This is a genomic window from Streptomyces sp. NPDC007856 (genome assembly GCF_042868225.1).
Taxonomy (GTDB): domain Bacteria; phylum Actinomycetota; class Actinomycetes; order Streptomycetales; family Streptomycetaceae; genus Streptomyces.
The window spans coordinates 269,288-323,989 of sequence record NZ_JBIAEC010000009.1; the positions used below are offsets into that span (position 1 = coordinate 269,288).

The 54,702-nt window shown below is 70.6% G+C and carries 59 protein-coding genes and 2 riboswitches (2 of these 61 only partly in view); of the genes, 13 read left to right on the forward strand and 46 right to left on the reverse strand.

From position 1 onward, the window contains the following. The 16 genes from ACFYOH_RS22835 to ACFYOH_RS22910 all read right to left on the reverse strand — a co-directional run. Positions 1–66, reverse strand: partial view of a hypothetical protein gene (locus ACFYOH_RS22835; protein WP_388628233.1) — the start only. 126 nt of this gene lie to the left of the window's left edge; only the first 66 of its 192 coding nucleotides appear in the window; the start codon lies at positions 64–66; its stop codon lies beyond the left edge, outside the window. Positions 67–262: 196 nt separating this feature from the next. Next, the gene (locus ACFYOH_RS22840) at positions 263–841 is read right to left on the reverse strand and encodes a hypothetical protein (RefSeq protein ID WP_388628236.1); all 579 of its coding nucleotides are present in this window, start codon (positions 839–841) and stop codon (positions 263–265) included. Between the two features lie 35 nt (positions 842–876). Beyond that, the gene (locus ACFYOH_RS22845; RefSeq protein ID WP_388628239.1) at positions 877–1,452 is read right to left on the reverse strand and encodes a GNAT family N-acetyltransferase; all 576 of its coding nucleotides are present in this window, start codon (positions 1,450–1,452) and stop codon (positions 877–879) included. Continuing rightward, positions 1,430–3,655, reverse strand: coding sequence for an MMPL family transporter (locus ACFYOH_RS22850; RefSeq protein ID WP_388628242.1), 2,226 nt, complete (start codon positions 3,653–3,655; stop codon positions 1,430–1,432). The genes ACFYOH_RS22845 and ACFYOH_RS22850 overlap by 23 nt, the downstream gene beginning before the upstream one ends. A 270-nt stretch (positions 3,656–3,925) precedes the next feature. Then, positions 3,926–5,440, reverse strand: coding sequence for an Asp-tRNA(Asn)/Glu-tRNA(Gln) amidotransferase subunit GatB (gene gatB / locus ACFYOH_RS22855; protein WP_388628245.1), 1,515 nt, complete (start codon positions 5,438–5,440; stop codon positions 3,926–3,928). A 16-nt stretch (positions 5,441–5,456) separates the two neighbouring features. Continuing rightward, positions 5,457–5,699 carry a hypothetical protein gene (locus ACFYOH_RS22860; RefSeq protein WP_323377045.1) on the reverse strand — a complete coding sequence of 81 codons (243 nt, stop codon included), beginning with the start codon at positions 5,697–5,699 and terminating at the stop codon, positions 5,457–5,459. Beyond that, positions 5,696–7,195 (reverse strand): Asp-tRNA(Asn)/Glu-tRNA(Gln) amidotransferase subunit GatA, encoded by a 1,500-nt coding sequence (gene gatA / locus ACFYOH_RS22865; RefSeq protein ID WP_388628248.1) that lies wholly within the window; start codon positions 7,193–7,195, stop codon positions 5,696–5,698. Before gatA ends, ACFYOH_RS22860 begins: the two co-directional genes overlap by 4 nt. A 5-nt stretch (positions 7,196–7,200) precedes the next feature. Continuing rightward, on the reverse strand, positions 7,201–7,497 hold the full coding sequence (gatC, locus tag ACFYOH_RS22870) for an Asp-tRNA(Asn)/Glu-tRNA(Gln) amidotransferase subunit GatC (RefSeq protein WP_388628251.1): 297 nt from the start codon (positions 7,495–7,497) through the stop codon (positions 7,201–7,203). A 184-nt stretch (positions 7,498–7,681) separates the two neighbouring features. After that, positions 7,682–8,176: a cupin domain-containing protein gene (locus ACFYOH_RS22875; RefSeq protein WP_388628254.1), complete on the reverse strand. Its 495-nt coding sequence runs from the start codon at positions 8,174–8,176 to the stop codon at positions 7,682–7,684. Positions 8,177–8,198: 22 nt separating this feature from the next. Next, on the reverse strand, positions 8,199–8,570 hold the full coding sequence (locus tag ACFYOH_RS22880) for a DUF4267 domain-containing protein (RefSeq protein ID WP_388628257.1): 372 nt from the start codon (positions 8,568–8,570) through the stop codon (positions 8,199–8,201). A gap of 242 nt (positions 8,571–8,812) precedes the next feature. After that, complete coding sequence (locus ACFYOH_RS22885; protein WP_388628260.1) at positions 8,813–11,053, reverse strand: putative bifunctional diguanylate cyclase/phosphodiesterase; 2,241 nt, start codon at positions 11,051–11,053, stop codon at positions 8,813–8,815. 262 nt (positions 11,054–11,315) lie between these two features. Further along, a complete protein-coding gene (ligA, locus tag ACFYOH_RS22890) occupies positions 11,316–13,508 on the reverse strand; it encodes an NAD-dependent DNA ligase LigA (protein WP_388628262.1) in 2,193 nt (730 codons plus the stop codon). A 15-nt stretch (positions 13,509–13,523) separates the two neighbouring features. Beyond that, a complete protein-coding gene (locus ACFYOH_RS22895) occupies positions 13,524–14,531 on the reverse strand; it encodes a methionine synthase (protein ID WP_388628265.1) in 1,008 nt (335 codons plus the stop codon). Beyond that, a complete protein-coding gene (locus ACFYOH_RS22900) occupies positions 14,524–14,733 on the reverse strand; it encodes a hypothetical protein (protein WP_388628268.1) in 210 nt (69 codons plus the stop codon). Before ACFYOH_RS22900 ends, ACFYOH_RS22895 begins: the two co-directional genes overlap by 8 nt. Beyond that, entirely contained in the window at positions 14,730–15,428 is a 699-nt protein-coding gene (locus ACFYOH_RS22905; RefSeq protein ID WP_388628271.1) for an SDR family oxidoreductase, read from the reverse strand. The genes ACFYOH_RS22900 and ACFYOH_RS22905 overlap by 4 nt, the downstream gene beginning before the upstream one ends. A 7-nt stretch (positions 15,429–15,435) precedes the next feature. Further along, positions 15,436–15,975: a TIGR00730 family Rossman fold protein gene (locus ACFYOH_RS22910; RefSeq protein ID WP_388628274.1), complete on the reverse strand. Its 540-nt coding sequence runs from the start codon at positions 15,973–15,975 to the stop codon at positions 15,436–15,438. Positions 15,976–16,040: 65 nt separating this feature from the next. Here ACFYOH_RS22910 and ACFYOH_RS22915 point away from each other — a divergent pair, with 65 nt between their 5' ends. Next, positions 16,041–16,364: a DUF427 domain-containing protein gene (locus ACFYOH_RS22915; protein ID WP_388628277.1), complete on the forward strand. Its 324-nt coding sequence runs from the start codon at positions 16,041–16,043 to the stop codon at positions 16,362–16,364. A 37-nt stretch (positions 16,365–16,401) separates the two neighbouring features. Next, positions 16,402–17,184 carry an alpha/beta fold hydrolase gene (locus ACFYOH_RS22920; RefSeq protein ID WP_388628281.1) on the forward strand — a complete coding sequence of 261 codons (783 nt, stop codon included), beginning with the start codon at positions 16,402–16,404 and terminating at the stop codon, positions 17,182–17,184. Positions 17,185–17,203: 19 nt separating this feature from the next. Here the strand turns inward: ACFYOH_RS22920 and mnmA are convergent, their stop codons facing one another. After that, complete coding sequence (mnmA, locus tag ACFYOH_RS22925; RefSeq protein ID WP_388628284.1) at positions 17,204–18,328, reverse strand: tRNA 2-thiouridine(34) synthase MnmA; 1,125 nt, start codon at positions 18,326–18,328, stop codon at positions 17,204–17,206. Positions 18,329–18,422: 94 nt separating this feature from the next. Here mnmA and ACFYOH_RS22930 point away from each other — a divergent pair, with 94 nt between their 5' ends. Continuing rightward, positions 18,423–19,052, forward strand: a complete 630-nt coding sequence (locus ACFYOH_RS22930; protein WP_388628287.1) for an N-acetylmuramoyl-L-alanine amidase — start codon at positions 18,423–18,425, stop codon at positions 19,050–19,052. 47 nt (positions 19,053–19,099) lie between these two features. Next, positions 19,100–19,302, forward strand: a riboswitch (TPP riboswitch). Between the two features lie 41 nt (positions 19,303–19,343). Here ACFYOH_RS22930 and ACFYOH_RS22935 read toward each other — a convergent pair. The 3 genes from ACFYOH_RS22935 to ACFYOH_RS22945 all read right to left on the reverse strand — a co-directional run bounded on the left by ACFYOH_RS22935 (position 19,344) and on the right by ACFYOH_RS22945 (position 21,748). Then, positions 19,344–20,513 carry a cysteine desulfurase family protein gene (locus ACFYOH_RS22935; RefSeq protein WP_388628290.1) on the reverse strand — a complete coding sequence of 390 codons (1,170 nt, stop codon included), beginning with the start codon at positions 20,511–20,513 and terminating at the stop codon, positions 19,344–19,346. 756 nt (positions 20,514–21,269) lie between these two features. Next, a complete protein-coding gene (locus ACFYOH_RS22940) occupies positions 21,270–21,548 on the reverse strand; it encodes a DUF4190 domain-containing protein (protein WP_388628293.1) in 279 nt (92 codons plus the stop codon). 32 nt (positions 21,549–21,580) lie between these two features. Further along, positions 21,581–21,748, reverse strand: a complete 168-nt coding sequence (locus ACFYOH_RS22945) for a hypothetical protein (RefSeq protein ID WP_351619472.1) — start codon at positions 21,746–21,748, stop codon at positions 21,581–21,583. A gap of 144 nt (positions 21,749–21,892) precedes the next feature. Between ACFYOH_RS22945 and ACFYOH_RS22950 the strand changes: the two genes are divergently transcribed. Further along, a complete protein-coding gene (locus ACFYOH_RS22950; RefSeq protein WP_388628298.1) occupies positions 21,893–22,519 on the forward strand; it encodes a TetR family transcriptional regulator in 627 nt (208 codons plus the stop codon). Positions 22,520–22,652: 133 nt separating this feature from the next. On the opposite strand, the gene ACFYOH_RS22955 is transcribed toward ACFYOH_RS22950, so the two are convergent. Beyond that, positions 22,653–23,033 (reverse strand): hypothetical protein, encoded by a 381-nt coding sequence (locus ACFYOH_RS22955; RefSeq protein ID WP_388628301.1) that lies wholly within the window; start codon positions 23,031–23,033, stop codon positions 22,653–22,655. A gap of 106 nt (positions 23,034–23,139) precedes the next feature. Beyond that, the gene (locus tag ACFYOH_RS22960) at positions 23,140–24,108 is read right to left on the reverse strand and encodes a helix-turn-helix transcriptional regulator (RefSeq protein ID WP_388628304.1); all 969 of its coding nucleotides are present in this window, start codon (positions 24,106–24,108) and stop codon (positions 23,140–23,142) included. 109 nt (positions 24,109–24,217) lie between these two features. Here ACFYOH_RS22960 and ACFYOH_RS22965 point away from each other — a divergent pair, with 109 nt between their 5' ends. Beyond that, positions 24,218–24,817 (forward strand): TIGR03086 family metal-binding protein, encoded by a 600-nt coding sequence (locus tag ACFYOH_RS22965; protein ID WP_388628307.1) that lies wholly within the window; start codon positions 24,218–24,220, stop codon positions 24,815–24,817. 105 nt (positions 24,818–24,922) lie between these two features. Here ACFYOH_RS22965 and ACFYOH_RS22970 read toward each other — a convergent pair whose 3' ends face one another. Continuing rightward, positions 24,923–25,786: a thioesterase family protein gene (locus tag ACFYOH_RS22970; RefSeq protein WP_388628310.1), complete on the reverse strand. Its 864-nt coding sequence runs from the start codon at positions 25,784–25,786 to the stop codon at positions 24,923–24,925. 151 nt (positions 25,787–25,937) lie between these two features. Here ACFYOH_RS22970 and ACFYOH_RS22975 point away from each other — a divergent pair, with 151 nt between their 5' ends. Continuing rightward, positions 25,938–27,191, forward strand: coding sequence for an alpha/beta hydrolase (locus ACFYOH_RS22975; RefSeq protein WP_388628462.1), 1,254 nt, complete (start codon positions 25,938–25,940; stop codon positions 27,189–27,191). On the opposite strand, the gene ACFYOH_RS22980 is transcribed toward ACFYOH_RS22975, so the two are convergent. The 10 genes from ACFYOH_RS22980 to ACFYOH_RS23025 form a co-directional block, all read right to left on the reverse strand. Continuing rightward, entirely contained in the window at positions 27,100–27,759 is a 660-nt protein-coding gene (locus ACFYOH_RS22980) for a trimeric intracellular cation channel family protein (RefSeq protein WP_388628313.1), read from the reverse strand. The genes ACFYOH_RS22975 and ACFYOH_RS22980 overlap by 92 nt on opposite strands. A 46-nt stretch (positions 27,760–27,805) precedes the next feature. Next, positions 27,806–29,197 carry a M1 family metallopeptidase gene (locus ACFYOH_RS22985; RefSeq protein ID WP_388628316.1) on the reverse strand — a complete coding sequence of 464 codons (1,392 nt, stop codon included), beginning with the start codon at positions 29,195–29,197 and terminating at the stop codon, positions 27,806–27,808. Between the two features lie 100 nt (positions 29,198–29,297). Further along, positions 29,298–30,614: an ABC transporter ATP-binding protein gene (locus ACFYOH_RS22990; RefSeq protein ID WP_388628465.1), complete on the reverse strand. Its 1,317-nt coding sequence runs from the start codon at positions 30,612–30,614 to the stop codon at positions 29,298–29,300. A gap of 11 nt (positions 30,615–30,625) precedes the next feature. After that, complete coding sequence (locus ACFYOH_RS22995) at positions 30,626–31,708, reverse strand: ABC transporter ATP-binding protein (protein ID WP_388628318.1); 1,083 nt, start codon at positions 31,706–31,708, stop codon at positions 30,626–30,628. Then, complete coding sequence (locus ACFYOH_RS23000; RefSeq protein WP_388628321.1) at positions 31,705–32,715, reverse strand: ABC transporter permease; 1,011 nt, start codon at positions 32,713–32,715, stop codon at positions 31,705–31,707. The genes ACFYOH_RS22995 and ACFYOH_RS23000 overlap by 4 nt, the downstream gene beginning before the upstream one ends. A 90-nt stretch (positions 32,716–32,805) precedes the next feature. After that, on the reverse strand, positions 32,806–34,548 hold the full coding sequence (locus ACFYOH_RS23005) for an ABC transporter substrate-binding protein (protein WP_388628323.1): 1,743 nt from the start codon (positions 34,546–34,548) through the stop codon (positions 32,806–32,808). A gap of 28 nt (positions 34,549–34,576) precedes the next feature. Continuing rightward, entirely contained in the window at positions 34,577–35,575 is a 999-nt protein-coding gene (locus ACFYOH_RS23010) for an ABC transporter permease (protein ID WP_388628326.1), read from the reverse strand. 386 nt (positions 35,576–35,961) lie between these two features. Then, complete coding sequence (locus tag ACFYOH_RS23015; protein ID WP_388628329.1) at positions 35,962–36,753, reverse strand: enhanced serine sensitivity protein SseB C-terminal domain-containing protein; 792 nt, start codon at positions 36,751–36,753, stop codon at positions 35,962–35,964. A 158-nt stretch (positions 36,754–36,911) separates the two neighbouring features. Continuing rightward, positions 36,912–37,703 (reverse strand): enhanced serine sensitivity protein SseB, encoded by a 792-nt coding sequence (locus ACFYOH_RS23020; RefSeq protein ID WP_388628332.1) that lies wholly within the window; start codon positions 37,701–37,703, stop codon positions 36,912–36,914. Between the two features lie 66 nt (positions 37,704–37,769). Beyond that, on the reverse strand, positions 37,770–38,474 hold the full coding sequence (locus tag ACFYOH_RS23025; RefSeq protein WP_388628468.1) for an AAA family ATPase: 705 nt from the start codon (positions 38,472–38,474) through the stop codon (positions 37,770–37,772). Positions 38,475–38,629: 155 nt separating this feature from the next. Further along, a riboswitch (glycine riboswitch) is annotated at positions 38,630–38,726 on the forward strand. Positions 38,727–38,879: 153 nt separating this feature from the next. Between ACFYOH_RS23025 and gcvT the strand changes: the two genes are divergently transcribed. The 4 genes from gcvT (at position 38,880) to ACFYOH_RS23045 (ending at position 43,218) form a co-directional block, all read left to right on the forward strand. Continuing rightward, complete coding sequence (gene gcvT, locus ACFYOH_RS23030; protein WP_388628334.1) at positions 38,880–39,998, forward strand: glycine cleavage system aminomethyltransferase GcvT; 1,119 nt, start codon at positions 38,880–38,882, stop codon at positions 39,996–39,998. 109 nt (positions 39,999–40,107) lie between these two features. Further along, positions 40,108–40,485, forward strand: a complete 378-nt coding sequence (gene gcvH, locus ACFYOH_RS23035) for a glycine cleavage system protein GcvH (protein WP_388628337.1) — start codon at positions 40,108–40,110, stop codon at positions 40,483–40,485. Positions 40,486–40,499: 14 nt separating this feature from the next. Next, positions 40,500–41,768 carry a serine hydroxymethyltransferase gene (glyA, locus tag ACFYOH_RS23040; protein WP_388628340.1) on the forward strand — a complete coding sequence of 423 codons (1,269 nt, stop codon included), beginning with the start codon at positions 40,500–40,502 and terminating at the stop codon, positions 41,766–41,768. Positions 41,769–41,850: 82 nt separating this feature from the next. Continuing rightward, on the forward strand, positions 41,851–43,218 hold the full coding sequence (locus ACFYOH_RS23045) for an L-serine ammonia-lyase (protein WP_388628343.1): 1,368 nt from the start codon (positions 41,851–41,853) through the stop codon (positions 43,216–43,218). Between the two features lie 214 nt (positions 43,219–43,432). Here ACFYOH_RS23045 and ACFYOH_RS23050 read toward each other — a convergent pair whose 3' ends face one another. From ACFYOH_RS23050 to ACFYOH_RS23060, 3 genes are read right to left on the reverse strand one after another with little or no spacing between them, the layout of a single operon-like run. Then, entirely contained in the window at positions 43,433–44,293 is an 861-nt protein-coding gene (locus tag ACFYOH_RS23050) for a class I SAM-dependent methyltransferase (RefSeq protein ID WP_388628346.1), read from the reverse strand. 20 nt (positions 44,294–44,313) lie between these two features. After that, positions 44,314–44,658, reverse strand: a complete 345-nt coding sequence (locus ACFYOH_RS23055) for a VOC family protein (protein ID WP_388628349.1) — start codon at positions 44,656–44,658, stop codon at positions 44,314–44,316. A gap of 1 nt (position 44,659) precedes the next feature. Next, positions 44,660–44,839 carry a CopG family transcriptional regulator gene (locus tag ACFYOH_RS23060; protein WP_055704477.1) on the reverse strand — a complete coding sequence of 60 codons (180 nt, stop codon included), beginning with the start codon at positions 44,837–44,839 and terminating at the stop codon, positions 44,660–44,662. 153 nt (positions 44,840–44,992) lie between these two features. On the opposite strand from ACFYOH_RS23060, the gene ACFYOH_RS23065 reads away from it, so the two are divergent. Then, on the forward strand, positions 44,993–46,030 hold the full coding sequence (locus tag ACFYOH_RS23065) for a phosphatidylinositol-specific phospholipase C domain-containing protein (protein ID WP_388628352.1): 1,038 nt from the start codon (positions 44,993–44,995) through the stop codon (positions 46,028–46,030). Positions 46,031–46,125: 95 nt separating this feature from the next. After that, on the forward strand, positions 46,126–46,680 hold the full coding sequence (locus tag ACFYOH_RS23070; RefSeq protein WP_388628355.1) for a GH25 family lysozyme: 555 nt from the start codon (positions 46,126–46,128) through the stop codon (positions 46,678–46,680). A 24-nt stretch (positions 46,681–46,704) separates the two neighbouring features. Here the strand turns inward: ACFYOH_RS23070 and ACFYOH_RS23075 are convergent, their stop codons facing one another. Then, positions 46,705–47,367, reverse strand: a complete 663-nt coding sequence (locus ACFYOH_RS23075; protein ID WP_388628358.1) for an NADPH-dependent F420 reductase — start codon at positions 47,365–47,367, stop codon at positions 46,705–46,707. A 106-nt stretch (positions 47,368–47,473) separates the two neighbouring features. Beyond that, complete coding sequence (locus tag ACFYOH_RS23080; protein ID WP_388628361.1) at positions 47,474–47,665, reverse strand: hypothetical protein; 192 nt, start codon at positions 47,663–47,665, stop codon at positions 47,474–47,476. A gap of 99 nt (positions 47,666–47,764) precedes the next feature. On the opposite strand from ACFYOH_RS23080, the gene ACFYOH_RS23085 reads away from it, so the two are divergent. Next, entirely contained in the window at positions 47,765–47,914 is a 150-nt protein-coding gene (locus ACFYOH_RS23085; RefSeq protein WP_388628364.1) for a hypothetical protein, read from the forward strand. Between the two features lie 112 nt (positions 47,915–48,026). Here ACFYOH_RS23085 and ACFYOH_RS23090 read toward each other — a convergent pair whose 3' ends face one another. The 8 genes from ACFYOH_RS23090 to ACFYOH_RS23125 form a co-directional block, all read right to left on the reverse strand. Then, positions 48,027–48,239 (reverse strand): EF-hand domain-containing protein, encoded by a 213-nt coding sequence (locus ACFYOH_RS23090; RefSeq protein WP_388628471.1) that lies wholly within the window; start codon positions 48,237–48,239, stop codon positions 48,027–48,029. Between the two features lie 59 nt (positions 48,240–48,298). Then, entirely contained in the window at positions 48,299–49,210 is a 912-nt protein-coding gene (locus ACFYOH_RS23095; RefSeq protein WP_388628367.1) for a MerR family transcriptional regulator, read from the reverse strand. Positions 49,211–49,279: 69 nt separating this feature from the next. Then, on the reverse strand, positions 49,280–49,888 hold the full coding sequence (locus ACFYOH_RS23100; RefSeq protein ID WP_388628370.1) for an ADP-ribosyltransferase: 609 nt from the start codon (positions 49,886–49,888) through the stop codon (positions 49,280–49,282). Positions 49,889–49,965: 77 nt separating this feature from the next. After that, complete coding sequence (locus ACFYOH_RS23105) at positions 49,966–51,153, reverse strand: hypothetical protein (protein ID WP_388628373.1); 1,188 nt, start codon at positions 51,151–51,153, stop codon at positions 49,966–49,968. Continuing rightward, positions 51,153–51,956: a polysaccharide deacetylase family protein gene (locus ACFYOH_RS23110; protein ID WP_388628376.1), complete on the reverse strand. Its 804-nt coding sequence runs from the start codon at positions 51,954–51,956 to the stop codon at positions 51,153–51,155. Before ACFYOH_RS23110 ends, ACFYOH_RS23105 begins: the two co-directional genes overlap by 1 nt. An 85-nt stretch (positions 51,957–52,041) precedes the next feature. Continuing rightward, the gene (locus tag ACFYOH_RS23115; RefSeq protein ID WP_388628379.1) at positions 52,042–52,545 is read right to left on the reverse strand and encodes an ATP-binding protein; all 504 of its coding nucleotides are present in this window, start codon (positions 52,543–52,545) and stop codon (positions 52,042–52,044) included. A gap of 299 nt (positions 52,546–52,844) precedes the next feature. Next, positions 52,845–53,612 (reverse strand): enoyl-CoA hydratase/isomerase family protein, encoded by a 768-nt coding sequence (locus ACFYOH_RS23120; protein ID WP_388628382.1) that lies wholly within the window; start codon positions 53,610–53,612, stop codon positions 52,845–52,847. Between the two features lie 161 nt (positions 53,613–53,773). After that, positions 53,774–54,702, reverse strand: the 3' portion of a protein-coding gene (locus ACFYOH_RS23125) for an Ig-like domain-containing protein (protein WP_388628385.1). It continues 235 nt past the right edge of the window; the window shows 929 of its 1,164 coding nt (coding positions 236–1,164); its start codon lies beyond the right edge, outside the window; it ends in the stop codon at positions 53,774–53,776.

Consider the following 54,702-nt stretch of genomic DNA (forward strand, 5'->3'; position numbering starts at 1 on the left):
GCGCTGCTGCTCGGCCTCGAGGATCAGCTGGGCGGAGCGCATCTTGTGGTACTCGATCTCGATCATGACGTGTCCTTCGAGGAGAGCCGGTGTCGTGCGTCGCGTTCTGCGATGCCTCCACCTTCGCCTCCCAGGGGGGTGCGCCACATCGGGAGAGTTCCGCATCTTCGGGCGGCGTACGGGCCCCACGCGCGCGTAAGGGGCCTTAGGGAGTCCGTGAGGTGCTCTCGGATTCCCTAAGGCCCCTGGGGCCTGTGGGTTCTCAGCCGGTCGAGGGCAGGGCGAGCAGGGCGTCGGAGTACTTCAGGACGGCCAGCAGCAGACCGATGACACCGAGCGAGACGCCGGCCCACGCGACCGACTTGATCCAGGGCGCCTGCGGGCGGCCCGGGGTGCCGAAGGCGGGCCGGGCGAGCACGACGACACCGGTGAGCAGGGCGGCCAGCGCGAACAGGCCGGCCCACAGGGCGGTGCTGTGCCAGGCGTTGCCGTAGACCGCCTTGATCTGGGTGGCGACGCTCGCGGTGGAGGAGGTGCGCAGCTGACCGACGAGCTGCTCGCGGGCGCCCGCGACGGTGCCGATCCAGCCGCCGCTGAGCGAGACGAAGCCCAGCGCGGCGGAGACGACGGCACCGGCGCCCTGACCGACCCCGGAGGGCACCTTCTCCTGCGCGGGTTCCTGTTCCCCGGACTCCTCCTCGACGGCGTCCGCCTTCCCGGAGTGCTCCTCAAGAGCCTCCGCCCGCGCGGTGTCCTTCTCGGTGATGGCGGCCTCCACCGCCGTGTCGTCGCCCTGCGCCTCGGTGCCGGCCGTGGCGCCTTCCTCTGTCTTCGTAGCCATGCCCGGCACGGTACGGACCCTGTCTGAGAGGTGTCTTAATGATCGTTGTGGGCGGTACGCGCGCGTGCCGCACGCCATTCGGGCGCGAGCATCGACCAGATCTCGGTGCTGGCGCGCACGCCCCGGTGCGGGTAGTTCTCGCGGAACATGCCCTCGCGGGTCATGCCGAGCCGCCGGGCCACGTTGATGCTGGGCTCGTTGGCGGAGGACGCGTACCACTCGACACGGTGCATGCCGCGCTCCTCGAAGGCCCAGTCCAGCAGCACCCGCATGCCGCGGGTGACCAGCCCGCGCCCGGCCGCCGCGGGCTCCAGCCAGCAACCGGCCTCGCACACCCCGCTCGGGGTGTCCCACACCCGGAACAGCAGACCGCCGACCAGCTTCCCGTCCAGCCGGATGCCGTGCAGGCTGCCGGCGTCGGCGCCGCGCTTGTCGGCGTAGGACTTCAGGTAGGCGCGGGCGGAGTCCAGGTCGGTGATCACGTCCGGCAGCCCGATGTGCCGGCCGATGAACTCCCGCCCCCGGTCGATGTTGGCGAGGAGCTCCTCGGCGTGCCAGACCTCCAGGGGCCGCAGCTCGGCGCCGTCGTCACCCAGGGATATCGCGTACATCGCGCTGCCGTTCCTTCCGCAGTTCCTCCACCGAGACCCTGCCGAGCCTCTCATGCGAGGCGCGGCACTCGGGCGGCTCGATGCTGACGTGCGGCAGGCGCTGCTCCAGCCAGGCGGGCAGCCACCAGTTGGCGGCGCCCAGCAGATGCATCAGCGCGGGCACGAGGAGGGTGCGCAGGACGAAGGCGTCCAGGGCGACGGCGGAGGCGAGCGCGATGCCGAACATGGCGATCACGCGGTCGCCGCTGAGCACGAAGGCGAGGAAGACCGAGATCATGATGACCGCGGCGGAGTTGATGACCCGGCTTGTCTCGGCGAGGCCCACGCGGACGGCGCGCCGGTTGTCGCCGGTCTCCAGCCACTCCTCGTACATCCGGCTGACCAGGAAGACCTGGTAGTCCATGGAGAGTCCGAAGAGCACGGACACCATGATCACGGGGAGGAACGGCTCGATGGGCCCGGCCCGGCCGAGGCCGAGCAGTTCGCTGCCCCAGCCCCACTGGAAGACGGCGACGACGATGCCGAACGCGGCGGCCACGGCGGCGATGTTCATCACGGCGGCCTTCAGCGGGATGCCGAGCGAGCGGAACGCGACGAGCAGCAGCAGGCAGCCGAGGCCGATGACCGCGCCGACGAACAGCGGCAGCTTGCCGATGATCACACCCGCGAAGTCGTCGTAGCCGGCGGTGACCCCGCCGACCTGGATGTGCAGGGAGGTGCCGGTCTCCGCGCGCGGCAGCACCTTGGTGCGCAGCCGGTCCACGAGTTCACTGGTCTGCTGCGACTGCGGCGCGGAGTCGGGGACGACGGTGAGGTAGGCGGTGCCGGCGGCGTAAGTGGCCGGGGTGACGGCGGCGACGCCCCGGGTGGTGCGCAGGGTCTCGTCGAGGTTGTCCAGGGCGAGCCTGTCGTCGGCGCCGTCCACCCGGGTGACCAGGGTGAGCGGTCCGTTCACTCCCGGTCCGAAGCCCTCGGCGAGCAGGTCGTAGGCCTTGCGGGTGGTGGAGGTGCGCGGGTCGTTGCCCTGGTCGGAGGTGCCCAGGTGGAGGGAGAGGGTGGGCAGGGCGAGCAGGGCGATGACGGCGACGGCGAGCGAGCCGAGCAGCTTGGGCCGGCGTTCGACGAGCGCCGACCAGCGGGCGGCGAGACCGGTGGGCAGCTCCGGACGCGGCCCGTGCTCGGCGAGCCGGCGCCGCTCGCGGCGGCTGAGGGCCCGGGGGCCGATGTACGACAGCAGGGCGGGCAGCAGCGTGACCGAGGCCGCGACGGTGAGCAGGACCGTCAACGAGGCGGCCACGGCGACGCCGTTGAGGAAGCTCAGCCGCAGTATCAGCATCCCCAGCAGGGCGATGCACACCGTCGCACCCGCGAAGACGACCGCGCGTCCGGTGGTGGCCACGGCGTTCACGGCGGCCTCGGTGACGCTCAGGCCGCGTTTCAGTCCGCGCCGGTGTCTGGTCACGATGAACAGCGCGTAGTCGATGCCGACGCCGAGGCCGATGAGCATGCCGAGCATGGGTGCGAAGTCGGCGACGGTCATGACGTGCCCGAGCAACCCGATGCCGGAGTAGGCGGTGCCGACGCCGATCAGGGCGGTGGCGATGGGCAGGGCCGAGGCGGCGAGCGAGCCGAAGGCCACGAACAGCACGACGGCCGCGACGAGCACGCCGACCACCTCGGCCGTGTGCGCGCGCGGGGACGCGGTGAGTCCTATGGCGCTGCCGCCCAGTTCCACCTGGAGCCCGTGGCCCTCGGCGGCCTTGGCGGTGCGCACCACGGCCTGCGCCTCGGCCTTGCCGATGTGCTCGGCCTCCTGGGTGAAGGTGACGGTGGCGTAGGCCGTACGGCCGTCGTCGCTGATCCGGTGTGCGTCCTGGCGGCCGTACGGGCCGGTCACGGAGGCCACGCCGGGCAGCGAGGCGATCCGGTCCAGGGTGTGGGTCATGGTCTGCTCGACGCCGGCGGCGCGGACGGTGCCGGTGCCGGTGTGCCAGACGACGGTGTCGCTGTCCCCGCCCAGGCCCGGAAAGCTCTCCTTGAGCAGCTGTGCCGCGCGGCCCGCCTGGGTGCCGGGGACGTCGTAGGCGTTCGAGTACGACGAACCGGCCACGGCGGCGGCCGCGGTGACCCCGCCGAAGGCGAGGAGCCACAGCAGCACGGCGATCAGCCGATGCCGGACACACCAACGGGCGAGGTCTGCCACGGACGTGCTCCCAGGAGATGATTTGTGGATCTTTGATCGGGAACGATCGTCCATAAACTGAACAGCCCGCAAAGAACGCATGAGCAATCGCAAGACACTCTTGCAGGCGAAAATGATCGTTTGTCGCGATCGTGGGCTTGTTCACAGGACTGGGAGCGACATCACAGGACACTCCGGCGAACTCTGTCGCCTCATAAGGTTCTTGTAAGCGAGCGAGGGGCAGTACACCAGCTCGGTGCACTGCCCCTCGGATGGTTCCCGCGGTGTCGCTCAGCCCTCGCTGACACCCAGCTTCTGAAGGATCAGCTCCTTGACGCGGGCCGCGTCGGCCTGCCCCCGGGTCGCCTTCATGACCGCGCCGACCAGGGCGCCCGCCGCGGCCACCTTGCCGCCGCGGATCTTGTCCGCGACGCCCGGGTTGCCGGCGATCGCCTCGTCGACGGCGGCGGTCAGCGCGCCCTCGTCGGAGACGACCTTCAGACCGCGCTTGTCGACGACCTCGTCCGGGGTGCCCTCGCCCGCGAGGACGCCCTCGATGACCTGGCGGGCCAGCTTGTCGTTCAGGTCACCCTTCGCGACCAGCTCGGCGACCCGGGCCACCTGCGCGGGCGTGATCGCCAGCTCGTCCAGCGCCTTGCCGGACTCGTTGGCGCTGCGCGCCAGTTCGCCCATCCACCACTTGCGGGCGGAGGCGGCGTCGGCACCGGCGTCGATCGTGGCGACGATCAGGTCCAGCGCACCGGCGTTGATGATGGCCTGCATGTCGGTGGCGGAGATGCCCCACTCGGCGAGCAGCCGGGTGCGGCGGGCCAGCGGCAGCTCGGGCAGCGCCGCGCGGATCTCCTCCACCCACTCGCGCGTGGGCGCGACCGGAACGAGGTCGGGCTCCGGGAAGTACCGGTAGTCCTCGGCCTCCTCCTTCGTCCGGCCGGAGGTGGTGGAGCCGGTGTCCTCGTGGAAGTGGCGGGTCTCCTGGACGACCTTGCCGCCGTCGTTCAGCACGGCGGCGTGGCGCATGACCTCGAAGCGGACCGCGCGCTCCACCGAACGCAGCGAGTTGACGTTCTTGGTCTCGCTGCGGGTGCCGAACTTGTCGGCGCCCTTCGGCATCAGCGACAGGTTGACGTCGCAGCGCATCTGGCCCATCTCCATGCGGGCCTCGGACACGCCGAGGGCACGGATGAGCTCGCGCAGCTCACGGACGTACGCCTTCGCCACCTCGGGGGCGCGCTCGCCGGCGCCGACGATCGGCTTGGTGACGATCTCGATGAGCGGGATGCCGGCACGGTTGTAGTCCAGGAGCGAGTGCTGCGCGCCGTGGATACGACCGGTCGCGCCACCCACGTGGGTGGACTTGCCGGTGTCCTCCTCCATGTGGGCGCGCTCGATCTCCACGCGGAAGGTCTCGCCGTCCTCCAGCTGCACGTCGAGGTAGCCGTTGAAGGCGATCGGCTCGTCGTACTGGGAGGTCTGGAAGTTCTTCGGCATGTCCGGATAGAAGTAGTTCTTCCGGGCGAAGCGGCACCACTCGGCGATCTCGCAGTTCAGCGCGAGACCGATCTTGATCGCCGACTCGACGCCGGTCGCGTTCATGACCGGGAGCGCGCCGGGCAGGCCGAGGCAGACGGGGCAGGTCTGGGTGTTCGGGTCGGCGCCGAGCGCCGTCGAACAGCCGCAGAACATCTTGGTCTTGGTGCCGAGTTCGACATGGACCTCAAGGCCCATGACGGGGTCGTACGACGCCAGCGCGTCCTCGTACGACACCAGGTCGGTCGTGGTGGTCACGGTGAAAACTTCCCTCTCAGCCCAGCAGGACGTCGTCGTCGCCCAGCCGCTTCAGCTCGCGGTAGAGGATCGCGAGGCCGGTCACGATGGCCACGGCCGAGACCGTGGCGTCGATCAGCCGCAGCGTGTCGTGCTCGGCGCGGGCCTTCTTGATCTGCTTGGCGACACCGACCGCGCCGAACGCGGTGGTGGCCATGGACAGGTACGTACCGGACTTGGACTTCTTGAAGCCCTTGGCCTTGGACAGTGCCTTGCTCACAGTGACGGAGCCTCCTCCAGCAGCGGGTGACCCCACTTTTCCACGAAGGCGGCCTCGACGGCGGCGCCCACCTTGTACAGGCGATCGTCCTGCATCGCGGGGGCGATGATCTGCAGGCCCACCGGGAGGTTGTCCTCCGGGGCGAGTCCGCAGGGCAGGGACATGGCCGCGTTGCCCGCGAGGTTGGTCGGGATGGTGCACAGGTCCGCGAGGTACATCGCCATCGGGTCGTCGGCGCGCTCGCCGATCGGGAAGGCGGTGGTCGGGGTCGTCGGCGAGACGATGACGTCGACCTGCTCGAAGGCCTTCTCGAAGTCGCGCGTGATGAGCGTGCGGACCTTCTGGGCGGAGCCGTAGTACGCGTCGTAGTACCCGCTCGACAGCGCATAGGTGCCGAGCATGATGCGGCGCTTGACCTCGGGACCGAAGCCGGCCTCGCGGGTGAGGGAGGTGACCTCCTCGGCCGAGTGGCTGCCGTCGTCGCCGGTCCGCAGACCGTAGCGCAGGCCGTCGAAACGGGCGAGGTTGGAGGAGCACTCGGACGGCGCGATCAGGTAGTACGCCGACAGGGCGAGGTCGAAGGACGGGCAGTCCAGCTCGACGATCTCGGCGCCCAGCTCCTTCAGCAGCTCGACCGACTCGTCGAAGCGCTGGATGACTCCGGCCTGGTAGCCCTCGCCGCGGAACTGCTTGACCACGCCGACCCGCATGCCCTGCACGCTGCCGTTGCGGGCGGCCTCGACGACCGGCGGGACCGGGGCGTCGATGGAGGTGGAGTCCATCGGGTCGTGTCCGGCGATGACCTCGTGCAGCAGCGCCGCGTCCAGGACCGTACGGGCGCAGGGGCCGCCCTGGTCGAGGGACGAGGAGAAGGCGACCATGCCGAAGCGGGACACCGCGCCGTACGTCGGCTTGACGCCGACCGTGCCGGTGACGGCGGCCGGCTGGCGGATGGAGCCGCCGGTGTCGGTGCCGATGGCGAGGGGCGCCTGGAAGGAGGCGAGCGCGGCGCTCGACCCACCGCCGGAGCCGCCGGGGATCCTGGTGAGGTCCCAGGGGTTGCCGGTCGGCCCGTAGGCGCTGTTCTCGGTGGAGGACCCCATGGCGAACTCGTCCATGTTGGTCTTGCCGAGGATGACGACGTCAGCGGCCTTCAGCTTCTTGGTGAGGGTGGCGTCGTACGGCGGAATCCACCCTTCCAGGATCTTCGAGCCGACGGTCGTGGGGACGCCCTCGGTGGTGAAGATGTCCTTGAGCGCGAGGGGCACGCCGGCCAGGGGGCCGAGCTTCTCCCCTCGCTCCCGCTTCTCGTCCACGGCGCGGGCCTGGGCGAGGGCGCCCGCGCGGTCGATGTACAGGAAGGCGTGCACCTTCTCGTCGACGGCCTCGATCCGGGCGAGGTGGGCCTCGGTGACCTCGACGGCCGTGAGCTCGCCGGAGGCGATCTTCTCGGCGATCTGCGCGGCGGTGAGCTTGATGATGTTGCTGTCCGTCATGGTGGTCACTCCTCCCCCAGGATCTGCGGCACCTTGAAACGCTGCTGCTCCTGTGCCGGGGCGCCGGAGAGCGCCTGCTCGGGGGTGAGCGAGGGACGGCCCTCGTCCGCGCGCATGACGTTCGTCAGCGGGAGCGGGTGCGAGGTCGGCGGTACGTCTTGGTCGGCGACCTCGCTGACGCGGGCGACCGCGCCGATGATGTCGTCCAGCTGTGCCGCGAAGTGGTCGAGTTCTTCGGGCTTCAGCTCCAGACGCGCCAGCCGGGCGAGGTGGGCGACCTCCTCGCGCGTGATGCCAGGCATGCAGCGATCCTCTGGGGTGAGTGTGTGTGGTTCGGGCTGGGGCCAGTCCTCCCGTTCCCGTCGTCCGCCCGAAGGGCGGGTCGCGCGGGCCAGGCGTCGCGCGACAGACGGGAATGGGACGACTAGCCCCAATCCTATGGGGCGGGGGCGGGTGGCCGTGAAACGGTTTCCCCGGCCCCGCGCGTCAGCCCCGGCGGCCGTCCCAGACCTCGCTCTTGAGGAAGTGGTTGTCGTACCGGTCCTGCACCTCGAGGATGCTCTCCGGGGTGGCCTCGCCGAGGCGGATGCGCTGCAGGTGGCGGAAGTACTCGAAGCGCTCGATGCCCGGGGTGAAGACGATGAGGATGTCCGCCGCGGCCTCCGGGACAGCGGCGAAGGCGTGCGGCTTCTCCGGCGGGACGATGACGAGGTCACCGCGCTCCGCGGTCACGATGTCGTCACCGGAGAGGATCTCGGCACACCCGTCGAGCAGGTAGAACATCTCCGCCCCGCTGTGGTGGAGGTGCGGCCGCGCGCCGTCGGCGCCCTCGGCCAGGGTGACGCGCACGGTGGACAGCGCCCCTCCGGTCGCACTCTGGTCGGCCAGCAGCTGGACGCCGACCGGGGCACCCCCGACCACCTCGACCTCGGCGCCGCGCACGATCACGGAATCGTCGAACTTGGGCACGAACAGCGACATGATGCGTTCCCTTGTGTGGTGGTCAGACCGCGAAGAGCAGTCCGGCGCTGATCAGTACGACAATCGCGGTGGCGAAGTGGATGCCGAACGCGACCGCTTTCCTCCCGCCGTGGCGCAGGACTATCAGGGTGTCGACGAGCGGGACGAGTGCCACGCAGACCATGAACCACGCCTCCGCGCGGGCACCGGCGGCGGCCAGCAGGACCAGGCCCAGCAGCCCGAGGGTGCCGTCCCTGAGGCCTTTGACCGACAGGTAGGCGCCGGCGTCGCCCCGGGGGTCGGCTGCGACGCCGTAGCCGGCCGCGGCCGGGCCCGGCTGGAACCAGAACCGGTAGCCGAGGAACACGCAGAACAGGTCGAGCAGGACGGCCAGGGCGTACGCGGTGACGGCCATGGGATCTCCCCGATGCTTGCTAGCGATGCTAGGAACAGGGGCAAAGCTAGCAGAGCATCGATAGATTGACTAGCGCTGCTAGGATCTGGGACGGAGGACTCCGGCGCCTCTGCGGGAGGCGAAGGCAGGCGCCGGGGGCTGTGTCGACGTGCGGCTCCCCCGCATGGGCGCGACCCGCCACGACGAACTGGCACCCGTCGACGGCGGCCGGCCAATCCCTTACTCGGCGGCAGGCAACGCGGCTACTCGGCGGCAGGCAACGCGGCGCGGGGCCGTTGCCACCCACGGGACCCCCGCGCCCGCAACCACGCCGTCGTCTCCTCGGGCGGCATGGCGGCGGCAACGAGCCACCCCTGCACGGCGTCACACCCGAGATCCCGCAGCCGCTCCCACGTCTCGTCGTCCTCCACCCCTTCGGCGACGACGAGCAACCCCAGCGAATGCGCCAGATCCACCGTGCACCGCACGATCTCCGCGTCCTCGGTGTCCACGGCCAGCCGCGCCACGAACGACCGGTCGATCTTCAGCTCGCTCACCGGCAGCCGCCGCAGATGCACCAGGGACGAATACCCGGTGCCGAAGTCGTCCAGCGACATCTTCACGCCGTGCCCGGTCAGTCCCGCCAGGGTGTCCGCGGCCCGCTGCGGATCCTCCAGCAGCACATGCTCAGTGATCTCCAGCTGCAAGGCCCCCGGCGGGACCCCGTGCCGGGCCAGCCGCGCGGCGACCGACCCCGCGAACCCGGGCGTGTGGACATCGCGCGGAGAGACGTTGACGGCGACCGGGACCCGCAGCCCCTGCGCGCGCCACTTGGCGACCTGCCCGAGCGCGGTCTCCAGGACGTACTCGGTCAGATGGGGCATCAGCCCGGAGGACTCGGCGATCGCTATGAACTCGTCCGGCGGCACCTTCCCGCGCTCGGGGTGCACCCAGCGCACCAGCGCCTCCAGGCCGGCGACCTGGCCGTCGAAGCGGACCTTGGGCTGGTAGTGCAGCTGCACCTCGTGCGCGTCCAGCGCCCGGCGCAGATCGCCCAGCAGACCGAGCCGGTCGGGGGTGTTGGAGTCCCGCTTGGACTCGTACACCTCGACGCCCGTACGGTCCCTCTTCGCCTGGTACATCGCCACATCGGCGCGCCGCAGCAGCCCTTCGGCGTCCAGCGCGTGGTCGGGGAAGACGGCGACGCCGGCGCTGGCCTCCAGGACGAGGGTGAGCCCGTCGAGGTCCAGCGGGGAGCTGAGCGCGGCGACCAGGCCGCGGGCGACCCGGGTGGCCGAGGTCGTGGAGTCGGCCACGGGCAGTAACACGGCGAACTCGTCGCCGCCGAGCCGCGCGGCCTCCGCTCCGCGCGGCAGGGCGAGCCGCAGCCGGTCGGCAATCTGGAGCAGCAGCCGGTCACCGGCGAGATGACCGAGGGTGTCGTTCACCGACCGGAAACGGTCGAGGTCGATCAGCATGAGGGCGGAGCGGGCGCCGATGCGTTCGGCGTCGTCGAGGGCCGTCCAGATCCGCTCCAGCAGCCACTGCCGGTTGGGCAGCCCGGTCAGCGGGTCGCGCAACTGCTCCTCGGCACGCGCGCGGGCCATCCACAGGGTGGAGTCCAGGGCGATGAGCGGGATGGCGAACAGCGGGAGCAGGACCGGCTGGGCGACGGCGACGACGCACAGCAGCGGTGCGATGCCGAGCAGCGCTACGGCGACCAGGCCCTGTCTCACCAGGGCGGTGCGGGCCACGGTGGGCAGTCCGCCGCCGCGCGGGGCGTACAGGTACCACTGCAGGCCGCGGCTGACGGCGAGGTAGGCGACGGCGGCGAGGACCACCTCTGGCGCGGTGGCGAAGGTCCAGCTGTCGGGCCGCCAGGGCGTCTCGACGCTCGGGACGCGGCCGAACAGGCCGAGCAGCAGCGCGCCGGTGCCGATGCCGAGGATGTCCACCGCGCCGTGCAGCACGCCCTGCCGCCAGTGGTGGCGCCGGGCGATGCCGACCAGGACGACGACGGTGAGGCTGACCATGCCGGCCGGCACCCAGCCGTAGAGCAGCAGCACGGCGAGGGTGAGCGCGGCGCCGGAGCCTGTCCCGCGCCACCAGCGGGCGCGGCCCAGCATCACGAGGTGGCCGACGATGACACCGGTGAGCAGGGCCAGCGCCCAGCCGACGGTGCCGCTCGGGAAGAGGGCGTGGTGGCCGCTGAAGGCGCGGTAGAAGCCGGCGCCGAGGACGAACGCGGCGGCGGCCACGACGCTCGCGGGCAGGGTGGGCCAGGACAGGTGCCGTTCGGGGTCGGCGCCGGTCGGGCCGGGGGCGGGCGCGATGGCCACGGGTATGGGCGGGTGGGCGTCGGTGGCGGTGCCCGGTCCGGCCGCGCGGGCCCGACCTCCCGTACGCCCGTGTGCCCGGCCCGTCCATCGGGTGGCCCGCCAGGTGCACGCGCGCCGGCGCGGGCGCAGCCGTGAGTCCGGGGCGACGCTCTCGGTCGGTTCCATTCCCGTCCCTCTCACAGCCGGCGGTGCCCACGCCACGCGGCCCGATGTCCGACAGCCATCAGCAGCTCCGCGTTGAAGAAACCTTCCTCGCACGCCGGGAGCGCACGGGGATGCCCCAACCGCAGCTGGGCACGGCAGGTGCACATCTCAACAGTAGGCCGCGGAAGGCTTCCACGGGCACCGGTCGTCGACGGTTGCCCGAATGCGCCCGGGCCACCCGTATGCAACTGATATGCGCCGAACGGGTGAACTTCAACCGCTACTACTCGGTCGGAAGCGCGACTTCGGCCGCGGCTTCGGGGCCCTGCTCCAAGAGGACGCCGAAACCGTCCTCGTTCAGGACCGGAACCTTCAATTGCATGGCTTTGTCGTACTTCGATCCCGGGTTGTCACCCACAACGACGAACGAGGTCTTCTTCGACACCGATCCGGTCACCTTCGCGCCCCGGCTCTGCAGTGCCTCCTTCGCGCCGTCGCGGGTGAAGTTCTCCAGCGTGCCGGTGACGACGACCGTGAGCCCCTCCAGCGGGCGTGGGCCCTCGTCCTCGCCGGTCGAGGCGTCCTCCAGCGGGACTCCGGCGGCCTTCCACTTGCGGACGATCTCGCGGTGCCACTCCTCGGCGAACCACTCCTTGAGCGCCGCGGCGATGATCGGGCCGACGCCGTCGGTGGTCGCGAGCTCTTCCTCGGTGGCCTGTTCGATGCGGTCGATGGAGCGGAACTCGCGGGCGAGGGCCTGCGCGGCGACCGGTCCGACGTGCCGGATGGACAGGCCGTTCAGGAAGCGCGCCAGCGGGCGGGACTTGGCCGCCTCGATGTTCTCCAGCAGTGCGAGGGTGTTCTTCTTCGGCTCGCCCTTCTGGTTGGCGAAGACCGTGACGACCTTCTCCTCGCCCGTCTTGGGGTCCCGCTTGGGCAGACCGCTGTCGGGGTCGAGGACATAGGCCTTGATGGGCAGCAGCTTCTCCACCGTCAGGTCGAACAGGTCGCCCTCGTCCACCAGCGGCGGGTCGGCCGGCTCCAGCGGGCGGGTGAGCGCGGCGGCGGCCACCCCGCCGAAGTGCTCGATGTCCAGGCACTCGCGGCCGGCGAGATAGGAGACGCGCTCGCGCAACTGTGCCGGGCAGGTACGGGCGTTGGGGCAGCGGAGGTCGATGTCGCCCTCCTTCATGGGCCTGAGCGGGGTGCCGCACTCGGGGCACTCGCCCGGCATCACGAACTCGCGCTCGCTGCCGTCGCGCAGGTCGACCACCGGGCCGAGGATCTCCGGGATGACGTCACCGGCCTTGCGCAGGACGACCGTGTCGCCGATGAGGACGCCCTTGGCCTTGACGACCTCCTGGTTGTGCAGGGTGGCGAACTCCACCTCGCTGCCCGCGACCGTGACCGGCTCGACCTGGGCGTACGGCGTGACCCGGCCCGTGCGGCCGACGCCCACCTTGATGTCGACGAGCTTGGTGTTGACCTCTTCCGGCGCGTACTTGTAGGCGATCGCCCAGCGCGGCGCACGCGCGGTGGAGCCCAGGCGGCCCTGGAGGCGGATCTCGTCCAGCTTGACGACGACACCGTCGATCTCGTGCTCCACGGAGTGGCGGTTCTCGCCGTAGTGGGCGATGAACTCGCGTACGCCGTCGAGGTCGTCGACCACGCGGTTGTGCGGGGAGGTGGGCAGGCCCCAGGTCTTCAGCAGGTCGTAGGCCTGGGAGAGGCGGGTCAGGCCCTTGAAGCCCTCCAGGGCACCGATGCCGTGGACGACCATGTGCAGCGGGCGGGTGGCGGTGACCCGTGGGTCCTTCTGGCGCAGCGAACCGGCGGCGGCGTTGCGGGGGTTGGCGAACGGCTTGTCGCCGGCGGCGACCAGGCGTTCGTTCAGTTCGAGGAACTTCTCCATCGGGAAGTAGACCTCGCCGCGGATCTCCACGAGGTCGGGCACCTGGTCGCCCCCCAGGCGGTCCGGGATCTCGGCGATCGTACGGACGTTGGGCGTGATGTCCTCGCCGGTGCGGCCGTCGCCGCGGGTCGCCGCGCGGGTGAGCCGGCCGTTCTCGTACGTGAGGTTGACCGCCAGGCCGTCCACCTTCAGCTCGCACAGGAAGTGGTAGTCCTGGTCGCCGAGTTCGCGCGCGATGCGCTCGGCCCAGGCGGCCAGCTCGTCGTCGTTGAAGGTGTTGTCGAGCGACAGCATGCGCTGGCGGTGCTCGACCGCGGTGAACTCCGTCTCGTACGACCCCGCGACCTTCTGGGTCGGCGAGTCGGGGGTGCGCAGCTCGGGATACTGCTCCTCCAGGGCCTCCAGGGTCTTCAGGAGCTTGTCGAACTCGGCGTCGCTGATGACGGGAGCGTCCTTCACGTAGTACCGGAAGCGGTGCTCCTCGATCTGTTCAGCGAGCTGCGCGTGCTTGTCACGTGCCTCGGCGGGCACTGCCGTCTCCGCCTGCTGCTTGTCGCCGGCCACCGTGTTGTCCTCCCGTTACTCTGGGTTGTCCGCGAGGGATCTCGCCGCCCGGACGCAGTGGGCGAGCGCCTGACGTGCGTAACCGGGGGAAGCGCCCGCCAGACCGCACGCCGGGGTGATGGTGACCGCCTCCGCGAGCAGCCCCGGACGCAGCCCCAGCCTGCGCCACAGCGTCCTGACACCCATGACGCTACCGGCAGGGTCTGACAATGGGCCGTCCGTGCCCGGCACGACACCGGCGAACAGCCGGGTACCGCCCTCGACGGCCTCGCCGACCGCGTCGTCGTCACGTTCGGTGAGCAGCGAGAAGTCGAGGGAGACGCCGGCCGCGCCGGCCCGCCGCAGCAGGGCGAGTGGCACGTCGGGGGCGCAGGAGTGGACGATCACGGGGCCGCCGCCATGGGCGCCGATCACGTCGCGCAGGGTGGCCTCCACGATCTGCCGGTCCACGGCCCGGTGCGTGCGGTAGCCGCTGGCGGTACGGACCTGTCCGCGCAGGACGGCGGTGAGGGAGGGCTCGTCGAGCTGGAGCACGAGCCGGGCGCCCGGGATCCGGCGGCGGACCTCGGCGAGGTGCAGGCGCAGCCCCTCGGCCAGGGAGGAGGCGAGGTCACGGCAGGCGCCGAGGTCGGAGAGGGCGGCCTCGCCGTTCTTGAGCTCCAGCGCGGCGGCGAGGGTCCACGGCCCGACCGCCTGCACCTTCAGATCCCCCTCGTAGTCCTGGGTGAACTCCTCCAGGGCGTCCAGGTCCTCCCTCAGCCACGACCGCGCCCGCTGGGTGTCCCGGCCCGGCCGGTCCCCGATCCGCCAGCCGCTGGGCTCCACGCGTGCGTACAACTCGACGAGCATCCCGGCGGTACGGCCGATCATGTCCGCGCCGGGTCCGCGCGCGGGCAGCTCGGGCAGATACGGAAAGTCCTCGAAGCTGCCGGTGACGGTCTTGACCGCCTCCCTGGCGTCCCCGCCGGGCATGGACCCGATGCCGGTGGCCCCCGGGAACCTGAACTGGCTGTTCTCAATCACCCCGGCAGGGTATGCCGAACACCCAGGGGGCTCCGCCCCCTGGCCCGGGCCCATGGCCGCCCACCACCCGACTCGGCCGGCCGGGAGCGGGCGGGTCGGCGTCTCGACAGATGTCGCCCGTGAACTCGCCCGTGGTGGTCGGCGCGCGCAGTTCCGTCAGCTCCTCCGCCGCGAAGACCTCGGCGCCGTCCGCCCCGCTCACCGCCCCGGTCGTACCGTCAGGTCGTTGACCTCCGCGTCTGCGGGCAAATCCAGGGCCATGAGGATCGTCGTGGCGACCGACTCGGGGTCGATCCACTTGGACGCGTCGTAGTCCTTGCCCTCCTGTTGGTGGACCTTGGCCTGCATGGGGCTGGCCGTGCGGCCGGGGTAGACCGAGGTGACCCGGATGCCGTTGGCGTGCTCCTCGTGGCGCAGCGCGTCGGCGAGGGCCTTCAGGCCGTGCTTGGAGGCGGCGTAGGCGGACCAGCCGGCGTGGGCGCTCAGGCCGGCGCCGGAGTTCACGAAGATCACATGGCCGCGGGCCGCACGCAGCTGGGGCAGGAAGTGCCGGGTCAGCTCGGCGGGGGCGATCAGGTTGACGTTGAGCTGGTGGTGCCAGGACTTGGGAGTCAGATCGCCGACCTCGCCCAGGTCGACGACACCGGCGATGTGCAGCAGGGAGTCCACGCGGTCCGGGAGGGTCTGGTGGGAGAACGCCCAGGAGAGCCGGTCCGGGTCCGCGAGGTCGCCCACCAGGGTGCGGGCGCCGGGGAACTCGGCCGCCAGTTCCTTCGCGCGGCCCGCGTCACGCGCGTGCAGGACGACGTCGTCCCCGCGCGCGTGCAGACGGCGGGCGACGGCCGCCCCGATGCCGGACCCGGCCCCGGTGATCACATGAGTAGCCATGCCCGCCATGCTCGCATCAGCGGATGCCGAGCGACTCCTCCAGGTACGCCAGCGCGCCGACCGGCTCCTCGGCGAAGAACACCAGATCGGACAGCGGGCGGGGCAGGAAGCCCTCCTCCTCCATGCGGCGGAACTGCTGCTTGAGGCCGTCGTAGAAGCCCGCGGTGTTCAGCAGGACGACCGGCTTCTCGGTGCGGCCGTGCTTCTTCAGCTCCAGGATCTCGGTGGCCTCGTCCAGAGTGCCGGTGCCGCCCACCATGATCACCACGGCGTCGGCCTTCTCCAACAGGAGCTTCTTGCGCTCGGCGAGGTCGGCGGCGATGACCATCTCGTCCGCGCCGGGCCGCGCCTTGTTGGCGAGGAACTCCACGGACACGCCCAGCAGCCTGCCGCCCGCCTCGTGCACCCCGTCCGCGACGACCTTCATCAGACCGACGTTGGAACCGCCCCACACCAGGGTGTGACCGGCCTTGCCGATGAGTTCGGCGAACTCGCGCGCGGGGCGCGTGTAACGCTCGTCGAGGTCGGCGGCGGACAGGAAGACGCAGATGTTCATGGCCCCTACCGTACGGCCCGCCCCGTACGCGGGAAGAAGCGCGGGCCCGCCGGTGCTGTCCCTGTATGACCGAAGGACACACGATCACCATCGACAAGAGCGAGCAGCACGTGCGCGTGGTGCACGGCGACCAGGTGCTCGCGGAGACCGACCGGCCGCTGGTGCTGCGCGAGACCGGCTGTCCGGTGCGGTACTACATCCCCGCCGAGGATGTACGGCTCGATCTGCTGACCCCCTCCACCACACACACCGTGTGCCCCTTCAAGGGCACGGCGTCCTACTGGTCGCTGCCGGACGCGCCGGACCTGGTGTGGGCGTACCCGGAGCCGAAGCCGGGGGTGGCGGAGATCAAGGATCACTTCTGCTTCTACGACGTCGACGTGTCGTGAGCGATGAGTCCGTGCCGGTACGGCAGTCTGCACCGACATGGACAAGAAGACGACTTCTCGGGACGGAACGGCCCTCGCGTACCAAGTGACCGGTCAGGGGCCGACGGTGATCCTGGTGAGCGGCGCGATGTCCACCGGTGGCACCGTGGCGCCCCTGGGGCAGCGGCTCGCGGGCCGCTGCACGGTCGTCGTCTACGACCGCCGGGGCCGCGGCGAGAGCGGGGACACGAAGCCCTACGCGGTCGAACGCGAGGTCGAGGACCTGGCCGCGCTGATCGACGCCGTGGGAGGCCAGGCGGCGCTGTTCGGGGTCTCCTCGGGCGGCGCGCTGGTGCTGGAGGCGGTGGCGAGCGGGCTGCCGGTCGGCCGGGCGGCCGTGTACGAGGTGCCGTACGCGGACTTCCTCCAGGGAGGTGCCGAGCGGGAGGCCACCTACAAGGAGCAGCTGAACAAGGCGCTCTCGGAGGAGCGGCGCGGGGACGCGGTGGAGCTGTTCCTGCGGCTGACGGGTCTGGCCGAGGGGATGATCCAGCGCGCCCGCCAGTCGCCGATGTGGGCCGGGATGGAGGCCGTCGCTCCGAGTCTCGCGTACGACGACTCGGTCATGGGCGACGGGCTGCTCCCCCGGGACCGGCTCGCCGGGATCTCCGTGCCCGTGCTGGCGGTCGCGGGCGGCGCGAGCCCGGAGTGGATGCGCGAGGCGTCCCGGGAGATCTCCAGGACGGTGCCCGATGCCGCGTACCGCGAGCTGGCGGGCCAGACCCACATGGTGGAGCCGGACGTCCTGGGGCCGGTGCTGGCGGAGTTCTTCGCGGGCTAGGCGGCGGGCTCGCTGCCGGCTACACCGCCGCGGCCGTCGCGCGCGTGGTCGACGCGATCGTCGCCGAGCCGACCACGCGCGTGCCGTCGTACAGCACGATCGCCTGGCCGGGGGCGACGCCGCGGACCGGTTCGGTGAAGCGCACGCGCAGTTCGCCGTCGACCGGCTCCGCGATGACCTCGGTCTCGCCGCCGTGGGCGCGCAGCTGGGCGGTGTAGGTGCCGGGGCCGGTGGGGGCGGTGCCGCACCAGCGGGGCTTGATGGCGGTGAGGGCGGTGACGTCCAGGGCGGCGGCGGGGCCGACGGTGACCGTGTTGGTGACCGGGGAGATGTCGAGGACGTAGCGGGGCTTGCCGTCGGGGGCGGGGGTGCCGATGCGCAGGCCCTTGCGCTGGCCGATGGTGAAGCCGTAGGCGCCCTCGTGCGTGCCCACCTTGGTGCCGGACTCGTCGACGATGTCGCCCTCCGCCCGGCCCAGCCGCTTCGCCAGGAAGCCCTGGGTGTCGCCGTCGGCGATGAAGCAGATGTCGTGCGAGTCGGGCTTCTTGGCGACCGCGAGACCGCGGCGCTCGGCCTCGGCGCGGATCTCCTCCTTGGTGGTGACCGTGTCGCCGAGCGGGAACATCGCGTGGGCGAGCTGCTCCTCGTCCAGCACACCGAGGACGTACGACTGGTCCTTCGCCATGTCGGAGGCGCGGTGCAGCTCGCGGGAGCCGTCCGCACGCACGATCACCTTGGCGTAGTGACCTGTGCAGACCGCGTCGAAGCCGAGGGCGAGCGCCTTGTCGAGCAGCGCGGCGAACTTGATCTTCTCGTTGCAGCGCAGGCACGGGTTGGGGGTGCGGCCGGCCTCGTACTCGGCGACGAAGTCCTCGACCACGTCCTCGCGGAAGCGGTCGGCGAGGTCCCAGACGTAGAAGGGGATGCCGATGACGTCGGCCGCGCGGCGGGCGTCACGCGAGTCCTCGATGGTGCAACAGCCCCGCGCGCCGGTCCTGAACGACTGCGGGTTCGCGGAGAGCGCGAGGTGGACGCCGGTGACGTCGTGGCCGGCTTCCGCGGCGCGTGCGGCGGCGACGGCGGAGTCGACTCCACCGGACATGGCGGCGAGGACGCGGAGGGGGCGCTGCGGGGTCTCAGTCATAGCTCCTCCAGGGTACGGGGCCGTGGGAACCGGGACCGCCGGATATCCGTTGACGATCACAAGGGGCGGAACGGGGCGTGTGCGGGGGGGCGGGATGAGTGACACGGATCGGCGGCTGGGGCGGCGGGCCCTGCTGGTCGGCGGCGCGGCGGCCGCCGTGGGCACGGCCGCGCTGGCCCGCGAGGAGCTGACGCACCTGTGGTGGCGGCTGCCCGGGGTGGAGAAGCCCCGGGTGGCGGGGGCCGTGGACTTCCGGGGCGCGCGCTGGGTGCCGGCCTCCCCGGCCAACTACCGGCGGGCGGACCGGCCGGACGACTACGCGGTCGACCGGGTCGTCATCCATGTCACGCAGGGCGGCTACGCGAGCGCGGTGAAGGCATTCCAGGACCCGGCGCACGGCGCGGCGGCGCACTACATCGTGCGCAAGGACGGCCGGATCACCCAGCTGATACGGGAACTGGACGTGGCCTTCCACGCAGGCAACCGGGAGTACAACGAGCGCAGTGTCGGCATCGAGCACGAGGGCTTCGTCGCGGACGCGTCCTCCTTCACAGACGCCATGTACGCGTCCTCGGCGCGGCTGACGGCGGCGATATGCGGGCGGTACGGCATACCCGTGGACCGTGAGCACATCATCGGGCACGTGGAGGTGCCGGGGACGGACCACACCGATCCGGGGCCGCACTGGGACTGGGACCGATATCTGAAAAAAATCAAGAACTAGGCCCTTTTTGTCCGGTAAGTGCCGTTCTATGCTGGTTGCAAGACCTACGAGACGAGTGAGGGAGCCCAAGCGGAGTAGCCGACGTCAGCGAGAGATACCTGTTCTCTTCAAGGAGAGGTACATCGTCTCCGCTGGTGCCGACGTCGACGCTCGGGCTGAGAGGCCAGAAGGTCGCAAGGACTGGACCGGATGGCGACCCCCAGAACCTGATCCGGACAATGCCGGCGAAGGGAACCCGCCTCGTAGGTCGCTTTCATGTCCCGGTACGCGCCCCGGCGCCCGTTCGCGCCCTCAGCTGAGTCCCGCCGCCCGGGCACGCTCCACCGCCGGGCCGATCGCCTTGGCGACCGCCTCGACGTCCGCCTCCGTGGAGGTGTGACCGAGGGAGAAGCGCAGGGTGCCGCGGGCCAGGTCCGGGTCGGTGCCGGTGGCGAGCAGGACGTGGCTGGGCTGGGCGACGCCCGCGGTGCAGGCGGAGCCGGTCGAGCACTCGATGCCCTGGGCGTCCAGCAGGAGCAACAGGGAGTCGCCCTCGCAGCCGGGGAAGGTGAAGTGCGCGTTGGCCGGCAGCCGACCCTCGGGCGCCGGGTCGCCGCCGAGGATCGCGTCCGGGACGGCACTGCGGACGGCCGCGATCAGCTGGTCGCGCAGGGCGCCGACCTCCCGGGCGAACCACTCCCGCCGCTCGCCGGCGAGCCGGCCGGCTACGGCGAAGGAGGCGATGGCCGGGACGTCGAGGGTGCCGGAGCGGACGTGCCGCTCCTGGCCGCCGCCGTGCAGGACGGGTACGGGGGTCTGGTCGCGGCCCAGCAGCAGCGCGCCGATGCCGTACGGGCCGCCGATCTTGTGGCCGGAGACGGTCATCGCGGCGAGGCCGGAGGCGGCGAAGTCGACCGGGACCTGACCGAAGGCCTGGACCGCGTCGGCGTGCATCGGGATCCCGAACTCGGCGGCCACCTCGGCGAGTTCGCGCACCGGCAGGATCGTGCCGATCTCGTTGTTGGCCCACATCACGGTGACCAGGGCGACGTCGTCGGGGTTGCGGGCGATGGCCTCGCGCAGGGCGTCGGGGTGGACGCGGCCGTAGGAGTCGACGGGGAGGTACTCGACCGTCGCGCCCTCGCGCTCGCCGAGCCAGTGGACGGCGTCCAGGACGGCGTGGTGCTCGACGGGGCTGGCGAGGATCCGGGTGCGGGCCGGGTCGGCGGCGCGCCGGGACCAGTACAGGCCCTTGACGGCGAGGTTGTCGGCTTCGGTGCCGCCGGAGGTGAAGACGACCTCGCTGGGGCGGGCGCCGAGCGCTTCGGCGAGGGTTTCGCGGGATTCCTCGACCGTGCGGCGTGCCTGCCGGCCGGATGCGTGGAGGGAGGAGGCGTTGCCCGTGATGCTCAACTGGGCGGTCAGGGCCTCTGCCGCCTCCGGGAGCATCGGGGTGGTCGCGGCGTGGTCGAGGTAAGCCATGGTGCCCTGATTCTACGGCCCCCTTGCAGCGCGCCTCGGCCGCGAGGTCGCGCCTTGGCGGGGGGGGGCGGCTTGCGGGGGCTGCGGCTGGGCCCGGCGGGGGTGCCCTGTGCCGGGCTTGCCGTGCGCCCTGCCGCGCAGCACCTGAGCGCGATGGCGAGGCACCCAGCGTCGGGCCTGCCGTGCGCCCTACCCGAGCAGCAGCTGAGCTCGATGACGAGGCACTGTGCGTCGGGCCTGCCGTGCGCTCTACCCGCGCTGCACCTGAGCTCGGTGGCGAGACACCCTGCGCTGTCAGCCGTGCCCACCCGTTCCGTCCCAGCGGAACGACTGCCCACGGCGGTGGCGAGGTGGCCGGCCAAGCGCCCCGCGGCGAGAACGGCGGTGGCGGGCGGCGGGACGGCTGCCCTACGCCGGTGGCGGGCGCGAGACAAGTGCCACACCGTGAGAACGGTGGTGGCGAGCGGCGGACGGGGTGCCCCACGGCGGTGGTTGGGACCAGGTCGGATGCCCCGCGGCGGGAACGGCGGTGGCGGGCGGCGACCCAGATGCCCCACCGCAGTAGCAGGCAGCAGCCCAGATGCCCCACGGCGGTGGGCCCGGCGGACCAGATGCCCCACGACGGTGGTGGGAGCAGGTCGGACGCCCCGCGAGGGAACGGCGGTGGGGGGTGGGGCGCAGTGCGGGGTGCTCGTGTTGCCGTCGGTGGCCCCGTCGTCCTCGGGGCCCTGGCCGGTCAGATGCGGGTTCGGCGGGTCACAGGCTCCACGACAGGGTGTGGGAGACCTGCATGGCGATCGCCAGGGTGGCCAGGTCGGCGACGCCCAGGGTCAGGCCCAGGAGGGCCCGGCCACGGCGGGTGGTGCCGCGCCAGAGGGCGGCGGCGGCAAGGACGATGGCGATCGGGCCGAGGAAGATGTTGAGGACGAGCAGGCCGAGAAGGCCGAGGATGAAGGACGCCACGGCCATGCCGTCGGCGTCGCGCGCGGCCGGGCGGGTGTCGTTGCCGCTCGTGACCGGTGCGGTGAGTTGCATGGTGCTCAGCTCCTGGAAGTCGTGGCGGACGGTCAGTTGGCCGGCGTACGGCGTCGGCGGCCGAGGCGCTCGCGGATCGCGAAGATGCCGAGCCAGACGGCGATGACGGCGGCGACCGCGGCGGTGACGGTCAGCGGCGCGTGGGCGACGGTGCCCAGCACGACGCCGAGCAGCATGAGTGCGGCGACGAGGAACAACATGGGATCAGATCCCCCTCCGGGATACCTCGTATCGGGCCGGTGTGAAGCTTCGGTGAACGGTTGTAGTAACAGTTGTTCACTGACTTCTACTCTAGCGCGCTTCTCGACTTCCCAATTCCAGAGAACAGTTGTTAACTGGATGACATGAGTCACACCCTCGGCATCCGGCAGGCGCAGAAGCAGAAGACCCGGCAGGCGTTCCTCGACGCCGCGCTCGCGCTGCTGGAGGAGCAGAGCCTGAGCAGCCTGGGCCTGCGCGAGGTCACCCGGGCCGTCGGCGTCGCCCCGACCGCGTTCTACCGGCACTTCCGCTCGACCGCCGACCTCGGTGTCGCGCTGGTCGACGAGGCGCTGGGCAGTCTGCATCCCATGGTGCGCACGACGGTGTCCGCGGCGGGAGACAGCGAGGAACGCATCGCGCGGGCCATCGAGTTGATCGCCCACCACGTGGACCAGTACCCCGCACATGTCCGGTTCATCGCCCGGGAACGGCACGGCGGCGTGCAGCCGGTGCGCGAGGCCATTCAGGCCCAACTGGCCCGGTTCGCCGAGGAGGTGAAGGCCGAGCTGGCCAAGGATCCCGAGGCCGCCGGCTGGAGCGAGGACGACCTGCTGATGCTCGCGCATCTCTACGTCGACCAGATGCTGATCACCGCCTCGCTGTTCCTGGAGGCCCTGGAGGCCCCGGCGGAGGAGCGGGAGCGCGTCACCCAGCTCGCCACCCGGCAGCTGCGGCTCATCAGCATCGGCCGCGGCCACTGGCTGGACTGAACCACCAGGGACACAGGAACCCGCCGGGCACAGAAACCCCACCGGGCAAGGAAAACTCCGGGCACAGGCAGGGGCGGCACGCCCAGCGCACCGCCCCCCACCGCCCCCACCGCCGCTCAGCCCCGCTGGGCGCTCAGCCCTGCCGGGCCTGTCCCCCGCCCGGACCACCACAGCCGCCGCTCTGGCCGCCGCCGGGACCGCCCTGCCCGCCCCGGCCACCGGGCGCGCCGCTCGGCATGCCCGAGGGCACGCCGCTGGGTGTGCCGCTCGGCTTCACGGTGGACGCTCCCGACGGCGCGCCCGACGGCACGCCCGACGGGGCACCGGACGGCATCCCGCTCGGCCGGCGGCCGCCGGCACCGCCCGTGGGCATGCCGGACGGCGCCTGACAGCCCTGCTGCTGACCGGAGTTGCTGCCGGAGGAGGAGGGCGAATCGCCGGAGCCGCACGCGGTCAGCAGCAGCGGGGACAGGGCCAGCAGGGCGACGGCGGGCACGAGACGGACACGCTTCATGAGAGTCAGCTCCGGTGAGGATGAGGAAGTCCTGCCGAGCCGCACTCAACCAACGTCGGTTTGGCGGTACTTGAGCTCATCCTGTCCGCCGGCTGTCAATCCCGGCTCAAGGGCCCCCTTGGTACAAGGCGGTGACAGAACGGGCCGCCGCCAGCAGTTCCGCGCGGGCCTCGGGCGGGTCCAGCAGCTCGACCTGGTCGGAGAACGCGAGGAGTTGGCGGACCGCGCGCAGCACCGGAAAGACCAGCCGGGCGGTGACCCACTCGCTCTCGCCGTCGTCGTCGGGGAGTTCGATGAGCTGCGCGGCCATCACGCGCTGGAACATGTCGAGGCGCGCCCGCCGCACCCGGACCGTGACCTCGGTCCCGCCCCCGGGCCGCTCCTCCACCTGGCGCCGCAACACCTCCCAGACGTCGGCGAGCTCGATGCCCGGGCGGCGCCGCACCGGCTCGTCCAGCGGCCGGGCCGAGCGGATCCGGTCGGCCCGGAACAGCCGGGGCGCTCCGCGCCGGTCGGCTACCAGGTACCAGACCCCGGCCTTGGCGACCAGGCCGTACGGGTCCACGGTGTACGTCCGCGGCTCCCGCTCCCCGCTGTGCCGATAGCGCAGCCTCAGGCGTCGGTCGGCGAAGACCGCCTCCTGCAGCACCTCCAGGTCGACCGCCTGCGGGGGGCCGCTCTTCCAGCGGGTGGCGTCGACCAGGATGCGGCGGCTGGTCACCTCGGCGGCGGGCCGGTGCGGCGCCGGAAGCGCGGCCATCACCTTGCGCAGGGCCGAGCCGAGGGCCGCGTCCAGGCCGAGAGCGGCGTGGGCGCCCTGGGCGGCCAGGATGAACAGGGCGCGGGACTCGTCGGCGGTCAGTCCGGTGACGTCGGTGCGGAAGCCGGCGAGGAGTTCGATGCCGCCGTGCCGGCCGCGCTCGGCGTACACCGGGACACCGGAGGCCGACAGCGCCTCGATGTCCCGGTAGATGGTGCGGACCGACACCTCCAGCCGGTCGGCGAGTTCATGCGCGGGGACGCGGCCCCGGGTCTGCAGGAGCAGCAGGATCGACAGCAGCCGGTCGGACTTCACGCGCCCAGAATCCCGTCCTCGGCGAGCTTCTCGCAAATGTTGACGGGAGATGTCAGGTTATCCCGCGATCCTCGTCCTACCGACTCACGGAGAAACAGAGAGGCACACCATGACCACCACCGGCTTCACCGACCCGCGCCCCCTCTACACCCGTGCCACCGAGCAGGCGGCGGCCCTCATCAAGAGCGTGCGCCCCGAACACCTCACCGGCCCGACACCGTGTTCCGAGTTCGATGTACGGGCCCTGCTGGGCCACATGGTCGGCGGCACCCGGCGGATCGCGGTGGTCGGCGAGGGCGGCGACGGAATGGCGGTGGAGCCGACCGCCCACGGGGTCGCGGACGACGGCTGGGCGGCGGCCTACGACGAGGTGCGCGTCCGCGTCCTGAAGGCCTGGGAGAGCGACGAGCGGATGACGTCACCGGTGCGGGTGCCGTGGGGCGAGGTGCCGGGGCACGCGGCGCTCTCCGGCTATGTCATGGAGATCGTGACCCACACCTGGGACCTCTCGGAGGCGGTCGGTCACCCGCTCGAACTCGACCCGGAGCTCGCCGGGTTCGCCCTCGCCACCGCCCGTGCGGTCCTGCCGGACTCCCGGCCGCGGGACGCCGAGACGCCCTTCGACAGCCGCTGCGCGGCCCCCGAGGGCGCCGGCGTCTACGGGGAGCTGGCGGCTTGGCTGGGCCGCACCCCGCTGAGCCGAGCCTGACGCACGCCGCTCGGCCGAGCCCGAGTGCGGGGACGCCCCGCTGGGCTTGCGGCCACCTTCGCAGCCCAGCCGAGCCCCGATCCTGCCGAACCGGGGGGGACCGGGTCAGCCCAGCCTCACCCTGGCCAGCTGGCGGGACTGGGCGACCAGGTGGTTCTCGCTGTCCCAGACCTCGGCGTCCTCCTCCAGGAAGCCGCCGGCCAGGTTGCGTGTGGTGATGGACACCCGCAGCGGGCCGGGGGCCGGGCGGCGGCGGACGTGGACGGTGAGTTCGACCGTGGGCACCCAGCCCTTCAGGCCGAGCTCGAAGGCCGTGGGCGGCAGGGCGTCCACCGCGAGCAGCAGAGACAGCGGGTCGGGCTCGCGGCCGTCGGCCAGGCCGAACCAGGCCCGCATCTCGCCCTTGCCCGAGGGCGCGCCGAGGGCCCAGCCGAGGGTCGCCGGGTCCAGCTTGAGCATCAGGCGGTCGGCGATCGCCGAGCCGCCCTCGACCGGAGCAGGACCGTCCTCAGGGCCGAAGCACTCCTCCAGCGGCGGGATCGCGGGCGGCGTCGCCGTCGTACGGACGTCGTCGGGGAGGGCGGTGAGGTCTCCGTAGGAGGCGAGGACGCGGATGCGTTCGACCTCGTTGCCCTCGTCGTCGTACTGGGAGAGGGAGGCCTGGCCGGTGGACAGGGTGCGGCCGGTGCGGACCGTGTCCGTGCGGACGACCGCCGGGCCGGGGCGGGATGCGGTCAGGTAGTGCGCGGAGATCGTGAACGGGTCCGGGTGCGGCAGGGCGTCCGCGAGGGCCCGGCCGAGGACGGCCAGCAGATAGCCGCCGTTGACGGCGTCGAAGATGGTCCAGCCGGCGGAGAGGCCGATGTCGTAGACCCCGGGTTCGCGCCGGGTGACCGCGGTGTCGCGGTCGAACTCGCTGTCGCCGATCACGGCCCGCGACGGGGAGGGTGCGGAAGCTGCTTCTGGCATGGATGAACGGTACAACAGGAAGCTACTAAGCGGTAGCTTTCTCCTGGCGCCGACCGGCTGGATCCCTCTCCCGGGTGAGGTTCCGGCAATTCTTCGGTAAGTGTCCGGACACGTCCACAACCCCGAGCCCGGGTTTCCCCTCTATGGGGACATGAGCCTCACCGGGACTCCGTTCCTCTACACGACCATCGTGCTGGCGGTGGTCGCACTGATACTGCCACTCGTGCTGTGGTCGCGGTTGCGCGGACCCAGGCCGCTGCGTGCCGCGCTCCGGCTGCTGATGCTGCTGTTCGCCCAGGTCACGGCCGTCACGCTGATCTTCGTGCTGGTCAACAACCAGAACAACCTCTACGACAACTGGGCGGACCTGCTCGGCACGGGCAACCACGTGCAGCAGGCCGCCAACCTCGGTGCCGACGGCACCGGCGGCATCGCGTACAAGAAGCTGCCCAAGGTGCAGCAGAAGTTCACCCCCGCCGACGGCCCCGCCATGCACGCCGCCGGCGGCGTCAAGGTCACCCAGCTCAAGGGCCGTGTGTCGGGCGTGAACGCCGAGGTCTACGTCTGGCTGCCGCCGCAGTACAACGAGCCGGCCTACAAGAACAAGAAGTTCCCGGTCGTCGAACTGCTCTCGGGCTATCCGGGTTCGGCGAAGGCCTGGTTCGGCTCGCTGAAGGTGCACGAGCAGCTGGAGCCGCTGATGAAGAGCGGGCAGGTCGCGCCGTTCATCCTGGTGTCGCCGCGGACCAACCTGATCGCCAAGATCGACACGGGGTGCGCCAACATCCCCGGCACCGTGAACGCGGACACGTGGCTGAGCATCGACGTGCCGAAGATGATCACGGACAACTTCCGCGCCGAGTCCGCACCGGACGGCTGGGCCGCGGCCGGCTACTCGGCCGGCGCCCACTGTGCGACCAAGCTCGCGGTCGCGCACCCCGACCGCTACCGGGCCGCCATCAGCCTGTCCGGCTACAACGACCCGATCGGCGAGCGCAACTCGCTGGCCGCCGGGAGCATCGAGCTGCGGCGGGCCAACAACCCCTACTACATCCTGAAGCGCTACCGCACGCCGCCGAGGATCGCGCTGTACATCTCCGGCGAGAACGGCGACGGCTACCAGGCCGGTGTGGCGCTGGAGCAGATCGCGAAGCCGCCGACGTACGTGCGGGTGGTTTTCCTGCCGCGCAGCATGGGCGGGCACTCGATGGCGCTGTGGCGGCCGCAGGTACCGACGGTGTTCGAGTGGCTGACCATGGAGATGGGGCACGGCGGCACCGTGCGGCACAGCCACACGCACACGGCCAGCCCGCTCAGTCCTCGGTCACCGTCGACCGGCGGTTCCACGCACGCGGCGCTCGCCAGTGGAACCGCATCGCGAGCAGGCGCAGCACAAAGGCGGTGACCGCGGCGAGCCCACTGGTGAGGGGGGTCAGGACGTCATAGCGGATGCACAGCACCACCATCGTGGCGCCGACGATCGCTGGGACCGCGTACAGATCGCGGTCCCAGCGCAGCAGTGAGGGCACCTCGTTGGCCAGCACGTCCCGCAGTACGCCGCCGCCGACCGCGGTGGCGAGGCCCAGCGTCGCCGACGCGGTCAGGCCCAGGCCGTAGCTGTACGCCTTCGTCGTACCGCTGACGCAGAACAGGCCGAGGCCGGCCGCGTCGAAGACCAGCACCGCCGACTGGATGCGTTCCACGTGCGGGTGCAGGAAGAAGACGACGAGCGCGGCGAGCAGCGGGGTGAGGAAGTACCCGAGGTCGGTGAAGGCGGCTGGGGGGACGGCTCCGATGACCAGGTCACGGAACAGCCCTCCGCCCAGCGCGGTCACCTCGGCGAGGACGGCGATGCCGAAGACGTCGAAGTTCTTCCGGACGGCCAGCAGCGCGCCGGAGATCGCGAACACGAAGATGCCGATGACATCGAGCGTGTGCTGGACGGAGGGAGTGAAGAATGGCTGGAGCTGCACCCCTACATTCTCACCCGGTGAACGGTGCGCGCCTTACAAAGCCAGGTCACAGGGCGGGTTTCCCTGTGGTGAACAACCAGGTGTCGAACAGGTCGCCCAGTTGCCGCCCGCTGACGCGCTCGGCGAGGCGGATGAAGTCGGCGGTGTCCGCGTTGCCGTACCGGTGGAGCCTGGTCCAGGCGGGCAGCAGCTTGAAGAAGGCCCGGTCGCCGATCCGCTCCCGGAGCATCTGCAGCGTCATCGCGCCGCGCTGGTAGACGGCGGAGGCGAACATCGTGTCGCGCTGCGGGTCGGCGACCTTGATCTGCCAGAACGACGAGTCGGCGGGGCGGGCGTCGTAGGCGGCGCGGAAGGAGTCATGGGCCGACCTGGTCCCCTGGTGCTCCGCCCACAGCCACTGGGCGTAGGTGGCGAAGCCCTCGTTGAGCCAGATGTCCTTCCACTGCGCCACGCTCACCGAGTCGCCGAACCACTGGTGGGCCAGCTCGTGCACGATGGTCGTCTCGTTGCGCACGGCCGAGTAGGCGGGCTTGCTCTGCACCTCCAGCGAGAACCCGGCCTCGGGCATGTCGTCCACGATCGCGCCGGTCTCCTCGAACGGGTAAGGCCCGAAGAGCTGCGACCAGTAGTCGGTGGCGGCGGCGGTGACGGCGTACACGTCGACGCTGTTGCTGTTCTTCAGCACCGGATCGATCGCCACGTAGATCGGGATGCCGCCGGGGGTGCGCCCGGTGCGGACGTCGAACTTCCCGATGGTGGCGGTCGCGAGGTAGGTCGCCATGGGCCTCGACTCGCGCCAGTGGGTGTACGTCGAGCCGCCCTTGTCGTACGTCGACACGAGCCGGCCGTTGGACACGCCGGTCAGGCCCTTGGGCGCCTTGATCCGGATGTCGTAGGTGGCCTTGTCGGCGGGGTGGTCGCTGGACGGGAACCAGGTGGAGGCGGCGTTGGGCTCGCAGGCCACGAAGACGCCGTCTGCGGTCTTCATCCAGCCGTACTTGGAGCCGAACACGATGGGGCCGCCGAGAGGCTCGGGTATGCCGCCGTACGTGACGGTGACCCGGAAGGTGCGGCCCCGGACGAGGCTGTGGCGCGGGGTGATGACGAGTTCGTCCCCGGTGCGCGTGAACTGGGCGTGTCTGCCGTCGACTTCGACGCCGCTGACATTCAGCTGCTGGAGGTCCAGGTCGAAGGAGGAGAGGCTCTGGGTGGCGCGCGCGGTGAGGGTCGTACGGCCGTCCAGGCGGCCGGTGTCGGGGGCGTAGGCGATGTCGAGGTCGTAGTGGAGGGCGTCGAAGCCGCCGTTGCCGAGATTGGGGAAGTAGGGGTCCTCGATGCCGGGGGCGCCCCGGGTGGGGGCGGGCGCGGCGGCGATGACCAGCAAGGAGACCGCCGCGGTCGCGAGAGTCCCCAGACGTGCCGAACGGGAGAGTGCCATCAGTCGTCCCTTTCGAGCGTGTACCGATCAGTGGTCGGACACGGACGACTGTGCACTCTCCCATTCAGGCATGTACATGACTTTGCCCAGTTGTCATGTGCTACTTGTCGGTTGACTCCTGGGACTCGGTCTCGGCGGCCTCGGCGGACGCCTCAGAGGTCGCCTCGGTGGACTCCTCGGGAGTCTCGGAGGTCTCCTCGGCGGCCGGCTCGGCTGCTTCCTCGGCGGTCTCCTCGGCAGACGCCTCCGCGGACTCCTCGGCCAGTTCCGCCGCCACCGCCGCCGACGTCTCCGCCGACTCCGCGAGGACCTCGTCGGAGACCAGCTCGGCCGCCTCCTTGGCCGCGGAGAGCAGAACGGTGTCCTGCGGGGCCTGGTCCGCGAAGTTCTCCGGGTGGTGGCAGGCGACCCGCTGACCGGGCCTCAGCTCCAGCAGCGCCGGCTCGGTGGTCCGGCAGATCTCCGTCGCCTTCCAGCACCGGGTGTGGAAGCGGCAGCCGCTCGGCGGCGCGATCGGCGAGGGAACGTCGCCCTTGAGCAGGATCCGCTCGCTCTTCGTGTACTTCCGCTGCGGATCGGGGATCGGGACGGCCGACATCAGCGCCTTGGTGTACGGGTGCATCGGCGCCTTGTACAGCGAGTCCCGGTCGGCGAGCTCCACGACCTTGCCGAGGTACATCACCGCGATCCGGTCCGAGACGTGCCGGACGACCGAGAGGTCGTGCGCGATGATCACGTACGTCAGGCCCAGCTCCTCCTGGAGGTCGTCCAGCAGGTTCACGACCTGCGCCTGGATCGACACGTCCAGCGCGGACACCGGCTCGTCGGCGACCACCAGCTTCGGCTTCAGGGCCAGCGCGCGGGCGATGCCGATGCGCTGGCGCTGGCCGCCGGAGAACTCGTGCGGATAGCGGTTGTAGTGCTCGGGGTTGAGGCCGACCACCGACAGCAGCCGCTGCACTTCCTTCTTGATGCCGCCCTCGGGCTCGACGCCCTGGAGCTTGAAGGGAGCGCCGACGATGGTGCCGATGGTGTGGCGCGGATTCAGCGACGAGTACGGGTCCTGGAAGATCATCTGCACATCGCGGCGCATGGGACGCATACCGCCCACGCCGAGGTGCGTGATGTCCTTGCCCTCGAACTCCACAGTGCCCGCGGTCGGTTCGAGCAGCCGGGTGATCAGCCGGCCCATGGTCGACTTGCCGCAGCCGGACTCGCCCACGACGCCCAGGGTCTCGCCCTTGCGCACCTCGAAGTCGATGCCGTCGACGGCGCGCACCGCCCCGACCTGCCGCTGCAGCAGGCCCTTGCGGATCGGGAAGTGCTTCTGGAGTCCGGTTACCTTCAGCAGGATCTCGCCGTCGGAGACGGCGGTGTCCTCGGCGGCGGCACCGTCACTCTGCGCGGGGATGCTCACTTTTTCGTCGCTCACAGCTTCGGCGCAATCTCTTCGGTCCAGATACGCTCCCGCTGCTCCTGCGTCATGTGGCAGGCCGCCCAGTGCCCGCTGCCGACCTCGGTCAGCTCGGGGCGGACCGTGCGGGTGACGTTGTCCTTCGGGATGTCCGCGTACGGGCAGCGCGGATTGAAGGCGCACCCGGACGGGACGTTGATGAGGGAGGGCGGGGAGCCCTTGATCGGGATGAGCCGGTCGGTCTCCTCCCGGTCCAGCCGCGGCATCGAGCCGAGCAGACCCCAGGTGTAGGGGTGGCGGGGCGCGGCGAAGACCTCCTCGGCCGGCCCGCGCTCCACGCACCGGCCGCCGTACATGACCAGCAGGTCGTCGGCCATCTCGGCGACCACACCGAGGTCGTGCGTGATCATGATGACCGCGGAGCCGAACTCCTTCTGCAGATCCCGGATCAGGTCCAGGATCTGCGCCTGGACGGTGACGTCCAGGGCGGTGGTCGGCTCGTCGGCGATGAGCAGCTCGGGGTTGTTCACCAGCGCCATCGCGATCATCGCGCGCTGGCGCATACCGCCGGAGAACTCGTGCGGGTAGCCGTCGACACGCTTGGCCGGCTCCGGGATGCCCACGCGGTCCAGCATCTCGATCGCCCGCTGTTTGGCGACCTTCTTGCTGACCTTGTGGTGGACCCGGTAGGCCTCGACGATCTGCGCCCCGACCGTGTAGTAGGGGTGCATCGCGGACAGCGGGTCCTGGAAGATCATCGCCATCTTGCGGCCGCGCATCCGCCGGACCTCGTCCGGGTCGGCGGCGATCAGTTCCTGGCCGTCCAGCCAGACCTCGCCCGAGACGTGGGCGTTGGCCGCGCGGTGCAGGCCCATCACGCCGAGCGAGGTGACGGACTTGCCGGAACCGGACTCACCGACGATGCCCAGTGTCTTGCCCCGGCGCACGTCGAAGCTGACACCGTCCACCGACTTGACCAGGCCGTCGTCGGTGTTGAAGTGGATGCGCAGATCGCGTACGGAGAGGAACGCGTCGTCGGCGTCGGAGGGGGCGGAGCCGGCCGGTTCGCCGAGCGCCGCCTTTTCGAGCTTGCTCACGAGTACCTCACGCGGGGGTCGATGGCTGCGTACACCAGGTCGACGAGGAGATTGCACAAGACGATGAAGAACGCGGCGACCAGGGTCACGCCCATCACGATGGGCAGGTCGTTGTCCTTGATGGCCTGGATGGAGTACGCGCCGACACCCTGCAGGGAGAAGACGGTCTCGGTGAGCACCGCGGTACCGATGAGGGTGCCGAAGTCCATACCGAAGATGGTCACGATCGGGGTGAGCGTGGAACGCAGCCCGTGCTTGGTGACGACCACGGACTCCTTGAGGCCCTTGGCGCGTGCCGTGCGGATGTAGTCCTCGCTCATCGTCTCCAGCATGCCCGCCCGGGTGAGCCGGGCGTAGGTGGCGGAGAAGAGGAACGCGAGGCTGACCCAGGGCAGCAGCAGGTGCCAGGCCCAGTCGGCCGGGTTCTGGGTGAACGGCACGTAGTCGGTGCTGTCCCAGATGGGCCACTGGTAGACGAACAGCGCGTTGATCACCTGGCCGGTGAAGAAGATCGGCAGCGAGACGCCGGCGAGCGCGATGAACATCGAGATGCGGTCCACCGGCTTGCCCTTGCGGAGCGCCGAGACGACACCGGTCGTCACACCGAAGATCAGCCAGATCACCGCCGCGCCGACAGCCAGCGAGAAGGAGACCGGGATGCGCTGCTGGAGCTGGGGCCACACTTCGACGTGACTCTTGAAGGAGTACCCGAAGCAGGGGGCGCTGCAGTGCGTCGCGTCGGGGCCGAACTTGTAGTCGGCGCCCACGAACAGGCCCTTGATGTAGTCCCAGTACTGAACGTAGATGGGCTGGTCGAGTCCCAGGTTGTGCTTGATCGCGGCGACGGACGCGGGGTTGGCGTCCTTGCCGACGTACTGGGTGGCCAGCTGGGTGGCTGTCTGGCCGCCGAGCCGGGGGACCAGGAAGAAGATGGCGAAGGTGACTGCGCTGACCACCAGCAGCAGTACCAATGCGCCGAAGACGCGTCGGATGATGTACGCAGCCACAGCTGTGCGGCTCCGGGTGGCCGGGGCGGGGTGTGTCCGCCCCGGCCACCCGGTGCCTTCACCTGCCTTTCAGGGGTATCCGGCCTGCTGTTACTTCGAGGAGCTCAGCAGCAGGTAGTCGTACATGCCGAGGTACGCCTGCGTCACCGTGACGTTGGTCGCGGACGTGGGCCTGATCAGCAGGTTCTTGCGGTAGATCAGCGGGACGACCGAGGCGTTGTCGGCGACCATCTTGTCGATGTCGCCCCAGGCCTTGGTGCGGGCCGCGTTGTCGGTGTTGCCGATGGCCGCCTTGAGAGCGGCGTTGATCTTCGGGTCGTTCAGCTCCATCAGGTTGTTGCCGCCCGAGGGCTTGATGGCGCTGCCGTCGATGATCTGGTCGAGGAAGCCGTAGCCGGTCGGCCAGTCGGCGCCCCACGCCATCATCATCATGCCGAGCTTGTGCTGGTGGACGTAGCTCGGGACACCGGCGAAGTTGGCGAAGTACTTGCCGGACGGGAACTGCTTGATGTCGACGTTGATGCCGACGGCCTTCAGGGAGTTCTGGATGGCCGTGGCGCCCGCGATCTCGGAGGGACGGTCGGAACGGGCCGTCAGCGTGGTGGAGAAGCCGTTCGGCTTGCCGCACTGCTTCAGCTCGTCCTTGGCCTTGGCCACGTCACCCTTGTGGCCCGCGGACGGGTACTCGTCGAACTTGGTGTAGCCGTTGACGGACGGCGGCAGCAGCGTGGTGGCCACGTCACCCTTCGGCGAGCCGCCCATGGCGTCGATCACCGACTGCTTGTCGACCGCCCACTGCACGGCCTTGCGGCAGTGCACGTTGTCGAACGGCGCGACGTGCAGGTTCAGCGCCATGTAACCGGTGGCGCCGGCGTAGGAGTTGTCCGTCTGCTTGGCGTACTTGCCGTTCAGGACCTTCGGCTGGGTCTGCGGCTGCACACCGGCGCCCGCGATGTCGGCCGTGATCTTGTCAGCCAGCAGGTCGTTGTCGATCGAGACCGGGTTGACCTTGAACTTGACGTTGATCTTGTCCGGCAGGGCCTTGCGGATCGGGTCCGTCTTCGGGTCCCAGTTCGGGTTGCGGACGAGGGCGGCGCTGGCGCCCTCCTCGTACGACGCGAACTTGTAGGGGCCGGAGGACACGATGTGCTGGACGTACTTCGCACCGTCGTCCTTCGCCTGCGGCACGGGGGCCGTCTGGGAGAAGGTCGCCAGGTAGTCGAAGTCGGCGAACGGCTGGTTCAGGTGGAAGACGATCGTACGGTCGTCCGGGGTGGCGATGGACGCCAGGCCGTTCTTGTCCTTGTACGGGCCCTTGTACTTGTCGCCGCCCTCCAGGTACGCCTTGAAGTACGTCGGGCCGTTGGACAGGGCCTCGGGCGCGAAGTTGGAGCGCTCGATCGCGTACTTGACGTCCTTGGACGTGATCGGCGTCCCGTCCTCGAACTTCAGGCCCGAACGCAGGTGGTACGTCCAGGTCTTGGCGTCCTTGCTGGGCGTGCCCAGGGACTCCGCGAGGTCCGGGACGACCGTGAGGCCGTCCTTGCCCGCGGCCGGCTTGAACGTGACGAGCGTCCGCGCGTACAGGCGCGAGAAGTTCTGCACGAAGCCGTAGTAGGTGTTGCCCGGGTCAAGGGAGTCCGGCACGTCAGAGTCTTCCAGGTTGAGCGTGCCTCCCTTCTTGCTCGACGCGTTGACGATGGAGTCCAGCGCCGCGTCCTTCGTTCCGTTGCCGCCACTGCTGCTCTTGCCGCCCCCGCCGCCGCACGCGGCCGCGCTCAGGGAGAGCACCGTGACCGATGCCACGGCGGCGATAACCCTTCTCGTCTTCACGTTGAGGAAGATCCCCTCTATCGATGGATCACTTGCTGCGAGGGTCGAGCGCGTCACGCAGCCCGTCACCCAGCAGGTTGAATGCCAGGACGGTGATGAAGATCGCCAGTCCGGGCACGAACATGTACTGCGGATCTGCGGTGTAGAGATCCACGGCGTTGCTGAGCATGCCGCCCCAGGAGGCCTGCGGCGGAGCGATGCCGACTCCGAGGAAGCTCAGCGCGGCCTCGAAGAGGATGTTCGTCGGGATGATCAGCGTCGAGTAGACGAGGATCGGCGCGACGAGGTTGGGGAGCAGTTCCCGGAACAGGATGTACGGGCCGCGGGCTCCCAGGCTGGTGGCGGCCTCGACGAATTCCCGCCTGCGCAGGGTCATCGTCTGAGCGCGCACGATACGCCCGATGTACGGCCAGCTGAAGAAGCCGATCACGAAGATCAGCACGGAGATCCGCAGCGGCAGACCGTTGAGCCCGAAGAAGCCGTCCTGCACGGAAGCCGAGATGGCGATGGCGAACAGCAGCAGCGGGAACGCCAGGAAGGTGTCCATGAGCTTGCTGATGATGCTGTCGACCCAGCCGCCGTAGTAGCCGGCGACAACGCCGAGTACCGTGCCGATGACCACCGAGAGGAGGGTGGCGCCACCGGCGACCAGGAGGGAGACCCAGGAGCCGTCGATGATGCGGGCGAGCATGTCGCGGCCGTACTGCGGGTCCACGCCCAGCGGGTGGGCCCAGCTCATGCCGCCGAAGCCGCCCTTGGGCGCGAGGAGCGCCGGGTCGATGAGGTCCTGGTTGAACTTGTCCGGATCGAGCCCGAAGATCCACTCGATCGGCTTGGCGAGCACCGCCATCAGCACGAGCAGGATGACGACGACGCCGCCCGCCACGGCCACCTTGTCCCGCTTGAACCGGGTCCAGGCGATCTGGCTGAGTGAACGCCCTTCGATCTGGCTCTTCTTGGCCCCGGCGAGCACAGACTCGGGAGGCGCTCCGGCCTCTGCCCCGGTGGTCTCGATCGGTGCGGTCACAGTTGACCTGACTCCTCTCGCCGGTGGTGACCGGCCTTTGTCCGCCGCTGTGGGCGGCTTGGTTCACTTACCTGCGCCGGCCGCACGTGGGTGACGGCCCAGAGAGCCAGCTGTTCCCGTGATTGGTTCGATCACAGGATCGATGGCCTCGCGTCTTGAGAGGCGAGTCTTCAACGCGCTCTCGATCACGCGCCAGGCCTGATGGAGAAAGTATGCGTAAACGTGATGCCACCTAGGGGATTCCGTTATCCGAACAGGGAAGATCGCCTGTCGGACGTGGACATCAGGGGGCGTACCGGCCCTATTCGGGCGCGCAAACAGGGCAGTTGAGACCGATCGAGGCCGCCGGACCCGCCATCGTGACCGGCGTCACATCGGGCCGGTGCTCAGTAGGGCCTCGGGCTCGTGTACCCGTATCCGGGGTCGGGCGCGGGCGCCGGTGCCGCGTGGGCCTCGCGGTCGTAGAACGGGCGGGCGTTGGCCCGCATCCACATCACGACCGGGTCGTAGTCGTCGGTCATGGCGACCGTCGACACCGGCAGGCCCTCCGGGACGGCGCCGACGGACTGCTGCATCATCGCGCGCACCGAGTCGACCGCGGCCGGGGAGGTGTCGTACACGTCCAGGCCGATGGCGAGGTACGGCGCGCCGAGCGCCGGCTGCACCCAGGCGCGGCGCAGGGAGCGCAGGGCCGGGGTGCGGTGCGCGTTCTGCGCGAGCAGGGCGTAGAACTGCGGGATCGCGATGCCGGGTTCGGTCAGCCGGAGCGGGCCCGCGGGCTGGCGGTCCAGGCCCGTGGCGATGCGGCGCAGGTCCAGCCAGGGGATGCCGACGCCGCCGCCCGGGGCGTGCGGGTTGAGCCAGAGACCGTAGTGGTCGGGGTAGAGGGTGCGGGCCACGTCGAGTCCGTCGACGACCTCGTACGACCGGTTCCAGCCGCTGGCGGAGAGCTCCTGGGCGGAGGTGACACAGGGGGCGTACTGGAAGCCGTCGACCTCCATGTTCCCGTACTGGGCGTCCGGGGAGCCGGCCTGGCCGTGCCACAGGAGCATCCAGATCTGGCCGGAGGAGGGGGTGGCGAGGGCACGGAGCAGGGCTTCGTAGGCGTCGTAGCGGCCGGGGGTGACCTGGCGCAGCGTGTGTTCCACGCCGACGCTGCCGCTGTGGCTCGCGCTCACCTGTCGTGCCCTTCTTTTTGTGCCCCGGTGTTGGGAGACAGCTTATGCGCCCGGTAGCTCGGGGCCTTGGGTCCGTGCGCGGGTACGGGTGCGCGGGTGGTGATCGCGGCCACGCGGCGGAGCCGCATGCCGATACAGCCCCGCGTCCCTGGGCCGGCTCAGTGGCCGTACTGGTAGAAGGGCCGGACGTGCGACCTCAGCCATTCGGCCACCGGGTCGTCCGTCACGTCCAGGAGGACCAGGTTGACCGGCCACTTGACCGGGACTTTGCCGAGGGCCCGGCCCAGGGCCTGGAGTGGCAGGGCGCGCAGGTCGCCCTCCCACTGGGAGAGTTCGACGCCCACGAACATCACCGGCTCGTCCGTCTCTATGGCGGCCAGGCAGCGGCGGGCGGTGCGGACCACGCCGGTCTCGGCGAACTCGGCGGACGCGGCGGAGAGGAAGTCGACCGGGTCGTCCTGCCAGTCCGGCTCGAAGAGGCGGACCCGGGCGCCGGTGTTCGGGCCGTCGAGCGGGGTACGGCCGGTGCGGCACAGCTCGGCCACCGCCGCAGGCGGGAGCGGGATGCCGACCAGGGCGTCGGGGTTCACCGCGATGCCGATCTGCGCGGGCAGGCCACGGGCGAACTCCACGGCCGGGGCGATGGTGTACGGCATGTGGGAGCCGGCCGCCTGGCGCAGCTGCTCCTCGGAGCTGAACACCGGGACGTACGCCTGGCCGCCGATGTCCAGCGTGGGCAGGTCGAGCGGGCCGCTGTCCGGGCCGCCGCCGCTCGGCAGCGGGATCCAGAGCAGGCTCCGGCCCAGCACCTCGATGATCCGGCCGGCCGCGGCGGGTATGCCGAGGGAGGCCGAGAGCACCTCCTCCAGCTCGTTGCCTGGCCAGCCGCCGTGCGGCTGGGGGTGCGCCTGTGCCGGGAAGTCCGCGGGAATGTCCGCCGGGAAGTCCATCTGCCTACCGCCTGCTGGGAACCACTGCTGTGACCATGAAGGCTAGCGGGTGGCTGTGACAGTGCCTCACCTTGTGAAGGCGATCCGCCGCAGGGCGTTTGCCGCCGGCCGGTCCAGCAGCACGGCCGCACCGCAGCCCGAGGGCAGCTCGCCGCGCTCGACCGCGTCCAGCAGCCGGGCGGTGGTGCGGCGGTGGCGGCGGAAGGCGTACCCGGAGACGCCCCGGCCGCGCTCGCGCTGGCCCTCGCGCGCGGTCTCGGGGGTGACGTCGAGCAGGAGCAGATGGAGGGTGCCGCCGCGACGGCGGGCCTCCCGGGCGAGCCAGGCGCGCACCCAGGACTGGGTGCCGCAGTCGTGCACGACGACGCCCTCGCCGGTGCGCAGGGCGCGGCGCAGGCCGGCGTAGTGGGCGAGGCGGACCAGGGGGCGGTAGAGGGTGTAGGGGAGGAAGGCCGGCAGGCGGGCCGCCCAGCGGTCGCGGGAGTCCTGGGAGTCGATGCGGGGGCCGGTGACCGCGCGCCGCATCAGGGTCGACTTGCCGCTGCCGGGCAGGCCGGTGATCACGGCGAGGTCGCGGGGGCCGAAGGCCAGGGCGTGCGGGCCACGGCCGGCCCGGTCCCGCAGGTCCCGGACGACCGGGGCCGGGGCGGGACGCTGCCTCGGCACCGCGATGCCGGTGGTGGCGGTGGCGGTGGCGGTGGCGGTGGCGGTGGCGGTGGCGGTGGCGGTGGCGGTGGCGGTGGCGTACACCGGGGTCCTGTTCACCGTGATCGTCCTCCCCTGTCGGCCGGTAATCTTCATTCCCCGACTGCGTAAAGAGAAGGTAATGGACGATGTCGTCGGTGGGGTCCACGTCCTGCCACAGGTCGGTTACAAAAGCCCGCTCGCCATGCGATGATGTGGCCGCCAACTGCATACCGGCCGCTTGAATCCGCGCGGGAGAGTTCCCAGCAGCTTCGCTGGGGCGCCGAAGGAGCAAGTCCCTCCCTTGAATCTCTCAGGCCCCGTTACCGCGCGGGCGAGGCACATCTGAAAAGCGGGCTGCTGCGTCAGTGGCTCCACCCAAGGTGCAAGCCGTGATCGCCCCGTGGCGGTCGTGGCGAACCTCTCAGGTTCCGATGACAGATGGGGAGGAACGTTCCTCGCCCGTCCTGTTTCCTGGGAGACGACCGACCGATGAGCAGTACCGAACTCCGTCACACCGCGCTCGATGCCCTGCATCGCTCGCTCGGTGCGACGATGACCGACTTCGCCGGCTGGGACATGCCGCTGCGCTACGGCTCCGAGCGCGACGAGCACATCGCCGTGCGGACGAAGGCGGGTCTCTTCGACCTCTCCCACATGGGCGAGATCACCGTCACCGGCGACGGGGCGGCCGCCTTCCTGAACTTCGCGCTGGTCGGCAACATCGCCTCCGTCGGCGTGGGCCGCGCCCGCTACACCATGATCTGCCAGGCCGACGGCGGCATCCTGGACGACCTGATCGTCTACCGGCTCGCCGAGACCGAGTACATGGTCGTCGCCAACGCCTCCAACGCCCAGGTGGTGCTGGACGCGCTGACCGAGCGCGCCGCCGGCTTCGACACCGAGGTCCGCGACGACCGGGACGCCTACGCGCTGATCGCCGTCCAGGGCCCGGAGTCCCCCGGCATCCTGAAGTCCCTCACCGACGCCGACCTCGACGGCCTGAAGTACTACGCCGGCCTGCCCGGCACGGTCGCCGGCGTCCCGGCACTGATCGCCCGCACCGGGTACACCGGCGAGGACGGCTTCGAGCTGTTCGTGAAGCCCGAGCACGCGGTCGAGCTGTGGCAGGCGCTGACCAAGGCCGGCGAGGGCGTCGGCCTGGTCCCGTGCGGCCTGTCCTGCCGGGACACCCTGCGCCTGGAGGCGGGCATGCCGCTGTACGGGCATGAGCTGACCACCTCGCTCACCCCCTTCGACGCCGGGCTGGGCCGGGTGGTGAAGTTCGAGAAGGAGGGCGACTTCGTGGGGCGCGAGGTGCTCACCGAGGCCGCCGCCAGGGCCGAGGCCAACCCGCCGCGCGTCCTCGTCGGGCTGATCGCCGAGGGCCGTCGGGTGCCGCGCGCCGGGTACACCGTCGTCGCCGGCGGCGAGGTGATCGGCGAGGTCACCTCCGGCGCCCCCTCCCCCACCCTGGGCAAGCCGATCGCCATGGCCTACGTCGACGCGGCGCACGCGGCGCCGGGCACCGAGGGCGTCGGCGTGGACATCCGGGGCAGCCACGAGCCGTACGAGGTCGTGGCGCTGCCCTTCTACAAGCGCCAGAAGTAGACACTGGGCGCGGTCACTGTGTGACCCAGCGCACGTTTCCGCTGCTCACCAGCGGTCTCAGCAGTCCCCCCTTCATCAGCACTCCCGCGCGTACAGGAGAATTCAGGCCATGAGCAACCCCCAGCAGCTGCGCTACAGCAAGGAGCACGAGTGGCTGTCGCCCGCCGAGGACGGCGTGTCGACGGTCGGCATCACCGAGTTCGCGGCCAACGCGCTCGGCGATGTGGTCTACGCCCAGCTCCCCGAGGTCGGCTCCACCGTGACCGCGGGCGAGACCTGCGGCGAGCTGGAGTCGACCAAGTCGGTCTCCGACCTGTACTCGCCGGTCACCGGTGAGGTCACCGAGGTCAACGACGACGTCGTCAACGACCCGTCGCTGGTGAACTCGGCCCCCTTCGAGGGCGGCTGGCTGTTCAAGGTGCGCGTCGCGGAGGAGCCGGCCGACCTGCTCTCCGCCGACGAGTACACCGCCGAGACCGCCGGCTGAGGAGTCGTAGCCGTATGACCGTCCTGAACACGTCCCTGCACGAGCTGGACCCGGAGATCGCCGCCGCGGTCGACGCCGAGCTCGGCCGCCAGCAGTCCACGCTGGAGATGATCGCCTCCGAGAACTTCGCGCCGCTCGCGGTGATGGAGGCGCAGGGCTCCGTCCTCACCAACAAGTACGCCGAGGGCTACCCCGGCCGCCGCTACTACGGCGGCTGCGAGCACGTCGACGTCGCCGAGCAGATCGCCATCGACCGGATCAAGGAGCTGTTCGGCGCCGAGTACGCCAACGTCCAGCCCCACTCCGGCGCCTCCGCCAACCAGGCGGCCCTGTTCGCCCTCGCCCAGCCCGGGGACACCATCCTCGGCCTGGACCTCGCGCACGGCGGCCACCTGACCCACGGCATGCGCCTGAACTTCTCCGGCAAGCAGTTCAACGTGGTCGCCTACCACGTGGACGCCGCAACCGGCCTGGTCGACATGGCCGAGGTCGAGCGGCTCGCCAAGGAGCACCGCCCGAAGGTGATCATCGCGGGCTGGTCGGCGTACCCGCGCGAGCTGGACTTCGCGGAGTTCCGCCGGATCGCGGACGAGGTCGATGCCTACCTGTGGGTCGACATGGCGCACTTCGCGGGCCTGGTCGCGGCCGGTCTGCACGCCAACCCGGTGCCCTACGCCGACGTGGTGACCTCCACCACGCACAAGACGCTCGGCGGTCCGCGCGGCGGCATCATCCTCGCCCGCGGCAAGGACTTCGCGAAGAAGCTGAACTCCTCCGTCTTCCCGGGCTTCCAGGGCGGTCCCCTGGAGCACGTGATCGCGGCGAAGGCCGTCTCCTTCAAGGTCGCCGCCTCGGAGGAGTTCAAGGAGCGCCAGCGTCGTACCGTGGAGGGTGCCCGCATCCTCGCCGAGCGCCTGACGGCGGCGGACGCGCGCGAGGCCGGGGTGAACGTGCTGTCCGGCGGCACGGACGTGCACCTGATCCTGGTCGACCTGCGCGAGTCCGAGCTGGACGGCCAGCAGGCCGAGGACCGCCTCCACGAGGTCGGCATCACGGTCAACCGCAACGCGGTCCCGAACGACCCGCGTCCCCCGATGGTGACGTCGGGCCTGCGGATCGGTACGCCCGCCCTCGCCACCCGCGGCTTCACGGCCGAGGACTTCGCCGAGGTCGCGGACGTGATCGCCGAGGCGCTGAAGCCGTCCTACGACGCGGAGGCCCTCAAGGCGCGCGTGAAGGCGCTCGCCGACAAGCACCCGCTGTACCCGGGCCTGAACAAGTAGGCCCGGACAAGTAAGTCCCCGGTGGGGCGCCCGACGGAGATCCCGGAGGGTGCCCCGCCACCCCCTGTCTTGAGGAGTGACCGTGGCCATCTCGGTCTTCGACCTGTTCTCGATCGGCATCGGCCCGTCCAGCTCCCACACGGTCGGCCCGATGCGTGCGGCGCGGATGTTCGCCCGCCGCCTGCGCAACGAAGGGCTGCTGGAAAAGGCCGCCACCGTCCGGACGGAGCTGTACGGCTCCCTGGGCGCGACCGGGCACGGCCACGGCACCCCGAAGGCCGTCCTGCTCGGCCTGACCGGCGACTCGCCGCGCACGGTGGACGTGGAGACGGCGGACGCGCGCGTGGAGGCGATCAAGGCCGCGGGCCGGATCAGCCTCCTCGGCGAGCACGAGATCCCCTTCTCCTTCGACAAGGATCTCGTGCTGCACCGCCGCAAGGCCCTGCCGTACCACGCCAACGGCATGACGCTGTGGGCCTACGACGCCTCCGGCGCGGAGCTGCTGTCGAAGACGTACTACTCGGTCGGCGGCGGCTTCGTCGTGGACGAGGAGGCGGTCGGCGCGGACCGGATCAAGCTGGACGACACGGTCCTGAAGTACCCCTTCCGCACCGGCGACGAGCTGCTCCGCCTGACGAAGGAGACCGGCCTGTCGATCTCCTCCCTGATGCTGGAGAACGAGCGGTCCTGGCGCACGGAGGAGGAGATCCGCGCGGGCCTGCTGGAGATCTGGCGGGTGATGCGCGAGTGCGTCCGGCGCGGCATGTCCCGCGAGGGCATCCTGCCCGGCGGCCTGAAGGTGCGCCGCCGCGCGGCCGTCTCCGCCCGCCAGCTGCGCGCCGAGGGCGATCCGCTGGCCCACGCCATGGAGTGGATCACGCTCTACGCCATGGCCGTGAACGAGGAGAACGCGGCGGGCGGCCGGGTCGTCACCGCGCCCACGAACGGCGCGGCCGGCATCATCCCGGCGGTCCTGCACTACTACATCAACTTCGTCCCCGGCGCCGACGAGGACGGAGTGGTCCGCTTCCTGCTGGCCGCGGGCGCGATCGGCATGCTCTTCAAGGAGAACGCCTCGATCTCCGGCGCCGAGGTCGGCTGCCAGGGCGAGGTCGGCTCCGCCTGCTCGATGGCCGCGGGCGCACTGGCCGAGGTCCTCGGCGGCTCCCCGGAGCAGGTGGAGAACGCCGCCGAGATCGGCATGGAGCACAACCTCGGCCTGACCTGCGACCCGGTCGGCGGCCTGGTCCAGATCCCGTGCATCGAGCGCAACGGCATGGCCGCGGTGAAGGCGGTCACGGCGGCGAAGATGGCCATGCGCGGCGACGGCTCCCACAAGGTGTCCCTGGACAAGGTCATCAAGACCATGAAGGACACCGGCGCGGACATGTCCGTGAAGTACAAGGAGACGGCGCGGGGCGGCTTGGCGGTCAACATCATCGAGTGCTGAGGGAAAAGGCCCCTGGACTTCCCGATCAGCGCGGGCGGGACGCGGGCAGGGAAAGATCCGGCCTCCGGATGCTCAGCGGGTCCGGGTCCCGCTGGATCAGTTCTTCCTCGAAGCCAGAGGCATCCGCAGCGGAACGACATCACCGCGGAGAACGGCCTTGCCGCTCTCCAGCGCTCTGCCCGCCACGAATTCCAGTGGTCCGCCCCGGAGGGCGTCACGTCCGGGCCAGCAGCAGGTCCTCCCCGGTCGACGGGCGCAGGCCGTCGGTGCGGGCGGTGAAGTAGCGCTGGGCGTGTGAGGCGCCCGGGACGTGGTGGGCCTCCCTGAAGCCGGCCTCGCGGGCCAGGGTCAGCATCTCGTCCGGGGTGTAGAAGCTGAGGAACGGCGTGCCGGATGCCCGGGCGCCCGCCGCGCTCGCCTTGAGGCCGGCCCGGTCGCGCTCGTCCACCAGGTCCTCCGGCAGCAGGAAGGTCATGGCAAGGGTCGAGCCGGGGGCGAACCCCGCGATCCGGCGCAGGGTGGCCGCCGTGGCCTCCTTGGTGAGGTACATCGTGACGCCGGAGGAGGCGACGACCGCCGGGCGGCCGGGGTCGAATCCCGCCGCGGTGAGCTGCTCCGGCCAACTCCCGGCGCTCGTCTCGAAGTCGACCGGCACCAGGTGCAGCCGGTCGGGGATGCCATAGCCGAGTTCGGCGAGGCGCCGGCGCTTGAAGTTCTGCGTGCCGGGCTGGTCGACCTCGAAGACGTGCACCCGGGACGCGGTCTCCGGACTGCGCTGGGCGAAGGTGTCGAGGCCGGCGCCGAGGAGGACGTACTGGTCGACGCCCCGGTCCGCCTGCTCGGCGACCAGGTCCTCGATGAAGCGGGCGCGGGCCACCATGGCGGCCCGGAATCCGCGGGTGGCCTCCGGGTCCATGTCCGGGCGGTCGCGCCAGCCGTCGCCGGGGTCCGCGAGCCGCAGCCCGATCTCGTCCTCCAGGACGTGGGGCGGCGGATCGACCTGGACGTGCATCGCCCGCCACAGGGCGCACCGCACCGCGGTGTTGTCCGGCGTTCCGGTTCGCTCGTCGGTCATGGTGCTGCTCCCCGTTCCCGTCACTTCGCGGCGGGGGCCTGGAGGCTCCACAGCCGCCCGTCCGGGTCGCGGACCGTCATCATCCGGGTCCCGAAGTGGGTGTCCTCGAAGGGCGTGACCACCTCGACGGCGGGGTCGGCGCGGAACGCGTCCGCGTCCGGCACCTTCAGCACGATCTGCGTCCGCGGCTCGCGGTCCTCGGGGACCTCGGCGATGAACACGTACGGCCCGTCGCCGCACCGGAACTGGCCGGAGTTGTGGTCGGTCGCGAACTCCAGGTCGTAACCGAGCGCCTGGAAGAACTTCGCCGCCCTGCCCCAGTTGTGCGTCTCCAGGAACACGGCCTCGATGCCCTCGGTCGCCATGTCAGCTCTCCTTCTCGGTCGACTGCTGTTCCTGCCCATGGGCGTCGTCGAGGTAGGCGCGCAGTGCTTCTGCGACCAGTGCCGACAAGGACATGCCCGACTCGATGGCGCGGTACTTGACCTGCTTGATCAGTCCGATCGGCAGGTACACGTTGAACTGCTTGACTTCCTCATCACCCACACCCGGAGGCTAGCATGCTAGCAATCTAGCCGCCAGCGGTGACGAACAACGCGCCGGCCGGAGAGTGGCTGATGTTCCTCCGGGGGCTACCGCGCAGCAACTGCTTGCTCCTACGCTGCCGCCAACTCAGTGACGACAAAGGGGAGTTGAGCAATGGGTGCGGTGAGACGGCTGGCGGCGCTCGTGGGTGCCGGTGCCCTGCTGATGGTGGGGCCGGGCAACGCCCACGCGGCGGAGCCGAAGTTCTCCGAGACGACGGCGATCGGCACGCACAACGCGTACGACAAGGCCAAGTACACCTACTTCGCACAGGCGCTGGACTCCGGCGCCTCGCTGCTGGAGCTGGACGTGTACGTGGACAGCCTCAGCCACCGCTGGCGGGTCAGCCACAGCAATCCGCTGGGCGACGACAACAACTGCGAGGCGGCGAAGACCCCGAGCGAGCTGTACAGCAAGAACCGCAACCAGGACTTCGGCAGCTGCCTGGACAACATCGCGGCCTGGAACCAGCTCCACCCCGGCCACCCGCCGATCGTCTTCAAGATCGAGATGAAGGTCGGCTTCAACAACAACGCCGGGCTCGGTCCGGACGAGTTCGACACGCTGATCAACCAGAAGCTCGGCAGCAGCGTGTACAAGCCGGCCGACCTGCTGGGCGGCACCTACGGCACGCTGGACGCGGCCGCCAAGGCCAACGCCTGGCCCAGCCGCGACTCGCTCAAGGGCAAGTTCATCTTCGAGGTGATCCCCGGCACCGTGGAGATGAACAACCCCTTCGACCACTACTGGACGGACCAGGAGTACGGCGACCACCTGCGCGACCTGCACGCGGCCGGGAACATCTCGCAGGCCGAGGCCTTCCCCGCGGTGCTGGGCGCGGCGAACGGCGACCCGCGCGCGACCCGCTGGACCTCCGACACCTCGATCCGCCCCTGGTTCGTGTTCTTCGACGGTGACGCGGCGACGTACGTCAACAACGGCTACGACACGTCGTTCTACTCCACGAACCACTACATCTCGATCATGACCGACGCCTACAACGTCTCCCCCGCCATCTCCTCCACCGACCCGACGGACGCCGAAGTCGCCGCCCGGCTGGACCTGCTGGCCAAGGACCACGCGAGCATCATCACCTCCGACTGGTCGGCGAAGTCGGCTTCGGTCCTCAGTTCGGTGGTCACCCGGAGCTGACGTTCCACCGTCCGGGACGGATCGGGCGCGCCATCGTGGGGCATCAGTCAACCAGCAACTCCTTTCCCCCCACCGGCACCTCGAGGAGTCCCCACATGCTCCGCGGCATCGACGTCAGCGCGTACCAGTCGTCCTCGTACGACACGAGCGGCCTCTCCTTCGCCTTCATCAAGGCGACGGAGGGCCGTACGTACGTCAACCCCCACGCCACGGCCCAGGCGAAGACCGCCCGCGACGCCGGCCTGGTCGTGGGCTTCTACCACTTCCTGTGGCCGGGCGACGTCACCGCCCAGGCCGAGCACTTCGTGACCGCCGCCCCGTCCAGGGCGGGCGACATCCTCGCCGTCGACTGGGAGACCACCGGCGACGGCACCCACGCGAGCAACGCGGAGAAGGACGCCTTCATCAAGAAGGTGAAGCAGCTGAGGCCACACCACCGGGTCGTGCTCTACGCGAACAGGGACTTCTGGTTGCGCGTCGACACGACCTCCTACGCGGGCGACGGCCTCTGGATCGCCGACTACGTCACTGCGGGCCACCCCCGCATCAAGGCGAAGTGGCTCTTCCACCAGTACACCAGCGAGCCCCACGACAAGGACGTGGCCGCCTTCCCCAGCAAGGCCGCGCTGAAGGAGTGGGCCACGCCCTAGGACCGCGCAGATCGTGCGTGGGTCTCAGCCCCGGAATTCCGCCGGGCGTTCCGGGGAGGCCGCCGTGAGGGCCTTCTTCACTCCTTCCACGTCGGCGCGGAGGCCGTAGACGGGGGTGCCGGGCTGCTGGCGCCAGGAGTCGTCGATGCCGCCCGCGTCGACCGTGTCGAAGCCCAGCTCGTCGATCAGGGCGCGGACCTTCGCCTTGGCCGCCGCGTCGTCGCCGGCCACCGGCAGGGCGATGCGCTCGGGGTCACCGGCGGGGCGGGGGCGGTCCAGGATGTCCTGGGCGTAGGTGCCGTTGAAGGCCTTGATCACCGGGTGGCCGAGGTGGTGCTCGGTCCAGCGGCTCTCGGTGCGGCCCTCGTCCTCGATGCCGGCGATCCGGCCGTCGCGCTCGCGCGGGTAGTAGTTTCCGGTGTCGATCACGGCCACGCCCTCGGCGGCGCCGTCCAGCAGGCCGGAGGGTAGGTTCGGGACCGCCTTGAGGGGGACGGTGACGACCACCACCTCGGCACCCTTGGCCGCGTCCTCGGCCCGGACCGCGGTCGCGCCGGTCTCCTCGGCCAGTTCCTTGAGTGTCTCGGGGCCGCGGGAGTTGGCCACGGACACATCGTGGCCGAGGGCGGTGAGCCGCCGGGTGAGGTTGCCGCCGATGTTCCCCGCGCCGATGATGCCGATCTTCATGACAGGCCTTCCGGGATGATTGTATGCGTGTGCATGCGTCTGTCGGTGGCGACAACCCCTTGGGCGCGGGTGCTATTCCGCCGTTGCGCCGATCAGGTGAACGCGCTCACCGCCGCCCCCGCAGCAGCTCCAGCGTCTCCTCCAGCTCCCCCAGCAGCACCGCCGCCGCCTCCCCGGCGTTCCCCTCGGCGATGGCCCGGACGAGGGCCGCGTGGCTGTCGTCGCCGGTGTCGGGGGCGTCCTCGCGGGGGCGGGTGAGGTCCAGCACGGCGGCGGCGCCGGCGTACGGCCTGGACACACGCTGACCCGGGCGGACGGCCACGCAGGCGACCACGAGGGCACCGGCGGCAGCCCGCTGACGGCCTTCGCGGACGCGCTCGCGGGCGCGGGGTGCGCGGTGGAGGTGCTGGACGTGGTCGAGCAGGCGGACGTGGACGGTGACACGGTCGCCTACGCCCGGTGCCGGGTCGGCGACGAGGTCCTGCGGGGTGCCGGGCGGGACGGCTCGGCGCTCGCGGCCTCGGTGCGGCGGTGCTGTCCGCGGTGAACCGGGGCCGGGGCTGACCTCCGCCGCCGGGTGCCCGGTACTGCCGTGAGCCTCCCCGGGGCCCGGTCATGGCGAAGGGGCCCTCACCACGGTGAGGGCCCCTGTCGGCACGTCACTTGTTGAGGTACGCCCAGAACTCGTCGAACGACAGCACCTTGTCGCCGTTGAGGTCCCGCTGTTTGATGATGGCCTCGGCGACCGTCTCCGTGACGTTCCAGTCACCCTCCTGGGCCAGGGCGGACTTGAACTCGGCGGCGGTGATGAATCCGTCACCGTCCGCGTCGATCCGCTGGAACTGCTTGCGTGCTTCCTCGATGTCCGCCACCGATCCGCCCCTTTTGGTCGTGTTTCTCATGCCGTGCTGGCGTACTGACGCTGGTCAGATTAACGGCCCGGCCAGGCCTTCAGTGCCGCGACCACCCAGCCGAACTCCTCCTGGAACCTCGGGGGCTCCTGCTCGCCCTTGATCACGGCGGCCAACTCCCGGTAGCGGGCCACCTCGTTGCCGAGGTCGATACGACGGAGCACGGCCGCGCGGTCGGTGTCCGCGCCGAGCAGTTCGGTCAGGACCGCGTCCGCCTCGGGTGACCGCGGGGTCACTCCGCGTTCCCGCGCGGCGCCGACCAGTTCGACCAGCCGCTTGAAGAACATCGCCGAGGCGCCGGCCGGGGTGTCCGGGGTGCGGTCGGCGGCGTTGAACTCGATCATCCGGCGCATCGCGGCCCGGAAGTCCGAGTTCTGCAGCAGTTCCGCCAGCTCCACCCAGGCGTCGACCTGCGCCGGGGTGGGGTCGTCCGGCAGCGCCACGCCGAGGGTCCGGGTGCGCTCCCGGATCCAGGGGTCGGCGGTGTCGAGCCCGTGGAAGATCTCCTCCACGAAGTCGTCCACGATCCGCTGCCGCTCCGCGGCCGACAGCCGCGCCAGTTTGTTCATGAGAGTCGTCTCCTGTGCCGTCGAACCTCGTCGGGCGACCGTCGACAGCACCGCGCGGGTCACCTTCAGCGACCGGATCTGCGCGTCCAGGGCGGCGACGTGGGTGGCCGCGGCCTCGGCGACCGTGCGCTCCCCGGCCAGCACCTTGCGTACGTCGTCCAGGCCGAGCCCCAGCTCGCGCAGGGTGCGGATCAGCTCCAGGCGGGCTGCGGCGGCGCTGTCGTAGAGCCGGTAGCCGCCGGTGGACCGGGTCACCGGGGTGAGGACGCCCTCGTCGGACCAGTAGCGGATGGTGCGTACGGTCAGCCCGGTGGCCCGGGCCAGCTCGCCGATGGTGAGAAGTCCGGTGCCGTGTTCGGTCATGTCGGCGAGTCTGGGCCTTCCAGTGGGTGGAGACTCAAGGAGCGGACCCGCGGACCCGCTCCCCGGCCGTCAGTGCCAGGGCTGGTAGTACGGATTGCTCTCGCAGTCGCTCATGATCTCCACCTTGGTCCTCTTGTCGACCGGGCAGACGCCGATGACGTACTGCCGGGCGACGCCGCCGGGGAAGGCGACCTCGACCTGCTCGGCCCACTTGTGGGTGTCGCCGATGGTCTTGTTGACGTCGATGCCGCCCGGGGCGTCGATGTAGTAGTTGTAGCCCGACTTGTACCAGGTCTTGTACAGGTCGTGGTCGTACGTCGTCGACACGTACGGCGACGGCTGGTTGACCAGGACGTACTGCTCGATGTCGTACTGGCCGTTCACCACGTCCTTGGGGTGGAAGCCCTGCACGAAGACGGTCGCCGGGCCGCGGCTGTCGCTGCGGTAGAGCGTGCCGCAGGTGGTGCGCCAGGCCGGTGCCGGGGTGATCCGGCCGAGGTCCACGTTCCGGTCGGCGGCGGCCTTGAGCCTGTCCTCGAACTGGGGACAGGCGGGCGCGGCCTTCGCGGCCCGGGCCGGGACAGGGGTCGCGGGGGCGGTGGCCGCCGTGGTGGCGAGGACGGCGCCGAGGGACAGGACGGCGGCGGCGGTGCGGCGCCGCAAACGGGTGATGATCATGCGCAGCACGATGTCGGTTGAACGGGTGTCGCGCGCGGATCATCACCCGATCGTCGGCGTGTCCAACTGCCGTGCGGTCAGCGGAAAATGCCGGTGTGCCCGAGCGAGTAGCGGCCCGGCTGCGGGTAGACGGCGAGGCCGTGCGGGCCGCTGCCGACCTTGATGCGGGCCAGTTCCTTGCCGGTCTGCGTGTCGATGGCGTACACCTCGGCGTTGTAGCGGCCGGACAGCCACAGCACCTTGCCGTCGGCGGAGACACCGCCCATGTCGGGGCTGCCGCCGCCGGGCAGATGCCACTTCTTGGTGAGCCGCTTCTTGGTGAAGTCGAAGAGGGAGATGGTGCCCTCGCCGCGGTTGGAGATGTACATCTCGCGGGAGTCGCGGCTGACGTAGAGGCCGTGGGCACCCTTGCCGGTGTAGAGGAAGCGGGGCTTGGTGAACTTGTCGCCGTCGAGGATCCACAGGCCGTTCGCCACCATGTCGGCGATGTAGAACAGCTTGCCGTCCGGGGAGATCTTGACGTCCTGCGGCATCGCGCCCTCGTACGGCAGCCGCTCCTGGCGGACGACCTTCATCTTCGCGGTGTCGACCTTGAGGATCTCGCCGCTGAACTCGCAGGAGACGATGAAGTAGCGGCCGTCCGGGGAGAAGTCGGCGTGGTTGACGCCGTAGCAGCTGACCGGCACGGCCTTGACGACCTTCATGGTGTGCGCGTCGCGGAAGACCAGCTGGCGGTCTCTGGAGGCCATGACGACGGCGTACTTTCCGTCGGGCGTGAAGTACAGGTTGTACGGGTCGTGCACGGCGACCGGCTTGCCGGCCTTGCCGGTCTTCGGGTCGATGGGGGTGAGGCTGTTGCCGAGGTCGTTGTTGACCCAGAGGGTCTTCAGGTCCCAGGACGGCACGACGTGCTGCGGCTGGTGGCCGACCGGGATCGTGTCGATGACCTTGTAGGTCTCCGGGTCGATGACGGTGACGGTGTCGGAGTTGGTGTTGGGGACGTACACCCGGGACGGGAAGTCCCTGACGACCGGGGAGAGTTGGTTCGGACGGTCCGCGGAGTAGAGGTCCTTCGGGTCCTGCACCGGGGGCATCCCTGGCAGCATGTTCATCTGCCGCCTGCCGTTGCCGGGCTGGGCCGGGGCCTTGCTGAGCAAGGCGTCGCCCGTGTGGTGCTGTGACTCCGAACTGCACGCGGACAGCAGCGTCAGGGCGGTGAGGGCGGCACCGGCGGCCAGCAGCCGGGCGGCTTTGGTGGTTCGCATCAGCTCAGCAGCTCCGTGGTGGTGACCGCGTGCAGCGCGCGGCGGTCGAGTTCGTGGAGGAGGGCGGGCAGGGCGGCGACCGTGTCCGGGTACCCGAAGTGCAGGCTCACCACCGACCCGCTGCGCACTTCGGCGAGAACCTTGCGGGTGACGGCGGCGGCGCCAGGCCGGGTGTAGTCGAGCGAGTCGACGTCGTACGACAGCACATGCGGATACCCGGCGGCGCGGGCGAGCCGGGCGACGAGTGGGGAGGCGGTCGGCGAGCGGGAGGGGCGGAACCAGGTGCCGATGGAACCGGTGAGCCGCTTCAGCCGGTCCGCGCAGTCGGTGATCTCCTTGCGGGCGTCCGCCTCGGCCATGTCGTTGATGGAGATGTGCCGTTGGGTGTGGTTGCCGAGGTCGTGGCCGCCTTCGAGGATCCGGCGGGCGATGTCGGGGTGTTCGTCCAGCCAGGTGCCGACGGCGAGCACGGTGAGCCGGGCGCCGTGCTGCTCGGCCGTGTCGAGCAGGGAGTGGGCGAGGCCGGGGTCGCCCTGGCCGTGGAAGGTGAGCGCGACCTGGGGGCGGGTGCGTGGGCCGTGGGTGATCTGGGCGGGCTGACGGGGGTAGGCGCGGGGGGCGGGGGCCGGGTGCGCACGGGCCGCGCGGTGGCCGGAGGGGGTGCCGGAGGGGGAGGCTGAGTCCGGGGCGTGGGGCGGGGCGGCCTGGCCTGCGCCGCAACCGGCGGCGAGCGCGCCGCCGGCGACGAGCCCGGCGCCCGCGCGCAGCACCCCGCGTCGGTTGGTGGTGGTCACCCGCACCATTTAAGGGGCGCCAGGTAAGAAAACCGTAGATTGCCCCGAAAGGGGGACTATTTCGGGTCGCGGTAGGGCGAATGACATCCCCTCGCTACCTGTCGGCCACCCGCATCTCGAACCAGGTCGTCTTGCCCCTCGGCAGCAGGTCCACGCCCCACCGGTCGGAGAGCTTGTCCACGAGGAAGAGGCCCCGGCCGCTGACGTCCATCTCCTGGACGGGCATCAGACAGGGCAGGCCGCGCGAGGGGTCGCGGACCTCCACCCGGATCCAGCCGGGGCGGCGGCGCATCCGCAGGCCGAAGACCCGGGCGCCGGTGTGCCGTACGGCGTTGCCGACGAGTTCGGACACGAGTAAGACGGCGTCCTCGGTCAGCTTGGGGGTGAGTCGCCAGGTGCGCAGCACCACGACCTGGGCGAGCCGGCGGGCGGTCGCCGCGGACTCCGGGCGGGACGGCAGCGGCACCTCCGCCTCCGTCGGGTTGCCGAACAGTTCGAGCGCCTCGAGCGCCTGTTCGTCCTCGACCGCGGGCGACCAGCGTGCCGCGGCCGCACGGCTGTGTCCCCGCGGCTGTTCGATGCCCTCCAGCCCCGCCATGCCCCCATGATGGCGGCCCGGAGCAGTCTTGGGGGCCGTTCCGGCGGAATACGCCCCTTGCACGCCCCCGTTCTCCGCCGACCAACTGTCATATGCCAACGACATGTCACTCGCTGGTACAGCCCGGTTGACCTGCGAAGACGGCTCACTTGGGGGCAATCGTCCGGCTCCCCCGACGAGGCAGGCTTAAGGTTGCCTTAAGGCTCCCATAAACCGCCCCATCGAGGGACCCGGATGAGACGCCGAGTCAATTGCAAGGGTCCCCAGAGGAGTTACCGGTAAGTTCACACCGCTGACGCTCAGCGGAACTTGGCCTTGCCGGGGCCCTCCTCCACGAAGCTGCGCATGCCGGTCTCGCGGTCCTCGGTGGCGAACAGGCCCGCGAACCAGTTCCGTTCGACGGCGAGGCCGGTGTCGATGTCGGTCTCGAGGCCGGTGTCGACGGACTCCTTCGCCGCGCGCAGGGCGATCGCCGGGCCCTGGGCGAGCTTCGCGGCCCAGGCGTGCGCCTGCTCGTACACCTCGGCGGCCGGGACGACCCGGTCCACCAGGCCGATCGCGAGGGCCTCGTCGGCCTTGACCTGACGGCCCGTGAAGATGAGGTCCTTGGCCTTGGACGGTCCGACCAACCGGGGCAGCCGCTGGGTGCCGCCGGCGCCCGGGATCAGGCCGAGCAGGATCTCGGGCTGGCCGAGCTTGGCGTTCTCGGCGGCGATGCGGTAGTCGGCACACAGGGCGAGTTCGCAGCCGCCGCCGAGGGCGTAGCCGGTGATGGCGGCGACGACGGGCTTGGGGATGCGGGCCACGGCGGTGAAGGAGTCCTGCAGGGCGCGGGCGCGCAGGACCATCGCGGTGTGGTCCATGTTCTGCATCTCCTTGATGTCCGCGCCCGCCGCGAACACCCGCTCGCCGCCGTAGATCACCACGGCGCGCACGTCGTCGCGGCGCGTGGCCTCCTCGGCGAGCTCCTTGAGCCGGTCCTGGGTGGCGACGTCCAGCGCGTTCATCGGCGGCCGGTCGAGACGCAGGGTCCCGACGCCTTCGGCGACTTCGAGATTCACGGTCATGGAGGCAGGTTAACGGGCACTAACGGCAACCGGTCCGGTGCGGTCGATCACATTCGGCCGGGGGTCTGGGGGTTGTCCCCCAGGCAGGCACAGCACGGGCACTAACGGCGACGGACCCGGTGCCGTACCTCACAGCACCGGGTCCGTACGTCGATGACGGTCTACTTCGTCCAGTCCGCCCAGGACATGTTCCAGCCGTTGAGCCCGTTCGACGGGTCCACCGTCCGGTCGTGGGCGTTCTTCACGATGACCACGTCGCCGATGATCGAGTGGTCGAACATCCAGGCCGCCGGGGTGGAGCCGTCGTAGCCGCCGCGCACGTCGCGCAGGCCGACGCAGCCGTGGCTGGCGTTGTAGTTGCCGAAGGCGTCACCGCCCCAGTAGTTGCCGTGCAGGAAGGTGCCGGAGGTGGTCAGGCGCATGGCGTGCGGGACGTCCTTGATGTCGTACTCGCCGCCGTAGCCGACCGTCTCGCCGTTCATGCGGGTGACCGTCAGCTTCTCGCTGATGACCATCTGGCCGTTCCAGGTGTCGTAGCCGGGCTTGCCGGTGGTGACCGGGATGGTCCTGATGACCTTGCCGTCCTGGGTGACCTTCATCGTGTGCTTCTTGGCGTCCACGACGGAGACCTGGTTGCGGCCGATGGTGAACTTGATCGTCTTGTGCTGCTCGCCGTAGACGCCGGCGCGGCCCTCGACCCCGTCGAGGTCGAAGTCGACGGTGACCTTGGTGCCTTCCTTCCAGTACTGCTGGGGGCGGAAGTCCAGGCGGTCGTTGCCGAACCAGTGGCCCTCGACGTCGACGGCCGGCTCGGTCCTGATCCTGATGGCCTTCTCGACGGCCCGCGGGTTCGTGATGCCCCGGGTGAAGTTGACGGAGAACGGCATGCCGACGCCGACGGTGGAGCCGTCCTCGGGGGTGAAGTAGCCGAGGAAGGTGTTCCTCGGGGTCAGGGTGGTGAAGGTGGCGTCCTCGGCGGCCTCGCGGCCCTCGGAGTCCTTGGCGACCGCGTGCACGGTGTACTTGGTGGAGGCGGCCAGATGGGTCGACGGCGTCCAGGACGCGCCCCCGCCGGTGACGCTGCCGGCGA

Bases quoted from the DNA above. Each gene is read 5' to 3' on its own strand.
- ACFYOH_RS22840 (WP_388628236.1), bottom strand. From the start codon at position 841: ATGGCTACGAAGACAGAGGAAGGCGCCACGGCCGGCACCGAGGCGCAG.
- ACFYOH_RS22845 (WP_388628239.1), bottom strand. From the start codon at position 1,452: ATGTACGCGATATCCCTGGGTGACGACGGCGCCGAGCTGCGGCCCCTG.
- gatA (WP_388628248.1), bottom strand. From the start codon at position 7,195: ATGACGGACAGCAACATCATCAAGCTCACCGCCGCGCAGATCGCCGAG.
- gatC (WP_388628251.1), bottom strand. From the start codon at position 7,497: ATGCCTGGCATCACGCGCGAGGAGGTCGCCCACCTCGCCCGGCTGGCG.
- ACFYOH_RS22875 (WP_388628254.1), bottom strand. From the start codon at position 8,176: ATGTCGCTGTTCGTGCCCAAGTTCGACGATTCCGTGATCGTGCGCGGC.
- ACFYOH_RS22880 (WP_388628257.1), bottom strand. From the start codon at position 8,570: ATGGCCGTCACCGCGTACGCCCTGGCCGTCCTGCTCGACCTGTTCTGC.
- ACFYOH_RS22885 (WP_388628260.1), bottom strand. From the start codon at position 11,053: ATGGAACCGACCGAGAGCGTCGCCCCGGACTCACGGCTGCGCCCGCGC.
- ACFYOH_RS22905 (WP_388628271.1), bottom strand. From the start codon at position 15,428: ATGGCGGGCATGGCTACTCATGTGATCACCGGGGCCGGGTCCGGCATC.
- ACFYOH_RS22910 (WP_388628274.1), bottom strand. From the start codon at position 15,975: ATGAACATCTGCGTCTTCCTGTCCGCCGCCGACCTCGACGAGCGTTAC.
- ACFYOH_RS22915 (WP_388628277.1), top strand. From the start codon at position 16,041: ATGACCGAAGGACACACGATCACCATCGACAAGAGCGAGCAGCACGTG.
- ACFYOH_RS22920 (WP_388628281.1), top strand. From the start codon at position 16,402: ATGGACAAGAAGACGACTTCTCGGGACGGAACGGCCCTCGCGTACCAA.
- mnmA (WP_388628284.1), bottom strand. From the start codon at position 18,328: ATGACTGAGACCCCGCAGCGCCCCCTCCGCGTCCTCGCCGCCATGTCC.
- ACFYOH_RS22930 (WP_388628287.1), top strand. From the start codon at position 18,423: ATGAGTGACACGGATCGGCGGCTGGGGCGGCGGGCCCTGCTGGTCGGC.
- ACFYOH_RS22935 (WP_388628290.1), bottom strand. From the start codon at position 20,513: ATGGCTTACCTCGACCACGCCGCGACCACCCCGATGCTCCCGGAGGCG.
- ACFYOH_RS22940 (WP_388628293.1), bottom strand. From the start codon at position 21,548: ATGCAACTCACCGCACCGGTCACGAGCGGCAACGACACCCGCCCGGCC.
- ACFYOH_RS22945 (WP_351619472.1), bottom strand. From the start codon at position 21,748: ATGTTGTTCCTCGTCGCCGCACTCATGCTGCTCGGCGTCGTGCTGGGC.
- ACFYOH_RS22950 (WP_388628298.1), top strand. From the start codon at position 21,893: ATGAGTCACACCCTCGGCATCCGGCAGGCGCAGAAGCAGAAGACCCGG.
- ACFYOH_RS22955 (WP_388628301.1), bottom strand. From the start codon at position 23,033: ATGAAGCGTGTCCGTCTCGTGCCCGCCGTCGCCCTGCTGGCCCTGTCC.
- ACFYOH_RS22965 (WP_388628307.1), top strand. From the start codon at position 24,218: ATGACCACCACCGGCTTCACCGACCCGCGCCCCCTCTACACCCGTGCC.
- ACFYOH_RS22970 (WP_388628310.1), bottom strand. From the start codon at position 25,786: ATGCCAGAAGCAGCTTCCGCACCCTCCCCGTCGCGGGCCGTGATCGGC.
- ACFYOH_RS22975 (WP_388628462.1), top strand. From the start codon at position 25,938: ATGAGCCTCACCGGGACTCCGTTCCTCTACACGACCATCGTGCTGGCG.
- ACFYOH_RS22985 (WP_388628316.1), bottom strand. From the start codon at position 29,197: ATGGCACTCTCCCGTTCGGCACGTCTGGGGACTCTCGCGACCGCGGCG.
- ACFYOH_RS23020 (WP_388628332.1), bottom strand. From the start codon at position 37,703: ATGGACTTCCCGGCGGACATTCCCGCGGACTTCCCGGCACAGGCGCAC.
- gcvT (WP_388628334.1), top strand. From the start codon at position 38,880: ATGAGCAGTACCGAACTCCGTCACACCGCGCTCGATGCCCTGCATCGC.
- gcvH (WP_388628337.1), top strand. From the start codon at position 40,108: ATGAGCAACCCCCAGCAGCTGCGCTACAGCAAGGAGCACGAGTGGCTG.
- glyA (WP_388628340.1), top strand. From the start codon at position 40,500: ATGACCGTCCTGAACACGTCCCTGCACGAGCTGGACCCGGAGATCGCC.
- ACFYOH_RS23050 (WP_388628346.1), bottom strand. From the start codon at position 44,293: ATGACCGACGAGCGAACCGGAACGCCGGACAACACCGCGGTGCGGTGC.
- ACFYOH_RS23055 (WP_388628349.1), bottom strand. From the start codon at position 44,658: ATGGCGACCGAGGGCATCGAGGCCGTGTTCCTGGAGACGCACAACTGG.
- ACFYOH_RS23065 (WP_388628352.1), top strand. From the start codon at position 44,993: ATGGGTGCGGTGAGACGGCTGGCGGCGCTCGTGGGTGCCGGTGCCCTG.
- ACFYOH_RS23070 (WP_388628355.1), top strand. From the start codon at position 46,126: ATGCTCCGCGGCATCGACGTCAGCGCGTACCAGTCGTCCTCGTACGAC.
- ACFYOH_RS23075 (WP_388628358.1), bottom strand. From the start codon at position 47,367: ATGAAGATCGGCATCATCGGCGCGGGGAACATCGGCGGCAACCTCACC.
- ACFYOH_RS23095 (WP_388628367.1), bottom strand. From the start codon at position 49,210: ATGACCGAACACGGCACCGGACTTCTCACCATCGGCGAGCTGGCCCGG.
- ACFYOH_RS23100 (WP_388628370.1), bottom strand. From the start codon at position 49,888: ATGATCATCACCCGTTTGCGGCGCCGCACCGCCGCCGCCGTCCTGTCC.
- ACFYOH_RS23105 (WP_388628373.1), bottom strand. From the start codon at position 51,153: ATGCGAACCACCAAAGCCGCCCGGCTGCTGGCCGCCGGTGCCGCCCTC.
- ACFYOH_RS23110 (WP_388628376.1), bottom strand. From the start codon at position 51,956: ATGGTGCGGGTGACCACCACCAACCGACGCGGGGTGCTGCGCGCGGGC.
- ACFYOH_RS23115 (WP_388628379.1), bottom strand. From the start codon at position 52,545: ATGGCGGGGCTGGAGGGCATCGAACAGCCGCGGGGACACAGCCGTGCG.
- ACFYOH_RS23120 (WP_388628382.1), bottom strand. From the start codon at position 53,612: ATGACCGTGAATCTCGAAGTCGCCGAAGGCGTCGGGACCCTGCGTCTC.